Below are 55313 nucleotides of genomic sequence, written 5' to 3' on the forward strand. Positions count from 1 at the left end.
CACGGGCGAGTGCGTCTTGAGCGTGATCACGTCGCTTGGTACGCCGGTCGTACAGGCGTCGGATGCGGCGACTGCTGTATCGACCGTCTTCCAAGAGTGATTGGAGACGTGCTATTTCTCGCGTCGTCTCACGGAATCGCTCGAACAGGTCACGTCCGTCGTACAGGAGCTGTTGGCCGGTTGTGGTTGTGCAAGCGACGAGGTTGTTCGCACCAATGTCCAGAGCGGCTTCTTCCGAAGCCAGTGGTTGTGCCACTCGAGAATGGTCTTCGCTGATTGTGACTGGCTGAAAGGCCCTGAACGATTGGGCTTGCTCGTCGTAAAACAACTCTAATCGGCCCTGCTTGTCGTACTCTTTCCAGTTGGGGTCGCCCCGAAGTTCGAGCCGGAGGCGTTCGCGGTGTCCCAATCCGTACTCGTCTTTCAGGTCTTTGCCGACAAGGATTTCGAGTCGAGAGTATTCACCCCACTCAACGGAGTACGACGTGTTGCGGATGTACGTGCGGAGTTCTCTTCCGTCTTCGGAGTTGCCCCAGAATCCGGGTTTGCCGTTCGCTTCTCCCTTCTTTTTGAGGCTGAAGAACGACCTCCACGCTTCGCGGTTCTTGCGCTCAATCTGCTGAACCGTGGAGGCACCGAGAACACCGCTGTAGCGACCGCGATACTCGCTGATGTCCCATACGTCTCCATCTGGGCCAGCATAGTTCTCGCGGCGCTCATAGTTGATTTCGTTCCAGAGAGCGGCAGAAGCGTCCAACAGCCGTCGAAGCAACTCCTTGTCTTCTGGGGACTGCGGAATCACGTCGAACGTGTTGGCTCGCTTCATCGACTACGTATTATCTCATAATGCACATAATTGCTCCGTTTATGTGATATTATATGGTTGCAATTCGCATCGAGTTTGACGGCGACGAACAGTACGAACGACTGAAGAAATTGAAAAAGCACCGTGGATTGAGGTGGAAGGGCTTACTGCTTGAAGGAGAAAAGAAAGTCAGAGAGGATACCCCTGAATAAGGGTCGAACGTGGTTTGTGCCGTGGAGTGTCGGATTCACGCCCGCGGTGAACGGCGGGACTCTCTCCTTGATTCAGGTAGCTGTCGCCCGGCGGCCGGACGTTCGGCGACCCACGCCCGCGTCGGCAACCTTTATTCGGGCGCCAGGGGTACCGACGGTCGTGACAGTTACCGTCCCAGGACCCACGCTTGGCGTCGTCGGCGGCGGCCAACTCGGCCGGATGCTCGCCGAAGCGGCCGCACCGCTCGGCGTGGAGGTGGTCGTGCTCGACCCCACTCCGGACTGCCCCGCCGCACCGGTCGCCCGCGACCAGGTCGTCGGCGACTTCGACGACCCCGACGCGTTCGACGACCTCGCCGCCCGCACCGACGCCGTGACGTTCGAGATCGAACTCGCCGACTCCGACTTGTTGAACCGAGTCGCCGCCGATCACGGGGTCTCGGTGAATCCCGCACCCGAGACGCTGTCGACCATCGAGGACAAACTCGTCCAGAAACGCACGCTCGCGGACGCGGGCGTCTCCGTCCCGCCGTTCCGGCGGGTCGACGACGCCGACGACCTCCGCAGCGCCGTGGCGGAGTTCGGGTCGGTCATGCTGAAGGCCCGCACCGGCGGCTACGACGGCCGTGGCAACGTCCCAGTTTCCGACCCCGACGAGGCCGAGAACGCGATGGCGGCGGTCGGCGGCCCCGCGATGGCCGAAGCGTTCGTCGACTTCGCGCGGGAACTGTCGGTGATCGCGGTCCAGGGCGACAGCGAGGTCCGGACCTTCCCCGCGGGCGAGAACGTTCACGAAGCGGAGATCCTCCGGGAGACGGTGCTCCCCGCGCGGACGACCGACGAGATCCTCGAACGCGCCGAAGACGTCGCCCGCGACGTGCTCGATACGCTCTCGGGCCGCGGGGTTTTCGGGGTCGAACTGTTCGAGACCACGGAAGGAGCGGTCCAAGTGAACGAGGTCGCACCCCGGCCCCACAACTCCGGGCACTGGACCATCGAGGGCGCGCGGACCTCCCAGTTCGAACAGCACGTTCGTGCCGTGCTCGGGTGGCCGCTCGGATCGACCCGACTCCGGTGTCCCACGGTGATGACGAACGTCCTCGGGACGGTCGAAGAATCACAACCCGCGCGGCTCAGCAACGTTGAGGCCGTGCTTGAAGACCCCGGGGCGTCGCTGCACTGGTACGGGAAAGACGCGGTGCGGCCGCTCCGGAAGATGGGCCACGTCACCGTCACCGGCGAGGGTGACGGGGGCACTCACAGCCTTCTCGAGCACGCGCGAGACCTGCGTGAAGAACTACAGTTCGAGACCACAGACGGGTGAGAAACCTAGGAGACAAGACCACAATGACCGACTACACGACAGACGGCGACGCCGACGTGACCGTACCGGACCTGATCGACCGGCTCCACGAGGAGGCCGACCTCAAGCCCCCCACCGCCACCACCCCGGAGGTCGGGATCATCATGGGGTCGGACTCCGATCTGGACACGATGTCCGGCGCCCACGACGCCCTCGATCGGCTGGGGTTCGAAGAACAGACCGACTTCCAGGACCCGCCGGAGGCGCGGTTCACCTACGAGACGTACGTGGTGTCGGCCCACCGGACGCCGGAACTGATGTACGCCTACGGCGAGGCCGCCGCCGACCGCGGGCTTGACGTGGTGATCGCGGGCGCAGGGGGCAAATCCGCCGACCTCCCGAATATGACCGCCTCGATCGCGTATCCGCTCCCCGTGATCGGCGTGCCGGTCCAGGAGAAGTCCGTTGACTCGGTGATCGGGATGCCCACCGGGGCACCGATCGTCGCGGTCGACGCCGGCAAGTCGTTCAATGCCGCGCTGTCGGCCGTCCAGATCCTGGGGCGCGAGCACGTGGAGCTTCGGGATCGGTTGCACGAGTACCACGACGCACTGGTCTCCGACGTCGCGCGCGACTCCCGGGACCTCCACGACCGGGGCGTCGCCGGCTACCGCGAGAGTCGCGAGGAGTAAGCTCGAACAGGGTCTGTTGGGCTACACACCCAACGATAAGATTTAATTTTGTTGGGGCCGGATCACAATATAGGTGATCGATGCCTGCAACGGCCGTGTACCGGGACGAAGGAGAGAAACCCGATGGAAGCCGGTACGAAATGGTCGCGTGGCAGGTTCCGGTGAGCGAGGACTTCCCACAGGGGCTGAAATATAGCTTCCAATATATGGACGCTGACGGTGGCACGCTCCTCCGGTACGACAACTCGCCCCACCACCCGGATATTGGTCGACACCATCGGCACACACCCGAGAGAAACATAACGAGGCTGGAGTTCACAGGCCTCTCCGACCTGGTTGCCGACTTCCAGACCGAGGTGAACGAAATCTATGAGCGACGAACCGACTGACACCGAACCCACGCACGACGAATTCACGCCCGACCCCGACGAGGTCGAGTACGCTTCGACTCTCCGCATCACGTCGCTCCCAGCAGAGCGGGCGCAGGCGGCGGCAATCGAGCGGGCCGAACGGTGGGAGCAGGGCGAGGAAGTCCCACACGTCGTCAACTTCGAGGACCGTGTACGGCTCCGTCAGCTACTCACTGACCGGCGGATGGAACTGCTCGAAGCAGTTATGCAGCATCCACCCGAGAGCATCCGCGCGCTGGCTGACCGTCTCGACCGCGACGTACACGATGTCCACGACGACCTGTACCTGTTGGCCGAGTACGAGATCGTTCATTTCGAGGCGGATGGCCGCGCGAAGAGACCGTACGTCCCCTACGACACGGTCCGGATCGAGGTCGAGTTCGGTCTACCGCGTGGCGCTGGGTCAGAGTCGACCGCATCGGCGTGATCCCGCTCGGTCGTGTTCACCCCGCCGACCCGCGGCCACAAATCAACGCTTATGAGGTGCCACCCCTAAGCGCTACGTACAAGGAGAACACGGAATGAGTGAATGGATCGCAATCGGGGCCTTGGGGCTCGTCGCGGTCGGCATCCCGCTGGGGATGATGGCCGTCTCCGCGATACTCCGCCCGGCGGTACCCGAACAAGGAAAAGGCGCCACCTACGAGAGCGGTGAGATCCCGACCGGCACGGCGCGCGTCCAGTTCAACATCCAGTACTACATGGTCGCGCTGCTGTTCGTCGTGTTCGACGTCGAGACCGTTCTCATCTTCCCGTGGACCGTGATCTACCGGTCCGCGCTGAGCCAGGGCGTCGCCCTCTCGACGGTGCTGTGGCCGATGCTCGCGTTCGTGGGCATCCTCGTCGTCGGTCTGGTGTGGGCGTGGCGCAACGGCGCGGTCGAGTGGGTCAAAAGCCCGCTCGCGAACCGCCAAAAGACGGAACGAAACGCATGAGCAGTCAACGAGAAACACCATTCGTCACGGACGATTCGCAAGTACAGACCGACACCCGGGACGCTCGGATGACCGGCGGCGGCGCGGACAACCGATTTAATTCCAAACTCCGGCAGGCGTTCGGCTCCTCGCCGTTCATCCTGACGAAGTTCGACCAGTTCATGAACTGGGTCCGCGGGTCGTCGATGTTCATGCTGCAGTTCGGGATCGCGTGCTGCAGCATCGAGATGATGCACACCTACTCGGTGAAACACGACCTCGACCGGTTCGCCGCGGGCGTTCCCCGCGCGTCGCCGCGACAGGCCGATGTCATCATCGTCCCCGGGACCATTGTCTCGAAGTTTGCTCCGCGCATGAAGCGGGTCTACGACCAGATGCCCGAGCCGAAGTTCGTGGTCGGTATGGGGTCGTGTACCATCTCCGGCGGTCCGTTCCAGGAGGGGTACAACGTCATCAAGGGTGCCGAGGAGGTTATTCCCGTGGACATCCACGTCCCCGGATGCCCGCCCCGGCCGGAGGCGCTGATCTACGGCGTCGCGAAGCTCCAGCAGCGCATCGCGGAGGGCGAGTCCAGCCCGGTAACGGTCAAACCCTACGAGCTCCAACAGTTCGACGACCTCGAACAGGATGAGATCGTTGAGCAACTCGCCGAGGAGATCAACGAGGAGGATCTGGTGATGCGGTACAACTGGGCTGATTCGCCATGAGCTTAGAGGAACCCACCCCCGACGACGGCGTCGTCGAGGCCCTTCCGACCGGCGGCGACGAGATCGCCGACCTGCTCGGGGATCTGGTCGTCGGCCGCGAGGAACACATGAACGCGCCGGGGTTCGTCATCCGACCCGACGACGTCCAGGAGACGCTCCGGCGCCTCCGCGACGAGGCCGGCTTCGATCACCTCTCGTGCGTCACCGCCGAGGAGCGCGAGGACCGCTACGAATCGATCTACCACCTCACCAGTTTCGACGACCGACAGCGCGAGGCCAGCGTGGTCGTCCCGACGCCGAAGGACGATCCCGCAAGCCAGACCGCCGAACCCGTCTTCCGGACGGCCGACTGGCACGAACGCGAGGCGTACGACCTGATCGGGATCGACTACGAGGGCCACCCTGACCTGCGCCGGATACTGCTACCCGACACCTGGCAGGGTCATCCGCTCTCGCAGAACTACGACAAGGACCGGCCGCAGATCGTGACGCTGAAAGAGTGGGAGAACCCGCTGGCCGACGACCACCGCGAGGAGGAAGGAGACACGATGTACGTCAACATCGGCCCGCACCACCCCGCGACCCACGGCGTGCTCCACGTCAAGACCGTGCTCGACGGCGAGCAGGTCGTCGACGTGGATCCCGACATCGGCTACCTCCACCGGTGCGAGGAGCAGATGTGTCAGAGCAAGACCTACCGCCACCAGATCATGCCGTACCCCGACCGGTGGGACTACGCCTCGTCGGGGTTGCTCAACGAGTGGGCGTACGCCCGCGCGGCGGAGGACCTCAACGACATCGACGTGCCGGAGTACGCCCAGGTCATCCGGACGCTGGGCGCGGAGCTCTGTCGGATCGCCTCGCACATGCTCGCGGTCGGGACGTTCGCGCTGGACGTCTACGGCGACTTCACCGCGATCTTCATGTACGCGATGCGGGACCGCGAGAAGGTCCAGAACGTCTTAGAGGAACTCACCGGCCAGCGCATGATGTTCAACTACTTCCGGCTGGGCGGGGTCGTGTGGGACCTCCCCGAACCCCGCGAGGACTTCTTCGAGATGATCCGAGACTTCCTCGACGACCTGCCGGAGGCCCTCGAGGAGTACCACGACCTCATCACGTCCAACGAGATCCTCCAGTCGCGGACAATCGACACCGGCGTGCTCCCGCCGGAGGTTGCGAAATCCTACGGCGCGACCGGGCCGGTCGCCCGCGGGTCGGGGATCGACTACGACCTCCGCCGCGACGACCCCTACGGCTACTACGACGAACTCGAGTGGGACGTCGTCACCGAGGACGGCTGCGACAACTTCAGCCGGCTGCTCGTCCGGCTTCGGGAGGTCGAGGAGTCCGCGAAAATCATCGAGCAGTGCGTCGACCTGCTCGAGGACTGGCCCGAAGACGAGCGCACGATCCAGTCGAACGTCCCGCGCACCCTGCGACCCGACGACGACACCGAGATCTACCGCGGGGTCGAGGCCGCTAAGGGGGAACTCGGCATCTACATCCGCGCCGACGGCACCGAAAAGCCCGGCCGGTTCAAGATCCGGAGTCCGTGTTTCTCCAACCTCCAGACGCTGCCGGAGATGAGCAACGGCGAGTACATTCCGGACATGGTTGCGTCGCTGGGTAGCCTCGACATCGTGCTCGGCGAGGTGGACCGCTGATGGGTCCGCTCCAGTCGCAGGTGCTGCTTCCCGAACGCATCGCCGGGTTGCTGGGCCTGTCCGGCACTGCCGGCCAGATCGTCGGCGGACTACTCGGGGCGTTCATCATCGCCAATCTGCTCTTGGTCCAGACTGCAGTCGCCGGCCCGTGGGCCAAGCGGAAGATCACCGCGGCCTTCACCGACCGGATCGCAGTCAACCGCGTCGGGCCGTTCGGGCTGTTCGTGATCGTCGCCGACGCGGTCCGACTGCTCTCGAAGGAGCTCGTGATTCCCGATGGTGTTGACCGCCCGGCGTACGACCTCGGCCCCCTTCTGGTGCCGTTTTCCGCACTGCTCGGCTTCGCGGTCATCCCGATGGGCAACGGGATCCACCTCGCGGACCCCGAGACCGGCCTGGTGTTCGCGTTCGCGGCGTCATCGATCGCGTCGCTCGGACTCGTGATGATGGGCTATGCGTCGAACAACAAGTACTCGCTTCTGGGCGGGCTCCGGGCGATTGCGTCGAACATCGCCTACGAGATCCCCTTGATCATCACCGCGGCGTCGGTGATCATCTTCACCGGGTCGCTGCAGATGAGCGAGATCGTCGCCCAGCAGGCCGAACCGCTCCTCACCCTGGGTGGCGTCGCGATCCCGCAGTGGTTCGCGTTCGTCAACCCCTTCGCGTTCGCGCTGTTCGTGGTCGCGAACCTCGCGGAGGTCGGCCGCAACCCCTTCGACGTTCCCGAAGCCCCGACCGAGATCGTCGCGGGCTACCAGACCGAGTACTCCTCGGTGTATTTCGTGTTGATCTACCTCGGGGAGTTCATCCACATCTTCCTGGGCGGGGCGCTCGCCGCGACGCTGTTTCTCGGCGGCCCCGCCGGACCAGTCCTGCCCGGCTTCATCTGGTTCACGATCAAGATCTGGGCGTTTTATCTGTTCACCCAGTGGGCGCGGTCGGCCGTGCCGCGCATCCGCGTCGACCAGTTCCTCGACGTCGGGTGGAAAGGTATGCTGGTGCTGTCGTTTGCGAACCTGGTGCTCACGGCCGTAATCGTGGGAGTGATAGCATGATCGGCGTACTCAAATCGATGGCAACGACAATGAAGCACGCACTGGACGGGGAGACGTTCACGGTGGAGTACCCGGACGTCGCACCCGAAGTCAGCCCCCGGTTCCGCGGGGTCCACAAGTTCAGCCAGGAGCGGTGCATCTGGTGTCGGCAGTGTGAGAACGTCTGTCCCAACGACACGATCCAGATCGTCCAAGACGACAAGCGGAACGGCGAACAGTACAACCTCCACATCGGGCAGTGTATCTACTGTCGGCTGTGTGAAGAGGTCTGTCCGGTTGACGCCATCCTGCTCACCCAGAACTTCGAGTTCGTGGCCGACACCAAAGACGACTTCGTGTACAACAAAGAACAGCTCAAGAACGTCCCTTGGTACAAGGACATCGACCCGCTCAACTCCAGAGAGCCCGACCGCGACGCGTGGATTGGCGAAGGGAGCGGCGAGGTCGACTACCAGTAGCGTCGCAGGCGGCGTTCCGTGAGCCGCGACCGGACTGCGGTGGGACGCCCGGGTCGCCCGGCAGCAGCATCGGTTCTCAGCGGCCAACGGACGCGCCCGGCCGCTCGCGGCTTCTCGAAATCTTCAAAGGGGTTCCTGAAGGAGACACACACAATGGTTTATGAGACCATCGCGTTCGCGCTGTTTGCCCTCGTGACCGTGGGCTGCAGCCTCGGCGTTGTCCTCGTGCGGGACATCTGGCACTCCGCACTCCTGCTTGGGGGCGCGCTCTTGAGCGTCGCGGTGCACTACGTGATGTTACAGGCGGAGTTCCTCGCCGCGATGCAGATCCTCGTGTACGTCGGCGGGGTTCTCATCCTGATCACGTTCGCCGTGATGCTGACGCGAACACAACCGGAGGTGAGTAGCGCATGACAACAAAACCCGAGTTGAACCTGGGGTCGCACCTGCTGCCCGGGCTCGCGGCCGCCGCGCTGTTTGTCGTGATGGCGGCGACTGTTCTCTCGGCGTCGTTCCCGGACCCGCAGGGGTTCGCCGAGGGGGCGAACATCACGGCCAGTATCGGCTATGCGATGTTCAACCTCTCGCTGGGCGACGTCCCGGGCGAGAGCTTCCTGGTCGCGTTCCTCGTTATCGCCGTCACCCTTGATGTCGCACTTGACGGCGCGGTCCACCTCGCGACTCGAGAGTCCGACGACGGTCGTACGCTGCTTGCCGACGGCGGGCGGGAGCTCAAACGCACCCTTTTCGGGGGTGAGGAGTGATGGTCCCGCCGGAGTACTACCTACTCCTGTCGGCGGCAGTGTTCTGCATCGGGTTGTTCGGCATCCTGACCAGGCGGAACGCCCTGCTGTTCCTGATGTCGGTTGAGCTGATGCTGAACGCCGCGAACATCAACCTCGTGGCGTTCTCCTACGTGTGGGGCAACATCACGGGCCAAACGTTCGGGCTGTTCACGATGGCGCTCGCGGCCGCGGAGGTCGCGGTCGGGATCGGGATCATCCTGGTACTGTACCGCAGCTTCGACGGCGTTGACGTCACCGACGCAACAACGATGAGGTGGTAAGATGGTCGGAATATTCGATTTCACACCCGCGATCGTGTTGCTTCCGTTCGTCTCGTTCTTGATCGCTCTCGCGGTCGGCGACCACCTGCCGAAGGGCGGCGCTCTCGCCGGAATCACCGCGACCGCCGGGTCGCTGGCCCTGGCGATCGGGACCGTCCTCGCGGTTGCGGGCGGCCGGACCTACGACGCGACCCTCTACACCTGGGCCGAGGGGCTTGAGGCGGTAAACCTTACGTTCGGTGTCCTGATCGACCCGCTGTCGGCGTTGATGTTACTCATCGTGACGCTCGTGGCGTTCCTGGTTCACGTCTTCAGCCTCGGGTACATGAACGACGAAGACGAGACCGGCCTGCCGCGGTACTACGCCGGTCTCGGGCTGTTCACCGCGTCGATGCTCGGGTTCGTCGTCGCCGACAACCTGCTCATGGCGTTCATGTTCTTCGAGCTCGTCGGGCTGTGTTCGTACCTCCTGATCGGCTTTCACTTCCGGGAGCCTGGCCCGCCGAGCGCCGCGAAGAAGGCGTTTCTCGTGACGCGGTTCGGCGACTACTTCTTCCTCGTGGGCGTCGTCGCCGTCTTCGGGACGTTCGGGACGGCGGCGTTCGTCGGGAGCGAGTCGTTCCCCGCGCTCGCGGAGGCGGCGCTCCGCGGCGAAACGAGTGTGAACACGTTCGGGTTCGCCCCACAGACCTGGTTCACGATCGTCGGCCTCCTGGTCTTGGGCGGCGTGATCGGTAAATCGGCGCAGTACCCACTGCACACCTGGCTCCCAGACGCGATGGAGGGTCCGACGCCGGTGTCGGCGCTCATCCACGCCGCGACGATGGTCGCCGCCGGCGTCTACCTCGTCGCCCGGATGTACGGCTTCTACGCGATCTCCCCCACCGCGCTCGCCATCATCGCGTTCGTCGGCGGGTTCACCGCCCTCTTTGCGGCGACGATGGGGCTTGTCAAACGCGAGATCAAGCAAGTGCTGGCGTACTCGACGATCTCCCAGTACGGGTATATGATGCTCGCGCTGGGCGGCGGCGGCTACGTCGCTGCGACCTTCCATCTGATGACTCACGCCTTCTTCAAGGCGTTGCTGTTCCTCGGCGCCGGGTCTGTCATCATCGCGATGCACCACAACGAGGACATGTGGGACATGGGCGGGCTGCGGTCGAAGATGCCCGTTACCTACTACACGTTCCTCTCCGGATCGCTGGCGCTCGCGGGGATTTTCCCCTTTGCCGGCTTCTGGTCGAAAGACGAGGTGCTCTACGAGACGCTGCTCCACGGCCTCGACGGCGACCCGATCCTGCTGGCGGCGTACGCTATGGGACTGCTCGCGGTGTTTTTCACCGGACTCTACACCTTCCGGATGGTGTTCCTGACGTTCCACGGCGACCCGCGGTCCGGGACCGCCGAGGACCCACACGGCGTCCGGTGGAACGTGAAGTTCCCGCTGGTCGTGCTCGGCGTGCTGGCCGCAGTCGCCGGGTTCGTGAACATGGTGCCCGTCAAGAAGGTGACCGGTCTGAAGATCGACTTCCTCCACAAGTGGCTGGAACACGGCTACGCCGGGCTGACGGTCGAACACTACGGTGAGCTCCTTCACGACTTCCCGCACTACGGGTCGGCGGGACTGGAACTCAGCCCGCTCGGCCCGGGTGCGGTCTCGCTCGGACTCGCGCTGGCGGGTGCCGTTGTTGCCCACCGGCTGTACAACGTGCCCGAACCCGTCGAACACACGGATCGACTCGGTGAGATCAAAACGGTGCTCTATAACAACTACTACCAGGACGAGTATCAGGTCTGGATCGCAAACGGCCTCACGCGCTCTATCGCCCGCGCGGCGAACAAGTTCGATGGCGGCGTTGTCGACGGGGTCGTCAACGGCGTCTCAAGCGTCAGCCTGTTTTCCGGCAGCCGGATCCGCCGGATCCAGACGGGCGTGGTGAGCAACTACGCGGTGCTTCTCACGCTCGGGTTGACCGCGCTGATTCTGGCGTTCGGCCTCGCCGGGGGGTGGTTCGTGTGATCATCGAAGCCCTCATCGCGGTCACGTTCCTCGCGGCGCTGGTCGTGTTCGTCGCGCCCAACGCCGCCGCCGCGAAGTTGGCGGCGGCGCTATCGGTTCTCCCCGTTGTGGGGAGCCTCTGGATGTGGGCGGCCTACGACGCGAGTGGGAACGCGCTGCTCGGCGGCGAGATCGCGTTCGAGACCGACGTCGTGTGGCTGACCGCTGGCGGCCTCGACCTCCACTGGTTCGTTGGCGTCGACGGGATCAGCCTCCCCTTGGTGGTGCTCACGACCGTGCTGACGACGCTCGCGATCGTGAGTGCGTGGACGCCCATTTCTAACCGAGAGTCGCAGTTCTACGGCCTCGTGCTCCTCATGGAGGCGAACCTGCTCGGGGTGTTCACGGCGTTGGACTTCTTCGCGTGGTTCGTTTTCTGGGAGGCGGTGTTGGTGCCGATGTACTTCCTGATCGGGGTGTGGGGCGGGCCGAACCGCCGGTACGCCGCGATCAAGTTCTTCGTCTACACCAACATCGCGTCGCTCGTGATGTTCATCGGGTTCATCGCCTTGGTGTTCGGCCTCGGCGACTCGGTGACGTCGCTGCGGCTGCCGGAGATCGCCCAGGCGCTGCGGGCGGGCGAGCTCGGCGGCTTCGCCGGGCTTGACGCCGCGACGCTGAAGACGGTCGCGTTCGTAGCGGTCTTCATCGGGTTCGCGGTGAAGGTGCCGGTCGCGCCGCTGCACACGTGGCTCCCCGACGCCCACGTTGAGGCGCCGACCCCGGTGTCGGTGTTGCTTGCGGGCGTTCTCCTGAAGATGGGGACCTACGCGCTGCTTCGGTTCAATTTCACGATGATGCCCGACGTCGCGACCGCGCTCGTGGTGCCGATCGCCGGGATCGCGGTGATCAGCGTGATCTACGGCGCGATGCTGGCGCTGGCCCAGGAGGATCTCAAGCGGATCGTGGCGTACTCGTCGGTGTCGTCGATGGGGTATGTCATCCTCGGGTTGGTCGCGTACACGACCTACGGGGTCGGCGGCGCGACGTTCCAGATGATCGCCCACGGCCTCATCTCGGGGCTGATGTTCATGGCGGTCGGCGTGATCTACAACACGACCCACACGCGGATGGTGGGCGACATGTCCGGGATCGCCGATCGGATGCCTGTTACCGCCGGGATCTTCGTCGCCGGCGCGTTCGGATACATGGGCCTGCCTCTTATGGCGGGGTTCGCGGGCGAGTTCTTCATTTTCAAGGGGTCGTTCGCGTCGACGGTCCACTCGGCGATGCCGCTGTTTACTGCCGCGGCGATGTTCGGGATCGTGATCGTGGCGGGCTACCTGCTGTTTGCGATGCAGCGCACGCTGTTCGGGCCGTTCAGCTTCGACGACGACTACGACGTCACGACTGCGCCGTTCCACGACGTCGCGCCGCTTGCGGTTCTGCTGCTGCTGACGATCGTTCTGGGCGTCGCCCCCGACCTCTTCTTCGGGATGATCCAAGAGGCTGTTAACCCCATCCTCACGGGTGGTGGGCTATGACGCCCGACGCGCTCGCGCTCCAGACGGAGACGGTCGCCGCCTGGACCGCACTGGCGCCGGCGATCCTGCTCGGACTGACCGGCCTGGCGTTGCTCGGGGTGGACACGCTGTGGCCCGACGACCCGAGCAACGCGGTGCTTGCGGGCGTCGCGGCCGCGGGGTCGATCCTCTCGTTCGCTGTCACCGGCTGGTTCCTCGTTGCCGGCACCGGCCAGGCGAGTACCGGCGGCGCGATCGCGCTGTACGGCGACGCGTTGGTCGTCGACGGGATGAGCCTGTTTTTCACGCTCATCTTCACCGTCGTGACCGCGATGGTCGTGGTCGCGGCCTACGACTACCTCGACGACCACTCTCACCGCGCGGAGTTCTACTCGCTGACCCTGTTCGCGGCGACGGGGATGGCGGTTATGGCGACCGCAAACTCCCTGGCGACGGTGTTTATCAGCCTTGAACTCGCCTCTTTGCCGTCGTACGCTCTCGTGGCGTTTCTGAAGACCGACCGCGGAAGCGTTGAGGCCGGACTCAAATACTTCCTGATCGGCGCGGTCTCTTCCGCTGTCCTGGCGTTCGGCATCAGCCTGGTGTACGCCGTTACTGGGTCGCTCGTGCTCGGCGACGTAGCCGCCGCGATTGGGACTCCCGAGATGGCGGGCGTGCTCGGTCTGGGCGTGCTGATGATCCTCGGCGGGTTCGCGTTCAAGACCGCGTCGGTGCCGTTCCACTTCTGGGCACCGGAGGCCTACGAGGGCGCACCCGCACCCATCTCGGCGTTCCTCTCGTCGGCGTCGAAAGCCGCCGGGTTCGCGGTCGCGTTCCGCGTGTTCGTCCAAGCGTTCCCCTTGGAGGCCGTACCCGCGGGCGTCGACTGGGTGATCGCGTTCCAGGTGCTCGCGGTCGTCACGATGACGCTGGGCAACTTCGCGGCCGCAACCCAGGAGAACGTCAAGCGGATGTTGGCGTACTCCTCGATCGGCCACGCGGGCTACGCCCTGATCGGGCTGGCGGCGCTGACCGCGGGCGGCCCCAACGGGGACGTCCTCGGGGCGTCGATGGCGCACCTGCTGGTCTACGGGTTCATGAACACCGGCGCGTTCCTGTTCATCGCCCTGGTCGAACACTGGGGCGTCGGCCGGACCTTCGAGGACTACAACGGGCTGGCGTCGACCGCGCCTATCGCGGCTGTCGCGATGACGGTCTTCATGTTCAGCCTCGCGGGGTTGCCGCCGTTCGGTGGGTTCCTCTCGAAGTACGTGCTGTTTTACTCCGCGATCGAGGCGGGGTTCTGGTGGCTCGCGGCGGTCGGCGCGGTCAACAGCGCGCTGTCGCTGTTCTACTACAGCCGCGTGGTGAAAGCGATGTGGATCGAGACGCCCGTCGCCGACTTCGAGATCGAGAGCCGGCCGGTTGGGCTCTACACCGCGGTGCTGTTCGCCGGCGTCGGGACGCTGCTGCTGTTGCCCGGGTTCGGACCGGTCATCGAGACGGCCCAGACGGTCGCCGCGACGCTGTTCTGAGGCGGTCCGTTTCCGCGGTTGGGTTTCGCAGTCGGGGCGGTGTCGCCACCACAGCCTACCCGAAAGGAAACACATTTACTTGCGCCACCGATACGATCTGGTGGAGGGCCGGTAGCTCAGTCCGGCAGAGCGTCTGACTCTTAATCAGACGGTCGCGCGTTCAAATCGCGTCCGGCCCGTTTTTACCACGGATTAACTCGCGAGTGGCAAAACAGCCACGAGGGATTTGAATCGCAGGAAAGTCGCGCGGAGCGAAGCAAGCACGTCCGACCGTGCGTTCAAAATCGCGTCCGGCCCGTCCGATGATACTGTTTTTCTAACATATGTTGTGAGGGTGCCATAGAACGATTACCATACCAAAGAGCAGGGTGAACGCTGAGGTGGAGTGAGTTCAGCGACCCTGCAAGATGACCCTTCGGTAGAGTCGTTCTTCAATGTCGCGGAGACCGAGACGCCAGCGTCGTTTGAGCATTTCTCCTTCGAGTTTCTCGAAGAGTTCGACGTGTTCGCCCCGGCGGAGACGGGGCGAACACGAGACCACGAACCACCAGAGCTGATGCGTGACTCTCTCCACTGCTACTACAAGGACATCTACGGCATTCGTCCCGTTGAACGGGAGCTTCGGAACACGGTTGTCTGGCTGAGTTGTGGCTTCGATCGACCGCCGTCGAGAGACGCGGTCGATCGCTTTCTCACTGCACTTGAACACGTCGTTACCAAGGTATTCGGCCACCTCGTCGAGTAGGCCGCCCGCCGCGGCCTGCTCGACTCGACATACTGCATTGATTCAACAGATGTGAGGGCGATGCCTGCCGATCAAGACGCGTCGAAGTGCTACGATCCAACCGACGACGAGTACTACCGCGGCTACGGCTGTACAATCGTCTCGACCGGGCAAAAGATCCCGATTGCGGCTGAGTTCACCGAGAGCAAACAAGCGCCAGAGGAGACGGCGATGCACGTCACGCGTGACGCGCTCGCCGTCGCCAAGCCGATCTGGATGGTCGGTGACAGCGCCTACGACACGCTCGACTGGCACGACCACCTGCTGGCCGCAGGGGTCGTGCCAGTCGCCCCGTACAACGCGCGAAACACCGACGACCCGAAAGACATCGAGTACAGGGTCGAAGACCGCATCGAACAACACAGCGAGGACGTACAGCTGAAGCAGTCCACGTTGGATGGGACGTACAACCGACGTACTGGAGTCGAACGAACCAACGAATCAGTGGAGCACTGCGGCCTCGGGCGAACGCGCGCCCGAGGCCGCGTCCACGCGCGAGCACAAGTGTCCCTCGCGCTGTGCCTTCGCCTCGTCGTCGCAATCACCAACTACGAATGCGGAGACAATCCGGGAAGCACGATCATCACGGTGTGAGAAGAGATCTATGACACCCTCGCGGTGTAGTTTTCTATCTCGTCGTGGACGAACTCGGGTGTCAGGAGGTCGGGTTCGAGGGTGACGATGTGTTCGCGGGTCTTCGAGTCGGTGATGAGCGCGGAGATGACGACGTTGGCGTCGATGACCAGCTTCATCCGGCGACTACTCCGACTGCTTCTCGACGCGTTCGCGTCCACTCTGGTTGATTCTGTCTGCGATGTCGGCGACGTCGCTCTCGGTGAGTTCGCTGTCGGACGTGAGTTCGTCCATCACTTCGAGCGTCTCGATTTTCTCCTGAATTGCCTGACGAGTGACCTCGCTCCAGTTGATCTCCGGATGTTCCTCCATTCGGTCTTTGAGGTCGTCGTCGACGTTGACCGTGATACTGGGCATACAGGGAACTATGTGCACACAGAATACTGTGTATTACGGTAAACTGGGCTTTGGACACAGAAGGTTGGACTCCGGAACTGTCGAGTGCCACCGTCGCCCGTCAGTGAACTCCCGTTGTCCCACCCGTCTGAATAGAATTCTCGAACTGTTCCCGCTCAATACGCCCTGAAACGACCGATTTCGGCTACCTGCTCTCGCGCTGTTCGACCTTGTTCAACTCGATCAGCAGCCGGAACACCGCCTTCACCAGGTTCGAGTCGACGTCGAAATGCTCGGCGTTTCGACCCGCCCGGTCCATCACGCGTTCCTCCTGGCCCTCATCGGTCGTTGGCAGCCCCTGGTCGGCTTTCACGCCCGCGATGGAGTCGGCGACGTAGGTTCGGCGCGCGATCAGTTCGACGATCTCCCGATCGATGTTCTCGATCTCCTCGCGGAGTTCGTCCAAGGACGGTTCCCCGTCGGTGTTGTCGTTATTGCTCATAAGATGTGTGCTCCGTCGGTCCGCGTGGTCGTTCGCCAGGTCCGGCCGCCGCGCTCGCTCCACCGACTGCGGACGCGGTCGAGCGCGCCGCGCTCTCCGACTGCGACGACGCTCGGGCCTGTTCCCGACAGTGACACCCCCGCGGCGTGGGGCATCGCTTCGACCGCAGGATCGGGTGAGAACCCGAGCGCCGCCGAAAAGGCCAGGCCGTTAACCGTCATCGCCTCGGCGTAGCGTCCCTCGAGGGCGAGGTCCGCGACCAGTTCCGCCATCGGCGCGACGTTCGCGCACCGTTCCACGTCGGCATCCGCGGAGTAGGCCCGTTCGTCGGGCGTCCACACGAGCACGTCCCACGCCACCTCGTCGCGGGCGAGCAGTTCGTCCTCCCGATTATCGGTGACGGTGACACCGCCGAGCATCGACGCCGACGCGTCGTCGAACGCCCCAGTGACAGTGACGCCGACATCCCGCGCGGCGCGGACGCCCAACCGGCACGCCTCGACCGGAGCGGGGTCGACGCCGACGGCGTCCGCAGTCGCGAGCACGGTCGCGTTGGCGGCGGCGCTCGAACTCTTCAATCCGGCAGCCATCGGCACGTCACTCTCGGTTCGAACTGTTCCGCCCGACACGTCGCTGCCGCCGTAGGCCTCGACCGCGAGTTCGACACACCGCTCGATCAGTCCAGTGTCGGCGCCGTCGTCCTCAGCGACCGTCCCCGTCACGCGCCCCGAGTCGTCGAGTTCGACGGTGGCTGAGGTTTCGATATCGATGGCGAACGCTGAGCCGACGCCGGTCGACAGCGCGTTCAGCACCGTGCCCGCCCCGAGCGCTGCTGCACGACCTCGCATGTGTTAAGCCGGGGCGACCGGGCTAAAAGGTGTAGCGGTCGACCGGCGAGACCGGTCGGGGTTGTTGGCCGTGCTCCGCGGCGAACTCGACGGTCGTCCCGCGGGAGAACGTAACCGTCCGGTCGGCCTCGAACTGGTCCCCGACCGAGAGTTCTCCGTGGGTGAGTCGCTCCCCCCGGTCCCCTGATCGGCGGCCCCCACGCCCACCGCGGTGTTTTTGAGACCCCCGGCCGAATTCGGGGTATGAGCGCACGCAACGACGTCCCGCCGAGCACTGTGGGCGTCGACCTCGTAGACGCCGGCGTCGAGGTGGAGTATGTCGACGGCCGGACGACGTTCTACCGGGGCGTCCCGGAACCCGTCACCGACACGCTCACCACACCGCCGAAAAAAGAGACCCACGTTCTCGTGACCGACCCGACGGAGACCGAGGGGGTCCTGCTGTACATCAACGATCTGAAAACTCACGACGATATTCTGGAGTCGACAGGGGCCGGCCGGGTCATCCTCGACGACGGCGAGACCGAGGAGGTGTTTCCCGGGGTCACGGTGCGTCGCCCCGGCGGGATGCGTACAGAAGTCGAGGCCGACCCCACACTCGCTCGCGGCCGCGTGTTCGTTTTCGTCGAGGACGATTGGGGGGAGGCTTCCTACGAGTTCGTGACCGAAGACGACGCGGCCGGTGGTGAGTCCGAAACCGCCACCGACACGGCATGAGCCGCAGGAAACAGTGGCGTCCGTTAACTCGGTCGACCGTGGGGTCGGCGCCGGCGGCGTACGGCCTGGTTGAGTTCGGCGACGGCGATGGAGCCGTGCTCCGAGCGACAGCGGGGTTTCTCCCCGACGAACTCCGTGAGGAACTGGCGTACGGCGACGCTGAGGCGGTTCGGTGGGAGCGCGCTCAGTCCCGCGAGCACGCCGAACGCCTGCTGGACGAGACGTGAACGGGCCGTCGGGAGAAGGGACTGTGTAGCCGCCGCGGTAACGGGGTCCCGTCTCTGTCGGTGATCAGTGGTCGTCGTGGTTGTGGTCGTCGTGGTTGTGGTCGTCGTGGTTGTGGTCGTCGTGGTTGTGGTCGTCGTGGTTGTGGTCGTCGTGGTTGTGGTCGTCGTGGTTGTGGTCGTCGTGGTTGTGGTCGTCGTGGCTATCCCCGTGCGCCTCGTGATCGTGATGCTCGTCCTCGTGTGGGTCGGTCGGTACCCCACTCAGGTTCCCCTCGTCGTCGAACCGCTTCGCGCGCAGGAACCGCGTCCGGTAGCGGTTCGCGCCCTCGTAGACATCAGCCTCCCGAACCTCGTCGGTGCGGTCCTCGGCCACCGTGTCGATGATCTCTTCGATCTGTTCCTTCTCGGAGGGCGTCAGCTCGAACTCGTAGGTGTGTGTCTCTTCCTCCTCGAGTTTCGTCCACCGCCTGGCGGCGGCGACAACGAGCGAGCACGGCTCCCGGCAGGGGAACGCCCCGGCTCCGCCATCGGCCTCGAGTTCGTGGTCGGCGTCGTACTCCCACTCCCGGCGCTTGAGACACTGGGAGTCGACACAACACGTCTCGGCCACCCAGTCGACCGCCTCGGACGGTAACTCCTCTACGACGCCGTAGATGCCGGTCTGGCGCTCGGCGGTCTCTCGCCAGTGGGTCACGTCGAGGTCGCCCTCGCGTTCGAGGTTCCAGTTCGCGATCGACGCGGGGTAGATCGTGTCCAGTGCCTCCACGGCGTCGCGGCCGTCGAGGTCGGGGAAGATCCACCCCGAAGCCAGCGAGGGCGCGGTCCGGAGCGGCCGGTATCGGCCGTCCTCGTCGTAGGTCGACAGCTCCCGGGCGTCCAGGGGGTCGTGGTAGGCGTCGAGGTCCCCTGGGTCGGCGCTAGCGTCGTCAGCGTGGCGGATCTCGTAGCGCCGCTGGCCGTCCTCGCCGAGCGTTACGGTCACGAGGACCTCTCCCCACTCGGTCTCCAGTCCGGCTCGGAGCGCGTCGTACCGCTCCGGAACGATGTGGTCGGCGGCGGCTTCGGCGTGTCGGAGGAACGCCCGACGGTGCCGGCTGCGGCTCCCGATGGCCTCCGCCCAGAAGTACCAGTTCGTGACGTAGGGCGCGACGTGGTCGGAGCGAACCACCTCCCGGAGCTTCGATTCCGACACCCCCTCGTGGGTCGCGTCGGGGGTTTCCAGGGTGTAGGCGCCGTCGCCGTCGGCTGTCACCCGGAGGCCGTCGAGATCGATCGGTCCCTCGGTGTCGACCCGGTCGAACAGGGTGTGGACCTGCTCGTTCCGCACGTCAGTCACCCGTCGCTGTCGTCTCGCGGGTCTCCTCGCGCACGGTTGCGATGGCGGCGTCGATGTCGGCCCCGGCCTCGGATGCGCGTTCGAGCACCACGTCGGCCATCAGTCCCTCGGTCCCGACCGCGCCGGCGTACCAGATCCGGTGGTCGTCGACGGTCGCGGGGATGTCGTACCCGGTCCGGTAGTCGTCGGTCAGCCCCATGTCCTCGGGGATGTCCTCCTGGGTGTGGAAGCCGTCGGCGATGAAAAGCGGGACCACCACCACGTCCTCACTCTCGAAGTAGTCGGTCACATCGTCGACCTCGGGCTCCTCGTCCATGTACAGCGCCTGGACCTCGTCGAAACGACCCATCTCGCGCACGCGACCGGCGTGATACTCGATCGCCTTCGCGGAGTTCTCGTTGCGCTCGGTGCCGTGGCCGACGACCGCGAACCCGAACCCCTCGCCTACGTCGGGATCGTCGACCACCGTCTCGGCGCGCCGGACCAACACGTCGGTCATCGCCCTGTGGGTACCGACCGGCCCGCAGTAGTGGACGGTCTGGCCGGTGTCCTCGGCGGTGAGCGTCGCAGTGTCCGCACTCAGCCCGTCGGACTCCCACTCGGAAACGTCCCACTTCGACAGTCTGAGTTCCCGCGGAATGACCTGTTCGGTGAAATACCCCTCGCTGATGAACATCGGGACGACGTAGACCTCCTCGCTTTCGACGGTGCGGAGGACTTCCCTGAGTGATGGTTCTTCCTTCCAAAAGCCCGTCTTCACCTCGTCGAACGCGCCTGTCGCGCGGATGGTGTCCGCGTGTCGATGGGTCGGCGTCGACGAGTCGGGGTTGAGGTGCGACCCGTGGGCCACGATGACCAACGCTTGCATACCATACGTTGGGGACGGCGCACTCTTAGGGACTTCGGGTTCCACCACCGATCCGGTGGCTTCCGGATCTCGAACCCCTCCAGCCCGCGTGGCCTACGCGTGGTCGGGGTCGCCGGTACACGCCCGGATGACCTCACCGACGACATCCCGGTCAGCTGCAATCAGATACCGCCGTCCCTCCACCAAGGTCGTCGAGTGCTGCACTGCGACGTGCCCATCGGTTTCGGCGATCACAACCGATCCCTCCGGGAGAACGTCCGAAACCACCTCGCCCGCGGCCGGCGCGCCGTACCCGACTCGGATGTCGAGAATCTCGAGGTCCCCCGTCACCTCCTCGATGGTCCGGACGTCGCTGCCGGTGAGCGCGTTGACCGCCGCGCGGACACTGGCGCGTTCCGGGAAGTACACCTCGTCGACGTACTCGCTGTACTCGTCGCCCGCGCGGTCCTCGATCCGGGCCACGGTCCTGACCTCCGGGGCCAACTCCGTTGCGGCCATACACACCACCAGGTTGGTGTCTTCCTTGTCGGTCAGCGCGCCGACGACCTCGGTCCGGTCGGTGATGGCCTCCCGGAGCACCGACGGCTTGGTCGCGTCGCCCCGACTGACCCCGATGTGGTCGTGGTCGACGGCCCCGACAGCGCTTGGGTCGGGATCGACCACGGTTACCTCGCGCCCGCGGTCCGCGAACTGTTGTGCGACTCGGTGTCCGACGCGCCCGCTCCCGGCGATCACGACGTGCGGCGTATCAACCATACCTCCGAATCACACTAATAATTAATAAGGTTCCTTGCCGATATACGGCGGCCTTTTTGTCGCCACCGACGATGCGGCGTGTCTCCCGGGTGACGCGCGGGTCGCGTGGCCACGCATCCGTCGCAGGCGCCCGAGACGAGCACACTACTTAATAGCGCCGTCCGGAAAGAACAGAACCCACGGACGCCATCAGATGATCGGAGACATACACCACGACAGCGAACACGGCCGGGTCGCCCCCGGGCACTCGATCGGGCACGACCCGTCAGGCGGGACGCGGCGTCCCCCGGGAGCGATCCACCGATGAACTTTGCAAACCACGTCGACATCGCGGCGCGTACCCACGCCGAGTCGCTCGCGGTGGCGGATCCACACCGGGAGGTAAGCTACGCCGAACTGTCCCGCGAGACCGACGCCGTCGCGAGGGGGCTGGCCGACCTCGGCGTCGATCCCGGCGACCGCATCGCGCTGCTGCTCCCGAACAGCGTGACGTTTACCACGGCGTACTTCGGCGCCATGAAACGCGGCGCGGTCCCGGTTCCGGTCAACCTCCGGTTCGATCCCGAGACGGTCGGCTTCGTTCTGGAGAACACGGACGCGTCGGCACTCGTCACGAGCGGTCGCTTCGAGGAGACGGTCACCGACCGCAACGCGGGAGTCGACCACCTGATCGTCGCGGACGGCGACGCCGGCGTCGGGTACGACGAGTTACTCGACGACGGCGGCGCGACCGTCGACGTGGCCGGACGCCGCAGCGACGAGATCGCGGAGATCCTGTTCACGAGCGGGACCACCGGCCGCCCGAAAGGCGTCACACACACCCATGGCAACCTCGTGGCCAACGGCTGGGGATACGTCCGTTGTTTCCCGTTCTACTCGTCTGAGACCGTCGGCCTGACGGTCGTGCCGCTGTTTCACGCCGCGGGGTTGAACGTCACTACGACGCCGCTGACTCTCGTCGGCGCCGAGAACCACTTCCTCCCGACGTGGGACGCCGAGACTGCCCTGGAGACGATGGCCGCCCGCGGGGTGACGGCCGCGATGTTCGTCCCCACGATGCTCATCGACCTGCTCGAACACGGGGTCGAAAAATACGACCTCTCGGCGCTGTCGCACGTGATCGTCGGCGGCGCCCCGATGCCGAAAGAGCGGATCGAGGCTGTCGAAACGGCGCTCGGGGTCACGCTCCTAGAAGGCTACGGGATGACCGAGACAACGCCCGCGGCCGCGGTCAATCGGCCGGGACAGGACGTCCGAAAGGCCGGAAGCATCGGTCCGCCGATGCGGGACATCGTCGACGTGCGGATCGAGGATCCAGAAACCGGCGAGACAGTCGGCACCGGCCGAAGAGGCGAACTCCTGTGGCACGGCGACACGGTCACCCCCGGGTACTGGAACCGCCCCGAGACGAACGAGGAGGCGTTTGTCGAGCGCGACGGGCGGACGTGGCTCCGGTCGGGAGACGTTGGGCGGATGGACGACGACGGCCACCTGTTCGTGGAGGACCGCCTCGACGACATGATCGTCACCGGCGGCGAGAACGTCTACCCCCGGGAGGTCGAGGACGTGAGCTACGAACTCGACGGCGTCGTGGAGGTCGGTGTCGTCGGGACACCGCACGACCGCCTCGGCGAGCAGGTCACGGCAGTCGTCGTTTCGGATGGGTCGGTGACTGCCGCGGACGTCAAGTCGATCTGTCGTGAACGCCTCGCGGAGTATAAGCTACCGCGCTCGGTCGAGTTCGTGGAGTCGATCCCGAAAACCTCGACCCGAAAGGTGGACAAGGTGGCGCTCAGAGACCGGTTCAGCGAGGACGGGTGACCGGCGGCGCTCTCACATCCCCGACCCCGTCTACCGTTGTCGCTCCCCCGCAACCCGCCGGCTTATGCCCCTCGGCGACGACGGGTGACGTATGTCATTAGCCGCAGAGACGCGGGCCGCGGTCCGAACCCGCCCGTGGTTGCTTCGAGCGCTCCGCGCAGGCGTGGTAAGCTACACTACTGCGGCGGAGTCACTCGGAATCGAGGGTGACCGCGACGCGGTCGCGACCGCGTTGCGCCGGTTCGAAGACGACCTCTCGCCCGCCGACACCGAGACCCGCGAGGTGACCGTCCGGATGCAGAGCGGCGTCGAGCTAGCCGGGTCCGACGCCGAGGCCGGGCCGGATGCGGCAGGGACCGAGCCGCTGGTGTCGGTCGGCGGCGAACGGATGGTGCAGGGCGGCGGCCGGCTGACCGCGATCTTGGTCGACGGCGACGTCGACGCCGGGGCACTCTCGGCGGTCGTCGATCGGCTCGGCGCCGAGAACGTTGTGGTGGACGCGGCGGGTGTCGTGGGCGACCGCCTCGTGGTGGTGGTGCCGCGGAGCGACGGCGCGAACGCGCTCCGACTGGTCGAGGACGCGATGGCGGACACGTAGGCCGGCGCTGGGGCGGCGCTCCAACGGCTTCACACCGACAGTCGATCGACCGACCGCCGGACAACGGCGGCGGAGTCGGCGAGTGCGTCCCGTTCGGCCGACGAGAGGTCGAACTCGAGGACGTCGCGGACGCCACCGCTCCCGACGACACACGGGAGGCTCACGAAGACCTCCCGGCTGATGGCGTGGTGACCGGACACCGGGGTCGAGACCGTGAGAACCCCTCGACCGTCGCCGAGGATCCGTTCGACGATCGTCGCTACCGACCGCGCAACGCCGTAGTTCGTCCGCCCTTTCCGATCGATGATCTCGTAGGCGGCGTTTCGGACCTCGTCGTCGACGCGCGTCCGCAACGCCTCGGCGTCGCCAACTCCCGTCTGCGCGCAGTACTGCCCGAACGGGACGCCGCCGACGGTCGCCCCGCTCCAGACCAAGACCTCGCTGTCGCCGTGCTCGCCGATCACGTACGCGCCGATGTCGGCGGGGTCAAGGTCGAACTCCCGCCCCAACGCGTGTCTGAACCTGGCGGTGTCGAGCACGGTCCCGGAGCCGATCACCCGACCGGCCGGCAGGTCCGACACCGACCACGCCACCTGTGTGAGGACATCCACGGGGTTGGTGACGATCAAAAGCACCGCGTCGTCGTCCAACCCCTCGGTGACCTCCGGGATCGTGTCGGCGAAGATCCCGGCGTTCCGGTCGAGCAGATCCAGCCGCGTCTCGTCGGGGGCCTGACTCGCGCCCGCCGTCACGATTACCACGTCGGCGTCCCAGCAGTCCTCGTACCCGCCCGCTCGAACGTCCGTCGGCGTTGTGAACGGGGTGGCGTGGCTCAGATCCATGGCCTCCCCCACCGCCCGCTCGTCGTCGATGTCGACGAGGACGACCTCGCCTACGAGGCGACTGTCGGCGAGTGCGAACGCGGCCGTCGACCCGACCGCACCGGCCCCGCCGACGACCGCGACCGTTCCCTGTCGGCGTTGTTTCGACATACAATATACTTACTACGATACGAGTACATATGTGTTGGCGATCGGCGGATGCCGTGAGTCGAACCCCCGGTTCGTTCGGCGTTCCGACGGGTTGAAAACCGCGACCGGTGAAATGGCAGCCGATGACGCTGTCCGTGACCAACACCCTGACGGGGGAGCGCGAGCGCTTCGAGCCGCGGAACGACGACGAAGTCCTGCTCTACGTCTGTGGGCTGACGGTCTCGGACGAGGCACACCTGGGGCACGCTCGACTGTGGCTGCACGCCGACGTGATGCACCGGTGGCTCGACCACGAGGGCTACGACGTCCGGCACGTCGAGAACGTCACCGACGTCAACGAGAAGATTGTCGCGCGGACCGGCGAGCCGGGCGTCGGCGACACCGAACCCGAGGTGGCCGAGTTCTTCACCTCGACGGTTATCCGAGATATGCGCGGGCTGAACCTGAAACGCGCGGAGGTGTACCCCCGCGTCTCCGAGCACGTCCCCGAGATCGTCGACCTCGTAGAGACGCTGATCGACCGCGGGTACGCCTACGAGTCGAACGGCTCGGTTTACTTCGACGTGACCACCTTCGACGAGTACGGCAAGCTCTCGAACCAGGATGTCGAGTCGATCGAGTCCCAGGGCACCGACGTGGCGCGCTCCGAGAAGCGCCACCCCGCTGACTTCGCGCTCTGGAAGGCGGGTGCGGTCGCCCCCGCGGACGTGGCGGAACACCGCGACCCCGACCTCGACCCCATCGAAGAGCCCGGGGGCGAGACGTGGGACGCCCCGTGGGGCGCGGGGCGGCCGGGGTGGCACGTTGAGTGTTCGGCCATGTCGATGACGCATCTGGACGACACCATCGATATCCACGCCGGCGGCCGCGATCTGGTTTTCCCGCACCACGAAAACGAGATCGCTCAAAGCGAGGCCGCGACCGGTCGGGAGTTCGCCCGCTACTGGCTCCACGTGGGGCTGCTCCAGACCGCGGGCGATAAGATGTCCTCCAGCCTCGGGAACTTCCTCACGGTCGACGACGCCCTGGCGGAGTACGGCGTCGACGTCGTGCGGACGTTCTACCTCGCGACGGCGTACCGCAGCGAGCAGACGTTCGGCGAGGCCGAAATGCAGGAGGCCGAAGAGCGGTGGGACCGCTTGGAGCGCGCCTATGACGCCGCGGTCGACGCCTGCGACAGCACCGACGCTTACGCCACCGTCGCGGACGAGGACCTCCGCGACGCCGTCCCCGAGGCCCGGGCGTCGTTCCGGGCGGCGATGAACGACGACTTCAATGTTCGGGAGGCGATGGCGGCGCTGCTGGAACTCGGGACCGCGGTGAACCGCCACCTCGACACCCGCGACCACTACGACTACCGCGCGCTTCGGGAGGCCGTCGAGACTCTTGAGGAGTTCGCGGGCGACGTGTTCGGCCTCTCGCTCGGTGACGGCGCCGCAGACGGCGGTGACGTGAGCGTCGCCGAGGACCTGGTCGAACTGGTGTTGGAGGTTCGGGAGGCCGAGCGCGAGGCGGGCAACTACGGCCGGGCCGACGACCTCCGAGACGAACTGACGGCGCTCGGGATCGAGGTCCAGGACGGCGACGAGGGGCCGACCTACCGGTTCGAGTGATGGTCAGTCGACCGTGAACAGGTCCGTGCCGTCCGGCACCGCGAACAGCCCCATCCGGACCCCGGCGTCGAGCCACCCGTAGCCGTACGAGACCGCCGCCAGCGCGTTCACCGGGTCGCCGTGCTCGCGGAAGTGGCGCCCGTCTTCCAGATACGAAAGCACCATCTCGCGGATCTCGGCGGCGGCATCGCCGAGCGGTGTCGCCGACGGGACGGCGACCTCGGCGGCCGCGAGCGCGTCGGCGAGCATCCCCTCATATCGGTCCGTCTTCTCGTTGAGATCAGCGGGCATACCCGCTCTCGTCGAGCCAGGGCTAAATAGGCCGGCACCGGGCGGCACGAACAGGCAGCAACGAGCCGCGTGGCTGTCAGCGACCCCGGGGATACCGCCGGGCACGCCGCGTACACGACAGCGGAACCTAAAAGAACGCGTCCGACGAAGGAACGAGTATGACAGGACACACAGACGAGGTCGTCGATCATCGACCGCTCATCGTCACGGGTTCGGGGATCGCGGGGCTGTCGGCCGCGATCTACGCCGGCCGGTCGAACAACGACCCGCTGGTCTTCGAGGGGGACGAACCCGGCGGTCAGCTCACGCTGACCACCGAGGTCGACAACTACCCCGGGTTCCCGGAGGGGATCTCCGGGCCGGAGCTCATCCAGAACATGAAGTCCCAGGCCGAGCGGTTCGGCGCGGAGATCGAGAACGGCATCGTGGCGGACGTCGACATCGCCGAGGGAGGCTCAGTGGACAACCGGACGCAGTCCGGTGAGCCGGAGGAGCGCCCGTTCACCGTCCGGCTGACCAACGGCGACGTCTACACCGCCGACGCCGTGATCGCGGCCTCGGGCGCATCGGCGCGAACGCTCGGCATCCCCGGCGAGGACGACCTGATGGGCTATGGGCTCTCGACGTGTGCGACCTGCGATGGGGCCTTCTTCCGCGGGGAGGACATCCTCGTGGTCGGCGGCGGCGACGCCGCGATGGAGGAAGCCGACTTCCTCACCAAGTTCGCGGATACCGTCTACATCGCCCACCGCCGCGAGGAGTTCCGCGCCGAGGACTACTGGATCGATCGGGTGCTGGAGAAAGTCGACGACGGCGAAATCGAGATTATGCGAAACACCGAGGTGACCGAACTCCACGGCAGCAAGGAGGAGGGCCTCGACCACGCCACGTTGGTCTCCCACCCCGAGGGCCACCCCACGGACAAACTCGACGACCCCGACACCGAGACCACCGAGTTCGACGCCGGCGCGGTGTTCTACGCCATCGGCCACACCCCGAACACCGAATACCTGGAGGGAACGGGCGTCGAACTCGACGACGCGGGCTACCTCCACACCCGGGGCGGCGACGGTGGCGGCCAGACCGCCACCGATGTCGACGGCATCTTCGGCGCGGGCGACGTGGTGGATCACCACTACCAGCAGGCCGCGACCGCCGGCGGAATGGGTGTGAAAGCCGCCCTCGACGCCGACGACCACCTCGAAGAGCTCGAACGCGACGCGAGGGCCGCAGCCGGTAGTGACGTCGCGGCCGCAGAAAGCGACGACTAAGACTCACCCTTGTTCCCCTCGCTGAGCGGAGCGAAGCTCGTGAGGCGCTTGCGCCTCAGCGTACCAGCCCCGCTCGCTCTGCCGGCGGTGACCGCCGTGCGTAGCGCGGCGACACACCGTGTCGGCTTCCGGACGCGACGCGGACTCTTGAACCGGAGCGTCGAAGCCGGCACGGTTGTGCGCTTGCCAATCTGACAGCGACGGGGAGTCGGTCCCGGGAGAATCGCCCCGGAACGGAAGCGATTACCCGCGGGCGTTCCTGGACTCACCCGTGTCACGGCTCCGACAGACCGGGTCCGCGCTGGCCCGGAGCCTCGCGAACGCGGGCGTCATCGACGAGCCGCGGCTCCGCGCCACGGTTGATCTGGCGTGGCCCCGGGTCGTCACCGGGTTCGCGATCATGTCCAAGCGGACGGTGGACCTGGCGCTCGTTGGGATCGTGCTCGGGCCGGCGGCCGTTGCGGGGCTGACCCTCGCGAACGCGTTCTGGATGGTCGCGAAGTTCCTCGCGATCGGGCTGGCCGGCGGCACGGTCTCGTTAGTCTCACAGAACTACGGCGGCGACGACGTCGGTCGCGCCGCGACAGTCGTCCGGCTGAGTGTGTTGCTCGCGGTCGCATTCGGGGCCCCGGTGGCCGTGTTTTTGAGCGCCGCCGCCGGCCCGCTGGTCGGACTGCTGGGGGAAAACCCAGCGAGCATCAGATACGGGACGGCATACCTCGCCGTGGTCGCGCCCGGACTGCTGTTCGAGTATCTGAATCTGATCGCCAGCCGGACATACGCGGGGGTGAGCGACACCGTGACCCCGATGGCGGTGCGGGCGGGCGGCGCACTCGCCAACATCGCGCTGTCGGCGACGTTCGTACTCGGGCTCGACATGGGCGTCGTCGGAGCGGCGCTCGGAACGGCGCTTGCGACCGGGCTAGTGACGGTCGTGTTCGCGTGGGGTATGACGGGGCGGAACTACGTCCGCGGGTGGGGAGCGAGCCCCGTGCCGCTCACCCGGTCGGGACCCTGGGCCGACGCCGACCTCCTTCGGCAGATCGCGCGGGTATCGACCCCGCTGGTCGCGCGCCGCGCCGCACAGGGGCTCGCGGTGTTTCCGCTGCTGGCGATCGCAGCGACGTTCGGCCCGGTCGCAGTGGCCGCCATCGGCGTCGGGCGGCAGGTCCGATCGCTGCTGGGGAGTTTCTCGTGGGGCTTTTCGATCGCGGCGTCGACGCTCGTCGGCCAGGAACTCGGCGCGGGCGCGGAGGGCGAAGCCGAGGCCTACGGCTGGGGGATCGTCCGGCTGTCGGCGGTGGTGTACGTGATCGCGGCGGCGGTGGTCGCGGCGTTCGGCGACCCGATCGCGGGGATCTTCGTGAACGACCCCGTCAACCGGGGCCTGTCCGCGCAGTTCGTCCGCGTGGCGGCAGCAAGCGTCGTTGCCCTCGGGGTCGACGGATCGATCACCGGGGCGCTCCGTGGCGCGGGCGACACCCGAGTCCCGTTCCTGGCGACGCTTGCAGGGCTGTACCTCGTCGCACTTCCGGTGGCGTGGCTCGGCACCGTTGCTCCCGCCCTCGGGGTCGGCGGTCTGTTGTTCGCGCTCCTGGCGGAGTACGCGGTGCCGATGGTTGTGAATCTCCGACGGTTCCGGTCAAACCGGTGGAAGACCATCAGCCGGGGGTATCGGCCGACTGCAGGCAACTGAATCGGGTCGAATGTTGCCCGGCGGAACGATCGTCCTCGCGTACCGGGGTCCGAGCGTCCACAGCACTCAGACGCCGACGGCCACTATCGACGCGGCGACCGAGCCGATGACCCACCCGAACCCGGTCCAGGTCAGCACCGCAAACGCCCGGCGCGCGCCGGCCTGAGTCCACTCCGACTCGCCGTCGCGGTACTCCTGCATCCGTTCGACCGACTCCCCGAGTCCGATCGCGCCCGACCACGCGGTGACGCCGAACCCGAACACCAGCGCGCCGAGCGCGAACGCGGTGTCGGTCGCACCCCGCGGGGACGTGACCGCGAGGAGACCCGCGGACGCTGCAACGCCGACCGCGACACCCACGCCCACCCAACGGGCCACGGAGCGGACGACCTCGGCGGGGCCGGCGCCGTCAGTCAACGGTCTCCCGCATCCGCGGGTCAAGCGCGTCGCGCATGCCGTCGCCGAGGAGGTTGAACCCGAGGACGGTCAGCGCCAGCGCGAGTCCCGGGAAGAACGACCACCACCACGCCCCGGAGAACAGTCCGAACTCGACGCCGTTCGACAGCATCATACCCCACGTCGGTTCCCCGGGGCTGGCGCCGAACCCGAGAAACGACAGCGCCGCGATATCGATAATCGCGAGCCCGTAGTTGAGGGTCGACTGGACGGTGATCGGCGCGAGGCAGTTGGGGAGGACGTGCCGGATCAGGAGCCGGGGGTCTGTCGCCCCCAGCGCGCGCGTCGCGTCGGTGTACTCGTCTTCGAGCACTTTCAGCGCGGCCCCACGGACAACGCGGGCGAACCGCGGGGTGTACACAAGCGTCAGCGCGCCGACCGCGCGCCACAGCCCCAACTCCTCCGGGAAGATGGTGACGAGCGCCAGCGCCAGGAGGAGCGACGGGAACGACAGCAGCACATCCATAGTCCGCATGATGACGTTGTCCGTGAGGTCGCCGTAGTACGCCGCGACGATCCCGAGCCCGACGCCGAGCACCGTCGACGCGGCAACCGTGACGGTCCCGTAGAGCACCGCGTACCACGCGCCGTAGAGCACTCGCGGGAAGATATCCCGTGCCTGCCCGTCGGTGCCGAACACGTACTCGGAGCTCGGCGGCGCCTCGTCGGGGTTGACACCGAACTGCGTTGTGAGCAGTGCTTCGAGGTCGTAACTGAAGCGGGCGTAGACCGCCAGGGCGACCACAAGCGCGATGACGGCGAGCCCGGTCACCGCAAGCCGGTTCGACAGGAGCTGTGAGAGGAACGGACTGGCTCGGATCCGCTCGATGATGCCGCGGTCGACCGCCGTGGTTTGGGTTTCGGTGCTCATTGTTCGATTCGGGGGTCGAGAACGGAGTAGGTCACGTCCACGCCGAGGTTGACGAGCGTGTACAGCACCGCGAACACCAGCACTGTCGCCTGCACGACGGGGTAGTCGCTCCGGCTGATCGCGTCGACGAGCAGGGTCCCGATACCGTTGATCTCGAAGACCGTCTCGGTGAGGACCGCGCCGCCGAGCAGGGAGCCGAACTGGATCCCGATCACGGTGATCACGGGGATGAACGCGTTCCGCAGCCCGTGTTTCATGATCGTGATCTTCTCGCCTTGGCCCTTCGCCCGAGCGGTTCGCATGTAATCCTGGCGGATCACTTCAACCATCGAGGAACGCATCATCCGGGAGATCAGCGCCATCTGGTAGATCCCGAGCACGACCACCGGTAGTGCCAGGTGGACGACCGCCGACCGGAACGCCGCGACGTTGCCCGCCAGCAGCGTGTCCACCAGGATGAACCCCGTCTGTGTCTCGACGAAGTACGCCGAGCCGATCCGGCCGCTCGTCGGCAACAGCCCGAGGAACTGCGCGAAAAGCAGGATCAAAAGCGGGCCGCTCCAGTAGATGGGAATGCTGATCCCACTAAGCGCGCCGACACGGGTCAGGTGGTCGGTCAAGGTGTCCTGTCTGACCGCGCTGAGAATGCCGAGCGGCAACCCGAACAGGAGTCCGGCGACCTCGCCCAGCAGCGCGAGTTCGATCGTGATCGGCAGCCGGTTCGCGAGAATCTGGCTCACCGGCGTTCCGCGCTGGATCTGGTAGGACTGCCCGAAGTCGAACGCGGCGACATCGCCGAGGAACCGGACGTACTGCTGCCACAGCGGGTCGTCCAGCCCGAGGTCGCCTCTGACCTCGTTGATGAACTCCTGGCTGGCGCGCTCACCGGCGATTGTGACCGCCGGGTCGCCCGGAGAGAGGTGGAGGATCGCAAACACCACTGTCGCGACCCCGAACAGCACGGGAAACAGGAGCAAGAGCCGTTTCACGAGGAACTGCTTGGAGACCATCAGGGGTGTGTGAGGTGGGCTGGCGCTCCGATCGCTACTCGACCTCGACCTGCTTGAGGTACGGGCCGCCGATGGCGGCGACCACGTAGTTGCTCACGCCGGTGCTGACGCCGCGGACCTCGTCGGCGTAGTCGATGTACACCCACGGGGCCTCGTCGTGCGCGATCTGTGAGGCCTCCTGGTACAGCTCCGCGCGTTCGCCCTCGTCGCTGACCTGCTGGGCCTGGTCGACGAGGTCCATGAACTCGGCGTTGGCCCACGCGGCGTTGTTCCCCGTATTGAAGCCCTCGGTCCCCCAGTCGATCCAGTCCTGCCCCTCGGGCGATTCCACCTGCGGGTGCATGAGGGCGTAACAGAAGTTGTCGGGGTCGGCGTTGTCGGTGAACCACCCGGCCAGCGTCGCGTCGTGGCGCCCCTCGCTGGTGTAGGTGAGGTAATCCGAGAACTGCCGGTCGTCGATCTCCACCTCGATTCCCACCTGCTGGAGGTTCGAGCGGATGGTCTCGGCGGTCGGCAGCGGCGCGGGGTTGTACCCGCGCGGGTTCTGAAACGTCGTCAGCGTGAACGAGAACCCGTCGCCGTACCCCGCTTCCTCGAGCAGACTCTGCGCCTGTTCGGGGTCGTGTTCGTAGGGGCTGATGTCCTCGTTGTGGCCGAACAGCGCCGGCGGGATCGGCTGGTCGGCCTGGGTGGCGATCCCGGAGTAGATGTTCTCGACGATGGTTTGGGTGTTGATCGCGAGGCTGACCGCCCGCCGGACCCGACGGTCGCGGAACGCCTCGACCCGGGAGAGGTTGAACGCCATGTACCCGATGTTGATCCCGGTCGCGGTACGGGTCTCGGCGGTGTCGGAGCCGTCGACGATCTGCATACTGTCGGGGTCGAGCCCGTCGATGATGTCGAGTTCCTCCTCGACGAGCGCCTGTGCGCGCGTTGAGTTCTGGCCGCGAGTGAGGAACAGCACCTCGTCGATGTTGGGCGCGTCGCCCCAGTAGTCGTCGAAGGCCGTGAGCTGGATTCGGTTGTTGGAGTTGTCGAGCGTCTCCAACTCGAAGGGGCCGGTCCCCACCATCGCCTCGTCGAGATCGGTGTCACCCTCGATGGCGTCTTGGGAGACGACCACCGCGGTGAACATGGCGAGGTTCCGGAGGAACGGCGCGTACTCCTGGGTCAGCGTGATCGAAAGCTCGTAGTCGCCCGGCGCGTCGATCGAGTCGATCCAACTCCCCAGCGTGAACGGCCCGTACACCGACGCGTCCTCGAAGTAGTACTCGTACTCCTCGTCGACGAACCGTCGGTAGGTCGCGATGAAGTCGTCGGCGGTAAAGTCCGTGCCGTCGTGGAACGTAACGTCCTCTCGGAGGGTCACGGAGACGGACTGGCCGTCGACCGACCAGTCGGTCGCCAGCGACTCCGTGAGCGCCGCCTCGCCCGGCTCGAACGCGATCAGCCCCTCGTAGGCCTGGTTTGTCACCTTCGCGACCTCGCCGCTGGTGGTGTTCTGCGGGTCGAGGGTACTGGAGTGGGCGCCGCGGCCGTACCGGAGGGTCTGGGTGTCGCCACCGCCACCGCCGCTGTCGGCTTCGGTCTGGGTGTCGTCGCCCCCGCCGTCGTCGGCTTCGGTGTCGTCACCACCGCCGCCACACCCTGCGAGAGAGGTTATTGACGCTGTTGCGACGGTCGCGCCGCCGGCAGTCTTGAGGAAACTACGCCTGGAGGTCTCGTCCGCTTCGCGGGACATACTGGGGGTAAATACACCTATATAGTTAATATTACTGGATCCAAACGGAAAATAATCATTGTTTGTCGGTGTAGAGGTGACACGAAACCGGGTGGTCGTCGTCTGACAGCGACGGACGGTCACACTCACACACACTCTCGAAGGTCTCACGCAGTACCCCACGCGCGTCGTCCCACCGCTTCTGCGCGACGAGATCGAACGACCGGGCAACGGCGTCCCGGGCCTCGCCGGTGAGCGGGCCGTCGAAGAACTGCTCGAACAGCGCGGCGTGGTCCCCGCCGTCGGCGACGGCCCGCGTCGCATCGACCGCTGCCTCGGCGTCCGCCGCGATCGCGTTGAGATCGACGTCGCCGGCCTCGACGCGCTGCCGGTAGAACATCACCTCCCGGTACCGCTCCTGGTCGATGTCCAAGTCTGCCGGCGGGATCACCGATGGACACCGGGTCCGGAACCGACACCCCGACGGCGGATCGATCGGGGAGGGCACGTCGCCTTTCAGAATCGTGCGATCGCCCGTCGACGCGAGTGGGTCAGGGTCCGGGATCGCCGAGAGCAACGCCCTCGTGTAGGGGTGTTTGGGGTCGTCGAACAGGGTCTCGGTCTCGGCGACCTCCGCGATCTCCCCCAGGTACATCACCGCAACCCGGTCGGAGATGTGCCGGACCACGCTCAGGTCGTGGGCGATGAACAGGTAGGTCAGCCCGAATTCCTCCTGAAGATCCTCGAGCAGGTTGATTATCTGTGCCTGTACCGAGACGTCGAGCGCCGACACCGGCTCGTCGGCGACGATGAAGTCGGGGTCGACCGCGAGCGCTCGCGCGATCCCGACCCGCTGGCGCTGGCCGCCCGAGAGCTCGTGGGGGTAGCGGTCGTACTGGCCGCGTTCGAGCCCGACGGACTCCATCAGCTCGAACACCCGCTGCCGGCGGCCGCCCTTCGCCAGACCGTGGATCTTCAGCGGCTCCATAATGGTCTGGCCAGCGGTCATCCGGGGGTCGAGACTCGACATCGGGTCCTGGAACACCATCTGCACGTCCTTCCGCCGCTCCCGCAACTCCGACTTCGAGAGGCCGCCGAGGTCCTCGCCAGCGAAAACCACCCGGCCGTCGGTCGGCGGGTCCAAGTGGAGGATGGCCCGACCGGCGGTCGACTTCCCACACCCCGACTCACCCACTAGCCCGAGGGTTTCGCCCTCGTGGACGTCGAGATCGATGCCGTCAACCGCCCGCACGCTGGGGTTGCCGCCGCCGACCACCCTGTCGAGGACGCCGTCGTCCTGCTCGTAATACTTCCGCATCCCCTCGACCTCGACGAGGGGATCACCGATCTCGGTGTCGGTCGCGGCGGCGACGCCGTCGGTCCCGTAGGCGGTCTTGTCGAACGACTCGTGGATACATTTCGAGCGGTGGTCGGCGTCAGCGGGGCCGTGCTGGAGTTCGGGGATCTCCCCCTCCCGACACTCCGCTTCCGCCCACGGACACCGCGGCGCGAAGTGACACCCGTCGGGCATGTCGATCAGGTCGGGGACGTTCCCCTCGATCGGGGTGAGCCGCTCTTTCTCCTCGGTCGGCACCGACTCGAGTAGGGTGTACGTGTACGGGTGCGAGGGGTTGTGAAAGATCTCCTCGACCGGCCCCTCCTCGACGATCTCGCCGGCGTACATCACCGCCACCCGGTCGCAGGTTTCGGCGACGACACCCAGATCGTGGGTGATCATGAGTACCGACATCCCCAGATCCGACTGGAGGTCGTCGATCAGATCCAGGATCTGCGCCTGTATGGTGACGTCGAGGGCGGTGGTGGGCTCGTCGGCGATGAGGAGGCTGGGCTGACACGCCAGCGCGATCGCGATCAGCACCCGCTGGCGCATCCCGCCGGAGAACTCGTGGGGGTAGTCGTCCAACCTGGCTTGTGCCTCCGGGATACCGACCTCCCGAAGCATCTCTACGACCTCGGCCATCACCTCCTCGTCACCGCTCCGGCCGCCGATCTTCGGCAAGATCTCTCGGATCCCGTTGCGCCAGTTGTCGGACTTCTGTCCGCCGTGTCGGTGGAGCCGCAGGGATTCGGCGATCTGCTCGCCGACGGTCACCGCGGGGTTCAGCGAGGTCATAGGATCCTGGAAGATCATCCCCATCTCCCCGCCGCGGATCCGCCGAACCGCCTCCTCCGGCGCGGCGGTCACGTCGATCACGCCCTCGTCGATCGCCAGAGCTCCCGGGTCGGCGCCGTCGTTGAGCCGGGCGCGGGCGCTGTCGTCGACGTACACGAAGCCGTCGGTGGCGTCGTCGACGGCCGACGCGAGCGACACCCCGACGGCTTCGGGGTCGGTGCGGCCGTCCAGGTCGTCGGCCGACGCCCGGAGCGCCGACCCGAGTCCCGCCGGATCCGCGCGGTTGTCGAGGTCATCTGCGATCCCGCGGAGCTCGCGGGGGGCGTCCCGAACGCCCTCGCGGGCCCGGAGGTCGTCTGCGATGGCGTACACCGCATCGATCAGCTCGAACGGATACGCCACGAGACCGCGGTCGAACTCGTCGAGCAGCCGGCCTGCCAGGCCGGCGCTGCGGAACGTAACCCGGCCGTCGACGATCTCGCCGGGGTCGTCGATCAGGTCCATGGCGGAGAGGGCCGTGACGCTCTTGCCGGAGCCAGACTCCCCGACGAGACCGACTGTTTCGCCCGGTTCGATGTCGAGGTCGATGCCGTCGACAGCCCTGACGGCACCCCGCTCGGTCCTGAACTGCGTTCGGAGATTCGAGAGTGAGAGGAGGTCGGTCACTGGTTGGCGTTGTCGGTGGAACAGAAAAATAGCTTGTGGACCACCGGGGGCGTTTCACCGTTCGGTAGCGCGGAGACCCCGTCCTCAGCGAGCGAAGCGAGCAGGCCGGGAGGAAGCGCGTTCGCACAGGTTCACGCGGTACTGTTCAGATAAGACCGAAAGCGGGGAGAGAGTCTCGGAGATGGCCTCGAAAGCCCCCGCGGTCTCGGCTCCCGCGACCCGCTGTCGCTGTCGCTCGAAACACGCTCGCGTCTTTCGTGATCACGCATCGCTTGTCTGAACACTGCCGTTCTCACCAGTCCCATCCCGAGTGAACAGCACCGTTGGGGGAGTCGCAGGGCATTTGCCGCTCCGCCGCGAACCCGTAGCGATGACCGCCGACACCCCGCCGCTCGCGCTCGACATTGACGGCACACTCACCGACGGCTCCGGACGCCTCGACCCCCGGACGTTCGAGTACCTCCCGGAGTGGGATGCGCCGGTGGTGCTCGCTACCGGAAAGGCGTTCCCGTACCCGGTGAGCCTGTGTCACTACTTCGGGATCGACCCGACCGTGATTGCAGAGAACGGCGGCGTCGTCCTAGCCGACGGGGAAGTCTCCTACCAAGGCGACCCGGAACGTGCCGCCGACGCGGTGGCCGCCTTCGAAGAGCGGGGTGGCGACCTGGAGTGGCCGACGTTCGATGCGATCAACGAGTGGCGGGAGACCGAGATCGCCGCAAACGTGTCCGCCGACGAGGAGCTGTTTCGGTCGGTCGCCGCGGAGTACGGGTTGGAAGTGTTCGACACCGGCTACGCTTACCATATCAAGACCCCCGGCGTCGAGAAGGGGGTCGGCCTCCGCGCGGTCGCAGACACCTTGGATACCGATCCAACGGAGTTCGTCACCGTCGGCGACAGCGTCAACGACGTGTCGATGTTCGAGGTCGCGGGGCGGTCGTTCGCGGTCGAAAACGCCGACGACGCCGCCAAGGCGGCGGCCGAGACGGTCGTGGAGGGGTCGTACTTCGACGGGACGGCGTCGGTGCTCGACTCGCTGCGGTGACCCACGATCCAGGGAGTGACTCAACAGGACCCGGCGCTTCCGGACGGGCGGGGCCGTTGCTGACCTGATCTGTGACCGCATCGGCCGTGCGGCGTCCTGCGCGACTATCGGCCGAGGGTTGTCCAGAACCGACGATCCGGTCCGGCGCGACCACGCGGTCGCGTCGGCCGGCGGACGGGGGACCGACACCGACACCGACACGGTCGAACCCGTGTCGGGTTGGCGCTGCTGTCCCACGCCGACGCCTGTATGCGTCGCGGAGACGCTACCCCTCGACGGCGTCGCGACGCCCGGCGAACGGCGCGAACGACCCGTTGATGTCCCACTCGTGGATACAGTGAAGGCTGCCGACCCGCGGGCCGTCGTCCCCCGACGCCACACGCCACGCGCCCGAATCCTCGTCCCAGACTTCGGTGCGGTCGCACAGCTCACACGACCGTTTGTTCGGGGTTCGGAGTGTCCGTGTCATACCCGACCTCGGGGGTGGAGCGTGTTAATCCTAACTCCACCGGCGAAGTGTTTTAGCCGTCCCCGTTGGAGTTAGGGTATGGGGTTTCACACGTTCTCGATCGACCGCGCCGACGACCTCGAGAGTCCGGACCGCTACCGGTACGGGTCCAGGGAGGAGCTGTTGGGCGCGCTCGATCCCGGCGCCGGCGACGTGGTCGCGGACATCGGCAGCGGAACGGGCTTTTACACCGACGAGATCGCGCCGCACGTCGGCCGGATGTACGCGGTCGACGTCCAACCGGAGATGCACGACCGCTATCGCGAGAACGGGCCGTCGAACAACGTCGAGTTCGTGACCGCGGAGGCGTCGTCGCTCCCGTTCGACGACGACGAACTCGACGCCGCGGTGTCGACTATGACCTACCACGAGTTCGCCACCGACGCCGCGCTCGCGGAGCTCGCACGGGTGATCCGCCCCGGCGGGCGGGTTGTCACGCTGGATTGGTCGGGGAAGGGACCCGGGGTCGACGGCCCGCCGGTTGGCGAGCGGTTCGGGCTCGGTGACGCCGTCGACGCGTTCGAGACGGCCGGGTTTCGGACCGTCGACGCGGCGACCCGCGTCGAGACGTTCCGGCACACGGCTGTGCGGTAGCGGGCGAACACACACGTACGTCGAATCCGTCCTGCAATCGACTACAACATGTAGCATTATCTCTCGATAGGGTAACAATTATCACGACCTGCCCCCTGTACAGGGTATGACATTGTACAACGGCGAAGTCGACCCGTACCAGCCCGAAGAGGGCTACTACGAGTGTCTGGAGTGTGGAGCCCGCGGAGAAAGCGACGGCGAGTGTGAGGGTTGCGGCAGCGACGCGCTCGTGAACATCGCGGTCCCACGGGAGTAACCACCCGCCGTCCACACACGCTGCCGTCCGGCCCCCTCCGCGCGTTCGCGCCGACGGCCAGTCAGCGCTCGCCGTCGATATCGGCGAGACCGGTGTAGCGCTCAAGTAGCAGTACGAGGACTGCACCGACCACCGCGGCGGCCGCGAACGTCGCGACCGCGGTCGGGGTCCAGGATCGCCCGAGTGCGACCAGCCGACCGGTCGTGCGAGCGACTGGCGCGCGGAGCGCCCCCGCGATCAACGCTACGAGGAACGCAAGCGTCGTTGCGCGGTCGCGGTCGAGCGCCCGCCTGACGGCGTGGGCTACGGAGAACAACCCGACGAACGCGCCGGCGACGAACGCGATGACCACGGCCCCGTTTTCCGCGACCGGCTCGACGGGGCCGCCGACTACGACCCCGAGCAGGCCGTCGACGAACGCCGACAGCGTCCCCGTCAGGTAGGTGTACTGCCCGAGGATGATGAGGAGCAGCGACCCCGAGATCCCGGGGAGGATCATGGCGCTGACTGCGATCGCGCCCGCCAGGACCGTCACGGGGAGGCTCTGTCCCAGCGCCGCGGCGGCCTCCCCGGAAACCACGAACGCGAGCGAGAATCCGACGACGACAGCGGCCACGCGCCGGGGGGTACTGAGGCTGACCTCCGAGAGCAACACCCACGCCGAGGCCGCGATGAGGCCGAAAAAGAACCCGAACGTGACTACCGGCGCGTTCTGGATGCCGACGTGGACCACCCGAGTCACCGTCAGGATCGCGGTGAATACGCCGGCGACCAAGACGAGGAGGAACCTGGCGTCGATCGCCCGCAGCGCGTCGGCGGCGTCGCCCCGACGGTCCGGGAAGACACCGACCGCAACGGTGTAGAGCCGGGCGGGTGAGACCGCTGTGATCGCGGCGATCAGCCGCTCGTAGATCCCGGTGATCAGGGCGATCGTCCCCCCGGAGACGCCGGGGACGGCGTCGGCAGCGCCCATGGACAGGCCCTTCAGATAGACGACGACCCACGCGGTGTCCGCGGCGCCACCCGCGACTCCGGTGGCCCGTTCCGGGTGGTCGTCGTCGCCGCCCGGCCGGTCGCGCTCGTTCGACATACCCACCCGTTCGGGAGCCTCCTACTCCGGGCTTTCGTTTTTACCGGCCAGCCGGACGCGAACGTTGAAACCCACGGCCGGCGTTCGGCCGGGTATGCGCATCAGCATCGTCGGCAGCGGCTATGTCGGAACGACGATCGCGGCGTGTTTCGCCGACGTCGGCCACGACGTAGTCAACATCGACATCGACGAGGGGATCGTCGCGTCGCTCAACGACGGCCAGTCGCCGATCCACGAGCCCGGGTTAGACGAGTTGGTCGCCGAACACGCCGGAGAGGGGCTCCGTGCCACGACCGACTACGCCGCGGTGACCGACACCGAGGTGACGTTTCTGGCGCTTCCGACCCCCGCAGAGGACGGTGGCCACATCGACCTCTCGGTCACGAAGTCCGGTGCACGGTCGCTCGGGGCGGCGCTCGGCGAGTCCGACACCGACCACGTCGTAGTGACAAAGAGCACGGTCGTTCCCACCACCACCGAGGGGACTATCGCACCGATCGTCGCCGAGGAGTCGGGGATGAGTGTCGGCGACGACCTCCACGTCGGGATGAACCCCGAGTTCCTCCGGGAGGGAAGCGCCGTCTCCGACTTCCTCGGCCCCGACAAGGTGGTCCTCGGCGCCGAGACCGACCGCGCGCGGGAGGCGCTTCGGGGCGTGTTCGACCCGCTGGTCGAGCGGGCGTCGGACCCGCCGGTGATTGAGACCGGGATCGCGGAGGCGGAGATGATCAAATACGCCAACAACGGCTTTCTGGCGGCGAAGATCTCGCTAGCCAACGATATCGCGAACGTCTGTCGGGAGTACGACGTCGACTCCGAGGCGGTGCTCTCGGCGATCGGCCTCGATCACCGCATCGAGTCGGAGTTTCTCGGTGCAGGCGTCGGGTGGGGCGGGAGCTGTTTCCCAAAAGACGTCGCCGCGATCATCGCGGCCGCCCGCGGTGTGGGATACGAACCCATGATGCTCGAAGCCGCCGTTGAAGTCAACGACCGCCAACCCGTCCGGCTGCTGGATCGGCTCCGCGAGTACGTGGATCCAGCGGGCGCACGCGTCGCGGTGCTCGGCCTCGCGTTCAAGCCCGGCACTGACGACATCCGGAACTCACGGGCGATCCCGCTGGTCGAAGCGCTGTCCGAGGCGGGATCGGACATTGTCGGCTACGACCCGGTCGCGACCGACAACTTCCACGGGCGGTACCCCGACATCGACTACGCCGACTCCGCGGCTGCGGCGCTGGACGGCGCCGACGCCGCCTTGGTGGTCACCGACTGGCCGGAGTTCGCCGACCTCAACGGGGAGTTCGACGCGATGGCGACCCCGGTGGTCGTTGACGGCCGCCGGATCGTCACCCGTCGCGAGGGGATCGTCTACGAGTCGCTGGTGTGAAACAACCACACACCCTCAAGTAGGTGTGACAATGTATCGAGCTTCACCATCGACGTGGACGCAGCCCCCGAACAGCGACTGGAGAACCACCCGGCCGTCGATCGGGTGAAGCCGCCCGACGCGCCCCCGCGGCTACATATCGGTCAGTAGTCGACATCACCGCTCCGGAGGGGTATTATAATCGTTTACGATGGGTTGCCGTCGAGTGCTGCGTATGACCGCGACGGCCGTTCGGACCACAACGGATTCGCGATCGGTACCCGGCGATCTCCGTGCGTGTCTCAACGCTGAACAGCGCGCAGTCGCCGCGGAAGCCGAGGCCTTCGACGCGTTCGTGGACCGGATCCGGGAGATCGAAGCGGAACCACCCGTTCCGAGCGGTGTCCGGGGAATCGCCCACCGGAGCGGTGGGTCCGGGCTCCGCCGGGTCGAAACGGCCTATGCGGAGACCGTGATGAGCGTGTCACACTACGACACTGACTACGGCGACACCTACCGGGAGAGCGTCGTCACGGAGTTCGGTCCGGAAGTCGGCGTCGCGCTGGCAGACGGGCGGCGGTTCCAACCGCACCTCAAGCGGGCCGTCATCGGGACCGCAAACTCCTGTCGGGCGGACCGGGAGTCGTTTCTGGAGACGCTCGAAATCGAGTCCGAGTCGCTCTCGGCGGTCGAGGATGCACTCCGCGGCATCGAGCAGGAACTGCGGGAGTTCGAGTCTGGGTCGGCCTCAACCCGCGGGTACGGCGCGCTCGAAGCGGAGTGGCGTCGACTCGGTGTGATCGCCGAGGAGCTAACCCGGGTGTCGACCACCCGCCAACGGGCGATCATTCGGCAGCGACGCGAGTTCGTTATGCCGTCGGAGGCCCCGGACACCCCGACGTACCTCTACGACGAGTTCGACGACGACTACCCGGTGCTGTCGGTTTGCGTGCGGCTCCACACGCGCGTTCAGCGGTGCAAATCGGACCGGGAGCGCGAGCTCGCCGGGGTGTGACGCCGTTTCGTGAGCGCGTGTCGACTGTCCGCTCAGCCCCCGGAGCCGCGGACGGAAACGTACTTCCCGCCGTCGGCCGTCTCGTCGGTATGCTCTCCGTTGCGCTCGCCGGAAAACCCAACGCGGGCAAGTCTACCTTCTACACGGCGGCGACCATGGCCGACGTCGACGTGGGGAACTACCCGTTCACCACAATCGACCCGAACCGCGGCGTGACCCACGCCCGGACGCGGTGTCCGTGTCTCGACCGCGAGACGCGGTGCGGCAACTGCGAGGCCGGGATCCGGTACGTTCCGGTCGAACTCCTAGACGTCGCCGGGTTGGTCCCCGGCGCCCACGAGGGGCGAGGGCTGGGCAACCAGTTCCTCGACGCGCTGACCGACGCCGACGCCATCCTGTCTGTGGTTGATGCCGCCGGGGAGACGAACGCCGAGGGCGAACCGACTGAGGTTGGCGCCTTCGACCCGCTCGAGGAAGCTGACTTCGTGGAGGCCGAACTCGAACAGTGGCTCGCAGGGATCATCGCGGACAACTGGGAGACCGTTGTGAGAAAGTCCCGATCCCCCGATTTCGACATCGACGACGCGCTCACCGAGATGCTGACCGGGTTCGGCGCCACCGTCTACGACGTTGCGGCGTCGCTGCGGGTGGTCGAGTACCCTCAAGATCCCCAGCAGTGGACCGACGACGACCGCGAGCGACTGGCGCGTGACGTCCGCGAACGCACCAAACCAATCGTGTTGGTCGCCAACAAGGCCGACATCGCGCCGGACGGGAACGTCGACCGGCTGCGCGAGGGGACAACGGTCCCGGTCGCCGCAGCGACCGCCGACGGCGAACTCGCGCTGCGGACGGCCGTCGACGCCGGCGTTGTCGAGTACCACCCGGGCGACGCCGACTTCGACGTGGCGGGTGAGGTCTCCGACGCCCAGCGCGACGGGCTCGAAACCATCCGCGATGTGATGGCCGAACACGACGGGACGGGCGTCCAGACGGCCATCAACACCGCCGTCTACGACACCCTGGATAGGATCACCGTCTACCCGGTCGAAAACGAGACCCGGTGGACCGACGGCAGCGGCGAGACCCTCCCCGACGCCGTCCTCCTCCCGCGGGGGTCGACGCCGAAGGACCTCGCCTACGCTGTCCACTCCGACATCGGCGACGGCTACCTCCACGCGGTCGACGCGCGATCGGACCGCCGGATCGGCGAAGACCACGAACTCGAGGAGGGCGACGTGGTGAAGGTCGTGAGCACCGCGAACTGAAGCTCCGTCGCACCCCGTCGACTACCTGGTGACCGCGTCGTACGCGTCGCTCATCACATCGAGCGCGGCTTCCAGCGACTCCTCGTCGGTCGCATAGGAGAGCCGCGCCTTCCCTCGGCCGGCGTCACCGAACGCCTCGCCGGGGACGACCACGACCCCGCGGTCCAGACACGCGCCGACGAAGCCGTCGGGCACCTCCGGCATACAGTAGAACGCGCCGCCGGGTGTCGGCACGTCCAGTCCGATGTTCCGAAGCCCCTCGACGACGAGGTCGCGCCGGCGACGGAACGAGTCGGTCATCTCGCTCACGAGGTCCTGTGGTCCGGTGAGTGCCGCCTCCGCGGCGAACTGCGATGGCGCGGCCGCACACGCCTGGGCGTACTGGTGGACGCGGAGCATCCGCTCGACCCGTTCGGGGCCGCCCGTGACCCACCCCAGGCGCCAGCCGGTCATCGAGTAGAGCTTCGATGCGGAGTTGACGACCACGACGTTGTCGCGGTCGGCGAACTCGAGCGGGGATCGGAACTCGCCGTCGAAGACGGTGTACTCGTAGACCTCGTCGGAGACGCAGAGGACGTCGTGGTCGTCGGCGATTCGGGCGAACTCCCGGACGTCCTCGGGCGGCGACACCGCGCCGGTGGGGTTCCCGGGGCTGTTCACCACGAACGCCACGGTGTCGTCGGTGATCGCGGCCTCAACCGCGTCGGGGTCGAGCGTGAGGTCGTCGCGGAGCGGGACCGGAACCGGCGTCCCGCCCGCCAACCGAGTCAGGGCGTCGTAGGAGACGAACCCCGGATCCGGGATCAACACCTCGTCGCCGGGGTCGAGGTGAGCTTCCATCACGACGTGGAGCGCCTCCGACCCGCCGGCGGTGGCGATCACGTTCGCGGGGTCGACGTCGACCCCCTGATCCCGGGCGTGTTTGTCAGCGATGGCCTTCCGGAGCGACGCCATCCCCTTGTTCTCGGTGTAGCCGTCGGCGAGACCCTCCCTGATCGCCTCCGCCGCGGCCTCCCGGGCGTGGGCCGGGGCCGCGAAGTCGGGCTGGCCGAGTCCGAGGTTGATGGCGTCGTCGCCGGCGGCCTCGAACACTTCGCGGATCCCGCTGATCGACACGGATTCGACGCGGTCGGAGAACTCCGTCATGTCTGCGAGGGAGAGTGCCACCGAGTTAGGTCTTGCTTCCGAAACCGCGGGCCACAACAGCGACTCACTCGCGGACTTCGCGCAACCGATCGACGTGGCTCACTCGCGGACTTCGCGCAACCGATCGACGTGGCTCACTCGCGGACTTCGTGCAACCGATCGACGTGGCTCACTCGCGGACTTCGCGCAACCGATCGACGTGGCTCATCACGACCGCCAGGGTCGCGTCGGCGTCGGTGTACCCGCGGTCGTAGTCGTCGTGCGCGGCGTCGATGTCGTCGATGACGCCGGCAACGACGTCTTCGGTCGGTTTCGATCCGTTCTCGGCGTCGAGCGTGTCGGCAGCGTCAGTCACACGTCGAACGTCCGCGGCGACGGTGAAAAGTCCGCCGCCACACCGCCGGGGAGCGTCTCCCCGCGGCCGACAGTATATATACGAAGCCGACCCAGAATTGACCGTGCTCACGCTTCGGTACGACGACGGCACCATCCGGCTCGACGGGGTCGACGATGCCGACGTGGCCGTCGAGTCGCTGCCCGGGGTGGCGTGGGACGACCGGGGGCTCGTCGCGCGCACGTCAGCGTACCGGTACGCTGACCTCCGCGACACCCTCGGCGAGCGCGGCGTCGCGTTCGAGGACGAGGTTGCGACCTCAGTCAGCGAACGGCTGTCGGTGTCACACGCCTACGACCTCCGGCCCTACCAGGCGGAGGCGGTGGCGGCGTGGCGCGAGGCGGGCGAGCGCGGTGTGATCGAACTCCCGACAGGTGCCGGCAAGACCGTGGTCGCGGTCGACGCTATCGCCGCGCTGGGGGTCCCGACGCTCGTGGTCGTGCCCACGATCGACCTGCTCGACCAGTGGCGTCGGGAACTCGAAACCGAATTCGACGCGGAAGTGGGGCAGTTCGGCGGCGGCGAGCAGACGGGGGCGCCGATCACGGTCTCGACGTACGATTCGGCGTACCTCCGCGCGGAGGACGTCGGCGGTGACTTCGGGTTCGTGGTCTTCGACGAGGTTCACCACCTCGGCGGGGAGGGGTACCGCGACGCCGCCCGGTTGCTTTCGGCCCCCGCCAGACTGGGGCTGACGGCGACGTTTGAGCGGCCCGACGGCGCCCACGAGGTGGTCGCCGACCTGGTCGGGCCGAAAGTCTACGAGGCGAGCGTCGACGACCTCGCGGGTGAACACCTCGCCGACTACGAGATCCGGCGGATTGAGGTCGCGCTCGGACCCGACGAGCGGGCGGCGTACGAGGACGCCCAGGGAACGTTCGTCGACTACCTGAAGCGGTCGAACCTCTCGCTGCGCAGCGGGTCGGACTACCGGAAGTTGGTGATGCGGTCGGGAAACGACCCGGCGGCGCGGGAGGCGCTGCTGGCGAAACAGCGCGCGCGGCGGATCATGATGAACGCCGACGCGAAAGTAGCGCGGTTGGGGCGACTGCTCGACCGCCACCGCGAGGACCGCGTGATCGTGTTCACCGCCCACACCGACCTCGTCTACCGGCTCTCCGAGCGGTTCCTCCTGCCGGCGATCACCAGCGAGACCGGAGCGGCCGAGCGCCGGGAGATCTTGGAGCGCTTCCGCGAGGGCACCTACACCCGAGTCGTGACCGCGAACGTCCTCGACGAGGGCGTCGACGTCCCCGACGCCAACGTCGCGGTTGTACTCGCGGGGTCGGGGTCGGAGCGGGAGTTCACCCAGCGCCTCGGCCGCATCCTCCGGCCGAACGCGGACGGCGGGCGCGCACTGCTCTACGAGGTGGTGAGCCGGGAAACCGCCGAGGAGCGGGTCGCCGACAGGCGTCGGTGACACCGGGTCCGGGTCCCGAGACGGACGTCACTCGACGGAGACGCTGATTCCCCCGCCGGCGGCGAACCGGTCGTACGTGATCCCGAAGGTGACTGCCCACTCTGTCTTCGCGTCGCTATCGACCGTGACGGCCGTCTCCCGCACGAACTCCTCGCCCTCCACGTCGACCGCGACCCGGACACTCCCGGTTCGTTGAATTTCCCCGCGGTTCTCGACGGTCCCGAACACCCGGAGCGCGCCGTCGTCGTCGGCCTCGAAATCGAAGGTCTCGACCGCGAGGTCCGGCCGATCCGGCGTCTCCCGTGGCTGGTCGGCTGGCGGGTCGGGAGGGTTCCGTGGCCCCGTCGCTCGCGGAAGCCGGCCGACGCACCCGCCGAGCGCCGCCGCCAGACAACTCAGACAGCCGCGGATCGCGGATCGTCGCCGCATCGTCCGACCAACCGCCGGCGGCGGGTATCGGCTTTTCGGTGCCGGTCCGGGCGCCCCCGCAGCGAGCCGGCCGCGTCCCCGGTACTCTTGAGCAGGCGGGTCGTACCTCCGGCCGTGCTCCGGAAAGACCTCCTGCGCGTCTCCCGGGCGGGCGGCGGCTACCACCCGCAGTTCGCCGACCGGAGCCACCGCCCGGTCGCAGCCCGGACCATCGGCGTCTTCCAGGGTCACGTTGAGGAGCCCCGGGGTCGCCTCGACAACGCGCTCGACGGTCTCGAAGCCGACGCCGAGGATTTCAAGCTGGTCCGGGGGTTCGCCGCGCTGCTGGAGCGGGATGCCACCTTCGAGGCTCGGGCACCGCTGCCGCCGGTGCGCGTCCGGCGGAGCGTTTTCGAGGCCGCGGAGTCGGTCGGCGGCGTCGTCGACGACGGGGGCCGATCGGCGGCGCTCACGGCGGCGGCAGAGCGGTTGGGTGCCGATGTCGACGCCGTCGAGGCGTCGCTGTACGCCGACCGCGACGTCAACGAGGTGCTCTCGGCGTTCGACTCGCGGTGGGATCCCGACGGGTTGATAGAGCAGTACAACCTCTCGCTCGCCCAGACCGCGCTGTTCGACGCGACCGAGGTCCGGATCCGAAGCTCCGACCCCAAACGCCTGGTGTCTGCGGTCAAGCGGCTCGGACTCCTCTACGAGATTCGGCGACACGGCGACGACGACCACGAGCGGGAACTCGTCGTCACTGGCCCTGACGCGCTCTTTCGACGCACGCGACGCTACGGCACCGCCTTCGCCAGGCTGCTCCGGAGCGTCGCGGCGGCCGCCGAGTGGTCGCTCGAAGCGACGGTCGACGACCGCGGGACCGACCGCGAACTCCGCCTCGGCCCCGACGATGTGTCGGTGCCGGGCGTCGATCCGATCGTCGAACCGACCTACGACAGCGGGGTCGAGGCCGACTTCGCCCGCCGTTTTTCGAGTCTGGACCTCGACTGGGACCTCTCACGGGAGCCGGAGCCGCTGGCGGCGGGCGCCCGCGCGATGATCCCGGACTTCGCGTTCGACTACCGGCCGGGCGGCCGCGGAGCCGGGGCGGGCGGCGAAGGGTCGGCCGATACGCCTTCTCTTCGGGTCTTCTTCGAGGTGATGGGGTTCTGGACGCCGGGGTACGTCGAAAAGAAACTCGACCAGTTCGGGAGCGTCGACGACGACGTCGAACTCCTGGTCGCGGTCGACGAGTCGTTGGGGGTGGGCGAGGAGATCGAAGCGCTCGACCATCGGGTGGTCACGTACACCCGACGAGTCCGTGTGAAAGACGTCGTGGACGCACTCCGGGAGTACGAGGCCGAGCTGGTGGCGGCGGCCGCGGCGTCGCTACCGGCCGAACTCGTCCCCGACGCCGACGTGATCGGGCTGGATGCGGTGGCTGCCGACCGTGGCGTGAGCGTCGACGCCCTCGATTCCGTGGCGTTTCCCGACCACGAGCAGGTCGGGCGGACGCTGGTCCGTCCCGCTGTGCTCGACGCCGTCGACGCCGAACTGGAGGTCGGGCTGTCGCTGTCGGACGCAGAGTCGGTCCTCGACGAGTACGGCATCGACGACGCCTCCGCGACGCTGTCGCGGCTGGGCTACCGGGTCGAGTGGGTGGGACTCGGCGGCGGGACGCTCCACGAAAGGGAGTAGGAAACGGGACTCTCCACGAGAGGGAGTAGGAAACGGGACGCTCCACGAGAGGGAGTAGGAAACGGGACGCTCCACGAGAGGGAGTAGGAAACGGGACGCTCCACGAAAGGGAGTAGGAAACGAGACGCTACGAGCGGAGGTCCTCACGCCGCCCCTTCGGAACGGTCGAACGGAGTTCGCCGTGGAGGTAGAGGCCGACGCCGATCGGTTCCACGCCGCCCGCGATGTCGTGCGCCGCGATCACGTACCCCCAGTCGCCGTCCCACCGCGGGAGGTCCTGGTCGTCACCGCGGGCGAACCGGGCGGCTTCCTCACCGTCGAGGGTGACGACGTTCCGGGTCGCCTCGGGGCCGAACCGCTGGACCGCGTTGGTCGAGGGTTTCCAGTGCTCCTGGCGGGTCCGGAGGATCCGCAGCCCAAGCCCCTCGGCGTCGACTGGGGAGACGACGTCGCCCGCGAACGCCCAGAGTTTGCCGTTCCCGCGCTCCCAGAAGGTGTGGCTCTCCCACGTGCTCGGCGGGATCCCGTACCGGTCGTCCCACCACTCGATCACCTCGTTCCGAGTGGGTCGGCCGGGAACCACCCGGTCGCCGGCCGTCGCGGGGAGGCGGTCGAACCGGTGGCTGTCGTTCTCGGGTGGGTCGGCGTCCGACGCTGCCGCGGACCCGGCGTCGGGGTCGGTCCCGTCGCTGGAGTCGGTCCCATCGTCGCTCACGCCGTCACCTCCAGTTTCGCACAGAAGAACCCGCCGGTGTCGTTGCGATGGGGGTACACGCGGTGGGCGAGTTCGAGCGAGGAGTCGTAGGTCTCGCTCTGCCACTCGGTGATTCCGGGGTCGGTGTCGAATCCCTCGGGCGGCTCCCACTCTCGGAGTTCGCAGTCACCGCCGAGGACGTGATCCACCACCGCCTCGTTCTCCTCGGGCGCGAACGTGCAGGTGGCGTAAACCACGGTGCCACCGGGCCGGGTGGCGTCGACCGCGCGGCGGAGAATCCCCTTCTGGACGCCCGCGACGCCCTCGACGTGGCTCAGCGACCACTCCTCGAAGGCGTCGGGGTTCTTCCGGATCGTCCCCTCGCACGAACACGGCGCGTCGACCAGTGCGCGATCGAACTCCTCGATCCGCCTTTCGTCCCGGGTCCGGTCCCCGAACGGCTTGAGCGAGAAGTTCCGCGCGTCCTGGTTGGTGACCGCGAGGTTGGTGACGCCGAGGCGTTCGGCGTTGTGCCGGAGCGCCGACAGCCGCCCGAGGTTGTTGTCGTTGCCGATCACGACCCCCTCGTCGTCCATCAGCGCCGCGATCTGGGTGGCTTTACTCCCCGGCGCGGCGCAGGCGTCCCACACGACCTCCCCCGGCTGGGGGTCGAGCGCGAGCGCGGGCAGCGTCGACACCTCCTCCTGGCCGTGGAGCCACCCGTGGAAGTACGGCCACGACGTGCCCGGGCCGCGCTCGTCGAGTTTCAGGACGCCCGGGTGCCAGTCGGTCGGCTCGTAGCCGACGCCCTCGGCGTCGAGCGCCTCGCGAGCGCGCTTGACGGATGTCTTCAGGGTGTTGACGCGGACGACCGAGGGAAGCGGCCGGCCGCACGCCGCTCGGAACGCGTCGGGGTCCTCAACCAGCGACGCGTACCGCTGGGGTGGCTGCATACGGGCCCGAACCCGTCGCGGGCGCTTGTGGGTGTCGGTTCCGGGGCGTCCGACACCCCGCGCGAGCGACACCGGGCAGGCCGTCTCAGTGATCCTCGGTGAGCGCGTCTACCGGGATCGAATCCCAGCCCCGTGTCTCGTTGCCCATCTGGATATCCGGTTCGGCCTTCTCCAACGCTTCGGTAGGGGACATACCGTGTTCTTCCTCGAATTCCTCGGTGGAGTCGTCGAGGATCTGTCGGATCATCCTGATGGCCGCTGCCTCGTCGGCAGGGGATTGCGAGAGGTCGTCGATATCAGCCAAGCGGGCGATGACTCGGCCATCGACCGCGATCTCGGCGACATCACTCTCGCTGAACTCCGCTGAGTCCGGTGATTCGGACGACATACTCCCGGCTTAGTACCAACGCACTACATAGTTTTGATCCCGCTTGATCAGTTGTAGGATGCCCGGCGGCTCCACAGCGTCCCGCAGGTTTACCACCACCGTTTGCGTATTCCGTGGTATGACCAATATCTCCGTTCGGGAGGCCGTCGACGTAACGGAGCCGTCGCTGATCGAGGGGTTCCCCGGCGTCGGACTCGTCGGGAAGATCGCGGCCGACCACCTGGTCGAGGAGTTCGATATGACCCATCACGCCAACGTCCACTGCGACTCGCTCCCAAAGGTCGCGGTCTACCGCGACGGCGACGCGGAGCTCCAGCCGCCGGTCCGGATCTACGCCGACGCCGACCGCGACCTGCTGGTGCTCCAGAGCGACGTGCCGGTCGGCCCCGAGGCGGCCTCGGAGCTCACGACGTGTCTCACCGGGTGGTACGACGACCGCTCGGTCCGGCCGGTCTACCTCTCGGGGATCCCGGAGGGGAAAGACGAGTCGCCGCCGGCGCTGTACGGTGTCGGTGTCGGCGCGGGGGTCGAAGCCGTCGTTGACGCCGGTATCGACGCGCCGAGCGAGGCGGGGCTCGTCTCCGGGCCGACTGGTGTCCTCCTGAGCGACGCCGTCGAGTCCGGCCGGACTGCCGTCGGTCTCGTCGTCGAGTCGGATCCGCAGTTCCCCGACCCGGAGGCCGCCCGGGTGGTGATCAAGAACGGAATCGAGCCGCTCGCGGGCGTCGATGTCCCCATCGACCACCTCGTCGAACGGGCCGAGCAGATCCGCGACGCGAAAGAGCGGCTCGCAAAGCGGATGCAGAACGCCGGCGACGAGAGCACGCAGGCGCGGCCCATCGGCATGTACCAGTAGCCGGGTTCGATCCGTCCGGATCCGGGACCGACCCGGTCGCCGCCGACACCCACGCCCGTTTCTTCACGTTTAAGAAGCGTCCCGCCCGAGAGTCGCGTATGAGCGACGAGTCCTCCGAGGGCCGGACGACGGCCGCGACAGCCGACGACGACGGAACGCCCGACGGGAGCGACAGCGACGCCGAACCGGACGGAGTCAACGGCGACCCAACAGAGGCCGGACAGCGGGACGCTGCCGACCTCGCCGCCCGGGTCGAGGAGTACGACCCCGACCTCGCCACGGCGGTGGCGGATCTTGAGTCACGACACACCGAGTTGGAGTCTGATCTCGCCGCGAAGACCGCGCGGGTCGACGAGTTGGAGAACGCGCTTGCACGCTCGAAGGCGGACTTCAAGAACTACAAGAAGCGCGCGAAGCGTCGTGAAGAGGAGATACGCGAGCGTGCGACCGAGGACTTCGTGGGCCGGATCGTGAGCGTCCGCGACAACCTGGTCCGGGCGCTCGATCAGGAGGCGGGCGCCGACATCCGGCCGGGGGTCGAGTCGACCGTCGAGGAGTTCGACCGGATCCTCGCCGAGGAGAACGTCACCGAGATCGCGCCCGAGCCCGGTTCGGACGTCGACCCGACGCGCCACGAGGTGCTGATGCGCGTCGACGCCGACCACCCGGAGGGAACCGTCGCCGAGGTCTACCGCCCGGGCTACGAGATGGCCGGGTCGGTGCTTCGGGAGGCGCAGGTGACAGTGAGCGAGGGCGGGAGCGGCGATAGCGAGAACGGCACGGAGAACGGCTCGTAACCCGATTTCCGGGGATCAGTCGGGATCCTCGCCGCCACGTCGGATCCGCCGGCCGTACCGCAGGACCACCCCGCCGACGAGCGCCAGCGGGACGCCGAACGCGACGAGGTACGGCAGCGCGTACGCGAACCCGACCACCAGGGCACGGGTCGCAACCACGACCCCACCGATCGACTGGAGCAACGCTGACACGACCGGGGTGTCATACCACCGGTCGGGCGCGACTCTGTCGGGCGTCGGCCGGGGCTCCGCCAGCCGGACCGTCAACGTCGAGTACGCCACCCGATCCTCCAAGGACTGCTGTCGGGCGTCGAGCCGCTCGATCTCCTGCTGCACGTCGGAGAGTTCGCGTTGGACCGCGAGCACGTCCTCCGTGGTGTTTGCTCGCTCGTAGAGCGTTCGGAGCCGGTCGCGTTCGGCGCGGAGGTTTTCGAGCCGCGCCTCGATGTCGACGAGTTGGTCGGTCACATCGCGGGAGTTAGTCTCGACCGACTGGACCGCGCCGAGCGCCCGTGCGTCGTCGACCAATGCGTCAAACTCCTCACTCGGGACGCGGACGACGACCTCCCCGCGGGTCCACGTCTCGTTGTCGATCTCCCGGCGGTCCTCGCGGCTGTCGCTGACGTACCCGCCGTACCCCTCGACCGTCGCGGTCAGACTCGACCGTGCGGACTCGAAATCTCTGACCTCAACAGCAACAGCTCCGGTCCGGATGATCGCGCGGTCGCCGCCAGCGTCGCTTCCGCTATCCCCACTGTCGGCGTCGCCGCCGGACCCACTGGCGTCAGCCTCCACGTCAGGGTCCTGGGCTGGGGCTCCGGTCGCCTCGGGCCGGCCGGCGTCGCCGCCGGTCGCCTGTTCGTACCCGGCGTCGCCGCCACCCGCGCTGCCGGCGCCCCCACACCCCGCGAGCACCACGAGTGCGGCGAGGCCGACAGCCGAGAGCGTTCGGTTCGAAATCATCCTGACGTTGGGTACGACGTGCCGTATAAAAGACACACCGGAGGCACAGAAGGGTTTTTGAGTCTCCGCGGGTCGCGGGCGGTCGTCCGCGAGGTCAGTCGGGGTTCGACTCGGGCCCGGGCTCCGGAACCGCCCCCGGTTCGGGGTTCTCGCCGGTGTCCGCCGTCGCATCCGCCGAGCGTGTCGTGTCCGCCGTCGCATCCGCCGAGCGTGTCGTGTCCGCCGTCGCATCCGCCGAGCGTGTCGTGTCCGCCGTCGCATCCGCCGAGCTTGTCGTGTCCGCCGTCGCATCCGCCGAGCTTGTCGCGTCTGCCGGACCGTCTGCCCGCGTGTCGGACCCGCTGTCACGCCGTTCGGCGCCGGGAGCCGGCTGGATCAGCCGGATGTCGCCCGAGGCACGGATCGTCCCGTCAACCTCCGCGCCGTCGTGGAGCTCCAGCGCCGAACACGAGATGTCGCCGCGGACGTGGGCGCCGTTAGCGACGGTGACCGTCCCGTCGCGGGTGGTCACGTCGCCGTGGACCTGCGTCCGTTCGCCGATGTCGATGTCGTCGCGAGCGCGGAGGCTCCCGAAGACATTGTTGTCGGCGCCGACGTCGATGGCCTCCGCGCGGAGGTTGCCGTGGAGCCGACACCCGTCGCCGACCGTCGCCGGAGTCGACACCCGCCACGCGTCGTCCGACACTGTCGATCCCCGCGGGATCACCAGCGGGTCCTCGTCGCTGTCGCCGGAGAGCGCTTCCGCGAGTTCGTCTGCGGCCTCGTTCTCCCCGATCGACAGGAGCTGTGAGAGCACCAGGAAATAAAAGACCAGGGTCGGAACCGGGTTCCGGATCACGATCCACCCGTTGGCCTCGAACCCCTCCTCGATGTCGACGTCGTCGCCGATATCGAGGTCGCCGGAGACCATCAACCGGCCGCCGATGTGGACGCGTTCGCCGAGGTAGGCGTCGTCACCGACCAGGACGTTGCCGGCCACGTCGCACCACACGTCCAGCCGGCAGTCGCTCTCGGCCTCGATGTCGCCACCGAACGTGACGCGCTCGCCCGCGAGGACGTTCCGCCCTCTGACGCCGAACTCCACCGTGCTCTGGCCGCCGGCGACGATGTCGCCGTCGGTCACCAGATCGTGCTCCTCGGCGGTGGTGCCGTCGGGGATCTCCAACGCGTCGAGCGGGTCCTGACCGAGTGCCACACTCCCGAGCAACGCACGCGAGCTAATAAACGACCCGTCAGACGGGTGTCTGACGGCCGGCGACAGCGCGCGACTGATGTGTTTTTATCCGGGGGCGACCACGGACGAGTATGACCGCACTGTCGTTCGACGAGACGGGTGTCGACGTCGTTTACGAGGGGACGGAGTTCCGACTCGAGAAGTCGCTGATCGAGGAGGCAGTGGAGAAGTCCTACCCCGATGTGACCGACCACGAGGTGCTAAAGATCGTCGAGGAGAACCCCTCGCTCAGCGGCGAACCGCGACGGATCGGCGACATCCTCCAGTAGCGACACCTCCCGCCGCCGCCCTGTCCCGTTCCGACTACCCGAACCGCTCCTCCAGACAGATCTTCACGATCGACTTCGCGATGGCGGCGCCGCCGCCCAGCGGGTCGAGTTTGGTCTCACCCGCGCGCTCTCGGTACGGGATCGGCTCCTCTCTGACCCGGTAGCCCCGGATCAGCGGCCGGAGCAACAGCTCCGCCGAGAGCCCGGTGTTCTCGGTCCACTCGATGTCGTGGAGGAGGTCCCGACGATACGCGCGCATCCCCGTGGTGGTGTCGTGGACGCGCTCGCCCGCGAGCACCGACGCCACCGCGGCGAAGGCGGCGTTGCCGAACCGGTTGAACTCGGGCATCGCGTCGGCGCCGTGGTAGAGGCGGTCGCCGGAGACCACGTCGTACCCCTCGTTGATCAGCTCTACGAACTGGGGAAGCCGCTCCA

At 67.0% G+C, this 55313-nt stretch carries 59 protein-coding genes, 1 tRNA gene and 2 pseudogenes (1 of these 62 running past the window's edge); 36 read left to right on the top strand and 26 right to left on the bottom strand.

The window, feature by feature from the left end; all coding sequences use genetic code 11:
- A partial coding sequence (locus tag IEX72_RS12195) for a transposase (protein ID WP_188787736.1) occupies positions 1-826 on the bottom strand: 826 nt, incomplete at its 3' end.
- A gap of 53 nt (positions 827-879) precedes the next feature.
- Between IEX72_RS12195 and IEX72_RS15255 the strand changes: the two genes are divergently transcribed.
- The 18 genes and pseudogenes from IEX72_RS15255 (at position 880) to IEX72_RS12280 (ending at position 15748) form a co-directional block, all read left to right on the top strand.
- A complete protein-coding gene (locus IEX72_RS15255; protein ID WP_229663828.1) occupies positions 880-1017 on the top strand; it encodes a hypothetical protein in 138 nt (45 codons plus the stop codon).
- A gap of 160 nt (positions 1018-1177) precedes the next feature.
- A complete protein-coding gene (locus tag IEX72_RS12200; RefSeq protein WP_188787739.1) occupies positions 1178-2341 on the top strand; it encodes a 5-(carboxyamino)imidazole ribonucleotide synthase in 1164 nt (387 codons plus the stop codon).
- A 23-nt stretch (positions 2342-2364) separates the two neighbouring features.
- Complete coding sequence (gene purE / locus IEX72_RS12205) at positions 2365-3012, top strand: 5-(carboxyamino)imidazole ribonucleotide mutase (protein WP_188787741.1); 648 nt, start codon at positions 2365-2367, stop codon at positions 3010-3012.
- An 80-nt stretch (positions 3013-3092) separates the two neighbouring features.
- On the top strand, positions 3093-3401 hold the full coding sequence (locus IEX72_RS12210) for a toxin-antitoxin system TumE family protein (protein ID WP_188787743.1): 309 nt from the start codon (positions 3093-3095) through the stop codon (positions 3399-3401).
- Complete coding sequence (locus IEX72_RS12215) at positions 3382-3849, top strand: HVO_A0114 family putative DNA-binding protein (protein WP_188787745.1); 468 nt, start codon at positions 3382-3384, stop codon at positions 3847-3849. The genes IEX72_RS12210 and IEX72_RS12215 overlap by 20 nt, the downstream gene beginning before the upstream one ends.
- A gap of 94 nt (positions 3850-3943) precedes the next feature.
- Positions 3944-4357, top strand: a complete 414-nt coding sequence (locus IEX72_RS12220; protein ID WP_188787747.1) for an NADH-quinone oxidoreductase subunit A — start codon at positions 3944-3946, stop codon at positions 4355-4357.
- Positions 4354-5064 (top strand): NADH-quinone oxidoreductase subunit B, encoded by a 711-nt coding sequence (locus tag IEX72_RS12225; RefSeq protein ID WP_188787750.1) that lies wholly within the window; start codon positions 4354-4356, stop codon positions 5062-5064. The genes IEX72_RS12220 and IEX72_RS12225 overlap by 4 nt, the downstream gene beginning before the upstream one ends.
- A complete protein-coding gene (locus IEX72_RS12230) occupies positions 5061-6731 on the top strand; it encodes an NADH-quinone oxidoreductase subunit D (RefSeq protein WP_188787751.1) in 1671 nt (556 codons plus the stop codon). Before IEX72_RS12225 ends, IEX72_RS12230 begins: the two co-directional genes overlap by 4 nt.
- On the top strand, positions 6731-7789 hold the full coding sequence (locus tag IEX72_RS12235; protein WP_188787753.1) for a complex I subunit 1/NuoH family protein: 1059 nt from the start codon (positions 6731-6733) through the stop codon (positions 7787-7789). The genes IEX72_RS12230 and IEX72_RS12235 overlap by 1 nt, the downstream gene beginning before the upstream one ends.
- Positions 7786-8247, top strand: a complete 462-nt coding sequence (locus IEX72_RS12240) for a NuoI/complex I 23 kDa subunit family protein (protein ID WP_188787755.1) — start codon at positions 7786-7788, stop codon at positions 8245-8247. Before IEX72_RS12235 ends, IEX72_RS12240 begins: the two co-directional genes overlap by 4 nt.
- 153 nt (positions 8248-8400) lie before the next feature.
- On the top strand, positions 8401-8661 hold the full coding sequence (locus IEX72_RS12245; protein WP_185191647.1) for an NADH-quinone oxidoreductase subunit J: 261 nt from the start codon (positions 8401-8403) through the stop codon (positions 8659-8661).
- Positions 8658-9011 (top strand): proton-conducting membrane transporter, encoded by a 354-nt coding sequence (locus IEX72_RS12250; RefSeq protein ID WP_188787757.1) that lies wholly within the window; start codon positions 8658-8660, stop codon positions 9009-9011. The genes IEX72_RS12245 and IEX72_RS12250 overlap by 4 nt, the downstream gene beginning before the upstream one ends.
- Positions 9011-9313 carry an NADH-quinone oxidoreductase subunit NuoK gene (gene nuoK / locus IEX72_RS12255; RefSeq protein WP_188787759.1) on the top strand — a complete coding sequence of 101 codons (303 nt, stop codon included), beginning with the start codon at positions 9011-9013 and terminating at the stop codon, positions 9311-9313. The genes IEX72_RS12250 and nuoK overlap by 1 nt, the downstream gene beginning before the upstream one ends.
- Before the next feature lies 1 nt (position 9314).
- On the top strand, positions 9315-11333 hold the full coding sequence (gene nuoL, locus IEX72_RS12260) for an NADH-quinone oxidoreductase subunit L (RefSeq protein WP_188787761.1): 2019 nt from the start codon (positions 9315-9317) through the stop codon (positions 11331-11333).
- Complete coding sequence (locus IEX72_RS12265) at positions 11330-12856, top strand: complex I subunit 4 family protein (protein ID WP_188787763.1); 1527 nt, start codon at positions 11330-11332, stop codon at positions 12854-12856. Before nuoL ends, IEX72_RS12265 begins: the two co-directional genes overlap by 4 nt.
- Positions 12853-14370, top strand: coding sequence for an NADH-quinone oxidoreductase subunit N (locus tag IEX72_RS12270; RefSeq protein ID WP_188787765.1), 1518 nt, complete (start codon positions 12853-12855; stop codon positions 14368-14370). Before IEX72_RS12265 ends, IEX72_RS12270 begins: the two co-directional genes overlap by 4 nt.
- A 105-nt stretch (positions 14371-14475) precedes the next feature.
- Positions 14476-14549, top strand: a tRNA-Lys gene (locus IEX72_RS12275).
- Between the two features lie 206 nt (positions 14550-14755).
- A pseudogene (locus IEX72_RS12280) lies at positions 14756-15748 on the top strand (transposase).
- 26 nt (positions 15749-15774) lie between these two features.
- Here IEX72_RS12280 and IEX72_RS12285 read toward each other — a convergent pair.
- The 4 genes and pseudogenes from IEX72_RS12285 to IEX72_RS12300 form a co-directional block, all read right to left on the bottom strand.
- Positions 15775-15906 (bottom strand): annotated as a pseudogene (locus tag IEX72_RS12285) (PIN domain-containing protein); the annotation flags it as partial.
- Between the two features lie 7 nt (positions 15907-15913).
- Positions 15914-16144: a hypothetical protein gene (locus IEX72_RS12290; RefSeq protein ID WP_188787767.1), complete on the bottom strand. Its 231-nt coding sequence runs from the start codon at positions 16142-16144 to the stop codon at positions 15914-15916.
- A gap of 184 nt (positions 16145-16328) precedes the next feature.
- Positions 16329-16625 carry a chorismate mutase gene (locus IEX72_RS12295; protein ID WP_188787769.1) on the bottom strand — a complete coding sequence of 99 codons (297 nt, stop codon included), beginning with the start codon at positions 16623-16625 and terminating at the stop codon, positions 16329-16331.
- Positions 16622-17473 (bottom strand): shikimate kinase, encoded by an 852-nt coding sequence (locus IEX72_RS12300; protein WP_188787771.1) that lies wholly within the window; start codon positions 17471-17473, stop codon positions 16622-16624. Before IEX72_RS12300 ends, IEX72_RS12295 begins: the two co-directional genes overlap by 4 nt.
- Positions 17474-17716: 243 nt before the next feature.
- Here IEX72_RS12300 and IEX72_RS12305 point away from each other — a divergent pair, with 243 nt between their 5' ends.
- Together IEX72_RS12305 and IEX72_RS12310 are read left to right on the top strand one after the other, a co-directional pair.
- A complete protein-coding gene (locus IEX72_RS12305; protein ID WP_188787773.1) occupies positions 17717-18190 on the top strand; it encodes a DUF5796 family protein in 474 nt (157 codons plus the stop codon).
- A complete protein-coding gene (locus tag IEX72_RS12310) occupies positions 18187-18417 on the top strand; it encodes a DUF7508 domain-containing protein (RefSeq protein WP_188787775.1) in 231 nt (76 codons plus the stop codon). The genes IEX72_RS12305 and IEX72_RS12310 overlap by 4 nt, the downstream gene beginning before the upstream one ends.
- Positions 18418-18481: 64 nt before the next feature.
- Here IEX72_RS12310 and IEX72_RS12315 read toward each other — a convergent pair whose 3' ends face one another.
- From IEX72_RS12315 to IEX72_RS12325, 3 genes are all read right to left on the bottom strand, one after another.
- On the bottom strand, positions 18482-19753 hold the full coding sequence (locus IEX72_RS12315; RefSeq protein ID WP_188787778.1) for a DR2241 family protein: 1272 nt from the start codon (positions 19751-19753) through the stop codon (positions 18482-18484).
- On the bottom strand, positions 19746-20621 hold the full coding sequence (locus IEX72_RS12320; protein WP_188787779.1) for a CbiX/SirB N-terminal domain-containing protein: 876 nt from the start codon (positions 20619-20621) through the stop codon (positions 19746-19748). The genes IEX72_RS12315 and IEX72_RS12320 overlap by 8 nt, the downstream gene beginning before the upstream one ends.
- A 93-nt stretch (positions 20622-20714) precedes the next feature.
- Positions 20715-21377, bottom strand: coding sequence for a potassium channel family protein (locus IEX72_RS12325; protein WP_188787781.1), 663 nt, complete (start codon positions 21375-21377; stop codon positions 20715-20717).
- Between the two features lie 303 nt (positions 21378-21680).
- Between IEX72_RS12325 and IEX72_RS12330 the strand changes: the two genes are divergently transcribed.
- Positions 21681-23198 carry a class I adenylate-forming enzyme family protein gene (locus tag IEX72_RS12330; RefSeq protein WP_188787783.1) on the top strand — a complete coding sequence of 506 codons (1518 nt, stop codon included), beginning with the start codon at positions 21681-21683 and terminating at the stop codon, positions 23196-23198.
- Between the two features lie 91 nt (positions 23199-23289).
- Positions 23290-23796, top strand: coding sequence for a DUF7523 family protein (locus IEX72_RS12335; protein ID WP_188787785.1), 507 nt, complete (start codon positions 23290-23292; stop codon positions 23794-23796).
- A gap of 29 nt (positions 23797-23825) precedes the next feature.
- Here IEX72_RS12335 and IEX72_RS12340 read toward each other — a convergent pair whose 3' ends face one another.
- On the bottom strand, positions 23826-24788 hold the full coding sequence (locus IEX72_RS12340) for an L-lactate dehydrogenase (protein WP_188787787.1): 963 nt from the start codon (positions 24786-24788) through the stop codon (positions 23826-23828).
- A gap of 122 nt (positions 24789-24910) precedes the next feature.
- Here IEX72_RS12340 and cysS point away from each other — a divergent pair, with 122 nt between their 5' ends.
- Complete coding sequence (gene cysS, locus IEX72_RS12345; RefSeq protein WP_188787789.1) at positions 24911-26401, top strand: cysteine--tRNA ligase; 1491 nt, start codon at positions 24911-24913, stop codon at positions 26399-26401.
- 3 nt (positions 26402-26404) lie between these two features.
- Here the strand turns inward: cysS and IEX72_RS12350 are convergent, their stop codons facing one another.
- Positions 26405-26692: a DUF357 domain-containing protein gene (locus tag IEX72_RS12350; protein ID WP_188787791.1), complete on the bottom strand. Its 288-nt coding sequence runs from the start codon at positions 26690-26692 to the stop codon at positions 26405-26407.
- A 158-nt stretch (positions 26693-26850) separates the two neighbouring features.
- On the opposite strand from IEX72_RS12350, the gene IEX72_RS12355 reads away from it, so the two are divergent.
- Together IEX72_RS12355 and IEX72_RS12360 are read left to right on the top strand one after the other, a co-directional pair.
- On the top strand, positions 26851-27963 hold the full coding sequence (locus IEX72_RS12355) for an NAD(P)/FAD-dependent oxidoreductase (RefSeq protein WP_188787793.1): 1113 nt from the start codon (positions 26851-26853) through the stop codon (positions 27961-27963).
- Positions 27964-28234: 271 nt separating this feature from the next.
- The gene (locus IEX72_RS12360) at positions 28235-29659 is read left to right on the top strand and encodes an MATE family efflux transporter (RefSeq protein WP_188787795.1); all 1425 of its coding nucleotides are present in this window, start codon (positions 28235-28237) and stop codon (positions 29657-29659) included.
- 66 nt (positions 29660-29725) lie between these two features.
- Here IEX72_RS12360 and IEX72_RS12365 read toward each other — a convergent pair whose 3' ends face one another.
- The 5 genes from IEX72_RS12365 to IEX72_RS12385 are packed head-to-tail and all read right to left on the bottom strand — an operon-like array spanning position 29726 to position 36516.
- The gene (locus tag IEX72_RS12365) at positions 29726-30076 is read right to left on the bottom strand and encodes a DUF7268 family protein (RefSeq protein ID WP_188787797.1); all 351 of its coding nucleotides are present in this window, start codon (positions 30074-30076) and stop codon (positions 29726-29728) included.
- Entirely contained in the window at positions 30069-30986 is a 918-nt protein-coding gene (locus IEX72_RS12370) for an ABC transporter permease (protein ID WP_188787799.1), read from the bottom strand. Before IEX72_RS12370 ends, IEX72_RS12365 begins: the two co-directional genes overlap by 8 nt.
- Entirely contained in the window at positions 30983-31996 is a 1014-nt protein-coding gene (locus IEX72_RS12375) for an ABC transporter permease (protein ID WP_188787801.1), read from the bottom strand. The genes IEX72_RS12370 and IEX72_RS12375 overlap by 4 nt, the downstream gene beginning before the upstream one ends.
- 34 nt (positions 31997-32030) lie before the next feature.
- Positions 32031-33737, bottom strand: a complete 1707-nt coding sequence (locus tag IEX72_RS12380; RefSeq protein ID WP_188787803.1) for an ABC transporter substrate-binding protein — start codon at positions 33735-33737, stop codon at positions 32031-32033.
- A gap of 55 nt (positions 33738-33792) precedes the next feature.
- Positions 33793-36516, bottom strand: a complete 2724-nt coding sequence (locus IEX72_RS12385) for an ABC transporter ATP-binding protein (protein ID WP_188787804.1) — start codon at positions 36514-36516, stop codon at positions 33793-33795.
- A gap of 370 nt (positions 36517-36886) precedes the next feature.
- On the opposite strand from IEX72_RS12385, the gene IEX72_RS12390 reads away from it, so the two are divergent.
- Entirely contained in the window at positions 36887-37561 is a 675-nt protein-coding gene (locus IEX72_RS12390) for an HAD-IIB family hydrolase (RefSeq protein ID WP_188787806.1), read from the top strand.
- A gap of 265 nt (positions 37562-37826) precedes the next feature.
- On the opposite strand, the gene IEX72_RS12395 is transcribed toward IEX72_RS12390, so the two are convergent.
- On the bottom strand, positions 37827-38030 hold the full coding sequence (locus tag IEX72_RS12395) for an HEWD family protein (protein ID WP_188787807.1): 204 nt from the start codon (positions 38028-38030) through the stop codon (positions 37827-37829).
- Between the two features lie 78 nt (positions 38031-38108).
- Between IEX72_RS12395 and IEX72_RS12400 the strand changes: the two genes are divergently transcribed.
- Positions 38109-38663 (top strand): class I SAM-dependent methyltransferase, encoded by a 555-nt coding sequence (locus IEX72_RS12400; protein WP_188787809.1) that lies wholly within the window; start codon positions 38109-38111, stop codon positions 38661-38663.
- A 106-nt stretch (positions 38664-38769) separates the two neighbouring features.
- A complete protein-coding gene (locus tag IEX72_RS12405) occupies positions 38770-38919 on the top strand; it encodes a DUF7129 domain-containing putative zinc-binding protein (protein WP_188787811.1) in 150 nt (49 codons plus the stop codon).
- Between the two features lie 61 nt (positions 38920-38980).
- Here IEX72_RS12405 and IEX72_RS12410 read toward each other — a convergent pair whose 3' ends face one another.
- Positions 38981-39892, bottom strand: coding sequence for a DUF368 domain-containing protein (locus IEX72_RS12410; protein WP_188787865.1), 912 nt, complete (start codon positions 39890-39892; stop codon positions 38981-38983).
- 211 nt (positions 39893-40103) lie between these two features.
- Here IEX72_RS12410 and aglM point away from each other — a divergent pair, with 211 nt between their 5' ends.
- The 3 genes from aglM (at position 40104) to IEX72_RS12425 (ending at position 43658) form a co-directional block, all read left to right on the top strand.
- Positions 40104-41396, top strand: coding sequence for a UDP-glucose 6-dehydrogenase AglM (gene aglM, locus IEX72_RS12415; RefSeq protein ID WP_188787813.1), 1293 nt, complete (start codon positions 40104-40106; stop codon positions 41394-41396).
- 214 nt (positions 41397-41610) lie between these two features.
- A complete protein-coding gene (locus IEX72_RS12420; RefSeq protein WP_188787815.1) occupies positions 41611-42390 on the top strand; it encodes a DUF7260 family protein in 780 nt (259 codons plus the stop codon).
- Positions 42391-42479: 89 nt separating this feature from the next.
- Positions 42480-43658 (top strand): redox-regulated ATPase YchF, encoded by a 1179-nt coding sequence (locus tag IEX72_RS12425; protein ID WP_188787817.1) that lies wholly within the window; start codon positions 42480-42482, stop codon positions 43656-43658.
- A 21-nt stretch (positions 43659-43679) separates the two neighbouring features.
- On the opposite strand, the gene IEX72_RS12430 is transcribed toward IEX72_RS12425, so the two are convergent.
- Both IEX72_RS12430 and IEX72_RS12435 read right to left on the bottom strand, forming a co-directional pair.
- Positions 43680-44804: a pyridoxal phosphate-dependent aminotransferase gene (locus IEX72_RS12430; protein ID WP_188787820.1), complete on the bottom strand. Its 1125-nt coding sequence runs from the start codon at positions 44802-44804 to the stop codon at positions 43680-43682.
- A gap of 169 nt (positions 44805-44973) precedes the next feature.
- Complete coding sequence (locus tag IEX72_RS12435; RefSeq protein WP_188787870.1) at positions 44974-45159, bottom strand: hypothetical protein; 186 nt, start codon at positions 45157-45159, stop codon at positions 44974-44976.
- Positions 45160-45262: 103 nt separating this feature from the next.
- Between IEX72_RS12435 and IEX72_RS12440 the strand changes: the two genes are divergently transcribed.
- Positions 45263-46618 carry a DEAD/DEAH box helicase gene (locus IEX72_RS12440; RefSeq protein WP_188787821.1) on the top strand — a complete coding sequence of 452 codons (1356 nt, stop codon included), beginning with the start codon at positions 45263-45265 and terminating at the stop codon, positions 46616-46618.
- Positions 46619-46645: 27 nt separating this feature from the next.
- Here the strand turns inward: IEX72_RS12440 and IEX72_RS12445 are convergent, their stop codons facing one another.
- Positions 46646-47047 (bottom strand): transcriptional initiation protein Tat, encoded by a 402-nt coding sequence (locus IEX72_RS12445; protein WP_188787823.1) that lies wholly within the window; start codon positions 47045-47047, stop codon positions 46646-46648.
- A 114-nt stretch (positions 47048-47161) separates the two neighbouring features.
- On the opposite strand from IEX72_RS12445, the gene IEX72_RS12450 reads away from it, so the two are divergent.
- Positions 47162-48724 (top strand): DUF790 family protein, encoded by a 1563-nt coding sequence (locus IEX72_RS12450; protein WP_188787825.1) that lies wholly within the window; start codon positions 47162-47164, stop codon positions 48722-48724.
- Between the two features lie 127 nt (positions 48725-48851).
- Here the strand turns inward: IEX72_RS12450 and IEX72_RS12455 are convergent, their stop codons facing one another.
- From IEX72_RS12455 to IEX72_RS12465, 3 genes are all read right to left on the bottom strand, one after another.
- Positions 48852-49439, bottom strand: a complete 588-nt coding sequence (locus tag IEX72_RS12455) for a DUF7122 family protein (RefSeq protein ID WP_188787826.1) — start codon at positions 49437-49439, stop codon at positions 48852-48854.
- A complete protein-coding gene (locus tag IEX72_RS12460) occupies positions 49436-50371 on the bottom strand; it encodes an RsmB/NOP family class I SAM-dependent RNA methyltransferase (protein WP_188787829.1) in 936 nt (311 codons plus the stop codon). The genes IEX72_RS12455 and IEX72_RS12460 overlap by 4 nt, the downstream gene beginning before the upstream one ends.
- 85 nt (positions 50372-50456) lie before the next feature.
- Positions 50457-50759 carry a hypothetical protein gene (locus IEX72_RS12465; RefSeq protein WP_188787832.1) on the bottom strand — a complete coding sequence of 101 codons (303 nt, stop codon included), beginning with the start codon at positions 50757-50759 and terminating at the stop codon, positions 50457-50459.
- Positions 50760-50877: 118 nt separating this feature from the next.
- On the opposite strand from IEX72_RS12465, the gene IEX72_RS12470 reads away from it, so the two are divergent.
- Both IEX72_RS12470 and IEX72_RS12475 read left to right on the top strand, forming a co-directional pair.
- Complete coding sequence (locus IEX72_RS12470) at positions 50878-51615, top strand: proteasome assembly chaperone family protein (RefSeq protein ID WP_188787834.1); 738 nt, start codon at positions 50878-50880, stop codon at positions 51613-51615.
- A gap of 98 nt (positions 51616-51713) precedes the next feature.
- On the top strand, positions 51714-52412 hold the full coding sequence (locus IEX72_RS12475; RefSeq protein ID WP_188787836.1) for a nucleotide exchange factor GrpE: 699 nt from the start codon (positions 51714-51716) through the stop codon (positions 52410-52412).
- A 15-nt stretch (positions 52413-52427) separates the two neighbouring features.
- Here the strand turns inward: IEX72_RS12475 and IEX72_RS12480 are convergent, their stop codons facing one another.
- Both IEX72_RS12480 and IEX72_RS12485 read right to left on the bottom strand, forming a co-directional pair.
- Positions 52428-53372 (bottom strand): DUF4349 domain-containing protein, encoded by a 945-nt coding sequence (locus tag IEX72_RS12480; protein ID WP_394354611.1) that lies wholly within the window; start codon positions 53370-53372, stop codon positions 52428-52430.
- Between the two features lie 97 nt (positions 53373-53469).
- Positions 53470-54570 (bottom strand): polymer-forming cytoskeletal protein, encoded by a 1101-nt coding sequence (locus IEX72_RS12485; protein WP_188787840.1) that lies wholly within the window; start codon positions 54568-54570, stop codon positions 53470-53472.
- A 110-nt stretch (positions 54571-54680) separates the two neighbouring features.
- On the opposite strand from IEX72_RS12485, the gene IEX72_RS12490 reads away from it, so the two are divergent.
- The gene (locus tag IEX72_RS12490) at positions 54681-54878 is read left to right on the top strand and encodes a DUF5800 family protein (RefSeq protein WP_188787842.1); all 198 of its coding nucleotides are present in this window, start codon (positions 54681-54683) and stop codon (positions 54876-54878) included.
- Positions 54879-54912: 34 nt separating this feature from the next.
- On the opposite strand, the gene IEX72_RS12495 is transcribed toward IEX72_RS12490, so the two are convergent.
- A protein-coding gene (locus IEX72_RS12495) for a dolichyl-phosphate hexose transferase (RefSeq protein WP_188787844.1) crosses the window boundary here: on the bottom strand, positions 54913-55313 show its 3' portion. The gene runs 283 nt beyond the window's last position; only the last 401 of its 684 coding nucleotides appear in the window; the start codon falls outside the window, past its right edge — the gene reads right to left on this strand; the stop codon is at positions 54913-54915.

Origin of the sequence: Halobellus salinus (assembly GCF_014646875.1) — an archaeon.
GTDB classification, from domain to species: Archaea; Halobacteriota; Halobacteria; order Halobacteriales; family Haloferacaceae; genus Haloquadratum; species Haloquadratum salinum.

Coding starts and splice junctions, on each gene's coding strand:
- IEX72_RS12340 (WP_188787787.1), bottom strand. CDS start 24,788: ATGTCGAAACAACGCCGACAGGGAACGGTCGCGGTCGTCGGCGGGGCC.
- nuoK (WP_188787759.1), top strand. CDS start 9,011: ATGGTCCCGCCGGAGTACTACCTACTCCTGTCGGCGGCAGTGTTCTGC.
- IEX72_RS12425 (WP_188787817.1), top strand. CDS start 42,480: ATGCTCTCCGTTGCGCTCGCCGGAAAACCCAACGCGGGCAAGTCTACC.
- IEX72_RS12290 (WP_188787767.1), bottom strand. CDS start 16,144: ATGCCCAGTATCACGGTCAACGTCGACGACGACCTCAAAGACCGAATG.
- IEX72_RS12250 (WP_188787757.1), top strand. CDS start 8,658: ATGACAACAAAACCCGAGTTGAACCTGGGGTCGCACCTGCTGCCCGGG.
- IEX72_RS12305 (WP_188787773.1), top strand. CDS start 17,717: ATGAGCGCACGCAACGACGTCCCGCCGAGCACTGTGGGCGTCGACCTC.
- IEX72_RS12295 (WP_188787769.1), bottom strand. CDS start 16,625: ATGAGCAATAACGACAACACCGACGGGGAACCGTCCTTGGACGAACTC.
- cysS (WP_188787789.1), top strand. CDS start 24,911: ATGACGCTGTCCGTGACCAACACCCTGACGGGGGAGCGCGAGCGCTTC.
- IEX72_RS12320 (WP_188787779.1), bottom strand. CDS start 20,621: ATGCAAGCGTTGGTCATCGTGGCCCACGGGTCGCACCTCAACCCCGAC.
- IEX72_RS12475 (WP_188787836.1), top strand. CDS start 51,714: ATGAGCGACGAGTCCTCCGAGGGCCGGACGACGGCCGCGACAGCCGAC.
- IEX72_RS12330 (WP_188787783.1), top strand. CDS start 21,681: ATGAACTTTGCAAACCACGTCGACATCGCGGCGCGTACCCACGCCGAG.
- aglM (WP_188787813.1), top strand. CDS start 40,104: ATGCGCATCAGCATCGTCGGCAGCGGCTATGTCGGAACGACGATCGCG.
- IEX72_RS12420 (WP_188787815.1), top strand. CDS start 41,611: ATGACCGCGACGGCCGTTCGGACCACAACGGATTCGCGATCGGTACCC.
- IEX72_RS12325 (WP_188787781.1), bottom strand. CDS start 21,377: ATGGTTGATACGCCGCACGTCGTGATCGCCGGGAGCGGGCGCGTCGGA.
- IEX72_RS12465 (WP_188787832.1), bottom strand. CDS start 50,759: ATGTCGTCCGAATCACCGGACTCAGCGGAGTTCAGCGAGAGTGATGTC.
- IEX72_RS12355 (WP_188787793.1), top strand. CDS start 26,851: ATGACAGGACACACAGACGAGGTCGTCGATCATCGACCGCTCATCGTC.
- IEX72_RS12375 (WP_188787801.1), bottom strand. CDS start 31,996: ATGGTCTCCAAGCAGTTCCTCGTGAAACGGCTCTTGCTCCTGTTTCCC.
- IEX72_RS12445 (WP_188787823.1), bottom strand. CDS start 47,047: ATGCGGCGACGATCCGCGATCCGCGGCTGTCTGAGTTGTCTGGCGGCG.
- IEX72_RS12230 (WP_188787751.1), top strand. CDS start 5,061: ATGAGCTTAGAGGAACCCACCCCCGACGACGGCGTCGTCGAGGCCCTT.
- nuoL (WP_188787761.1), top strand. CDS start 9,315: ATGGTCGGAATATTCGATTTCACACCCGCGATCGTGTTGCTTCCGTTC.
- IEX72_RS12310 (WP_188787775.1), top strand. CDS start 18,187: ATGAGCCGCAGGAAACAGTGGCGTCCGTTAACTCGGTCGACCGTGGGG.
- IEX72_RS12245 (WP_185191647.1), top strand. CDS start 8,401: ATGGTTTATGAGACCATCGCGTTCGCGCTGTTTGCCCTCGTGACCGTG.
- IEX72_RS12300 (WP_188787771.1), bottom strand. CDS start 17,473: ATGCGAGGTCGTGCAGCAGCGCTCGGGGCGGGCACGGTGCTGAACGCG.
- IEX72_RS12210 (WP_188787743.1), top strand. CDS start 3,093: ATGCCTGCAACGGCCGTGTACCGGGACGAAGGAGAGAAACCCGATGGA.
- IEX72_RS12235 (WP_188787753.1), top strand. CDS start 6,731: ATGGGTCCGCTCCAGTCGCAGGTGCTGCTTCCCGAACGCATCGCCGGG.
- IEX72_RS12380 (WP_188787803.1), bottom strand. CDS start 33,737: ATGTCCCGCGAAGCGGACGAGACCTCCAGGCGTAGTTTCCTCAAGACT.
- IEX72_RS15255 (WP_229663828.1), top strand. CDS start 880: ATGGTTGCAATTCGCATCGAGTTTGACGGCGACGAACAGTACGAACGA.
- IEX72_RS12405 (WP_188787811.1), top strand. CDS start 38,770: ATGACATTGTACAACGGCGAAGTCGACCCGTACCAGCCCGAAGAGGGC.
- IEX72_RS12220 (WP_188787747.1), top strand. CDS start 3,944: ATGAGTGAATGGATCGCAATCGGGGCCTTGGGGCTCGTCGCGGTCGGC.
- IEX72_RS12350 (WP_188787791.1), bottom strand. CDS start 26,692: ATGCCCGCTGATCTCAACGAGAAGACGGACCGATATGAGGGGATGCTC.
- IEX72_RS12400 (WP_188787809.1), top strand. CDS start 38,109: ATGGGGTTTCACACGTTCTCGATCGACCGCGCCGACGACCTCGAGAGT.
- IEX72_RS12395 (WP_188787807.1), bottom strand. CDS start 38,030: ATGACACGGACACTCCGAACCCCGAACAAACGGTCGTGTGAGCTGTGC.
- IEX72_RS12370 (WP_188787799.1), bottom strand. CDS start 30,986: ATGAGCACCGAAACCCAAACCACGGCGGTCGACCGCGGCATCATCGAG.
- IEX72_RS12240 (WP_188787755.1), top strand. CDS start 7,786: ATGATCGGCGTACTCAAATCGATGGCAACGACAATGAAGCACGCACTG.
- IEX72_RS12270 (WP_188787765.1), top strand. CDS start 12,853: ATGACGCCCGACGCGCTCGCGCTCCAGACGGAGACGGTCGCCGCCTGG.
- IEX72_RS12225 (WP_188787750.1), top strand. CDS start 4,354: ATGAGCAGTCAACGAGAAACACCATTCGTCACGGACGATTCGCAAGTA.
- IEX72_RS12490 (WP_188787842.1), top strand. CDS start 54,681: ATGACCGCACTGTCGTTCGACGAGACGGGTGTCGACGTCGTTTACGAG.
- IEX72_RS12430 (WP_188787820.1), bottom strand. CDS start 44,804: ATGACGGAGTTCTCCGACCGCGTCGAATCCGTGTCGATCAGCGGGATC.
- purE (WP_188787741.1), top strand. CDS start 2,365: ATGACCGACTACACGACAGACGGCGACGCCGACGTGACCGTACCGGAC.
- IEX72_RS12410 (WP_188787865.1), bottom strand. CDS start 39,892: ATGGGCGCTGCCGACGCCGTCCCCGGCGTCTCCGGGGGGACGATCGCC.
- IEX72_RS12470 (WP_188787834.1), top strand. CDS start 50,878: ATGACCAATATCTCCGTTCGGGAGGCCGTCGACGTAACGGAGCCGTCG.
- IEX72_RS12390 (WP_188787806.1), top strand. CDS start 36,887: ATGACCGCCGACACCCCGCCGCTCGCGCTCGACATTGACGGCACACTC.
- IEX72_RS12335 (WP_188787785.1), top strand. CDS start 23,290: ATGTCATTAGCCGCAGAGACGCGGGCCGCGGTCCGAACCCGCCCGTGG.
- IEX72_RS12215 (WP_188787745.1), top strand. CDS start 3,382: ATGAGCGACGAACCGACTGACACCGAACCCACGCACGACGAATTCACG.
- IEX72_RS12460 (WP_188787829.1), bottom strand. CDS start 50,371: ATGCAGCCACCCCAGCGGTACGCGTCGCTGGTTGAGGACCCCGACGCG.